A 56007-nucleotide genomic window follows, 5' to 3' on the forward strand; every position below is an offset into this window, starting at 1 on the left:
GCGAGCAGCGCGTACGCCGCTGTGGTCGTGGTGATCGTCTCCCAGCCGACCCGGCTCAGCCAGGTCACCAGGGTCGGCCCGTGGTTGCCGCGCTGCCCGAACACCGCACGTGACAGCGTCAGGGCCGGTGCCCCGCCTTTCTTGCCCGCGATGCTCAACGCGCCCACCAGCGCGAACGAGCCCACCGAACCGCCGACCGCGACGAGCACGGCCTGCCAGATGTTCAAACCGCGGAAGGCGACGAGGGTCGCGCCGAGCGGCAGTCCCAGGATCGAGATGTTGGCGGCGAACCACGTCCAGAACATCTGGCCGGCGTGACCGTGCCGCTCGCTGTCGGGGACCGGTTCGATCCCACGGGTCTCCACGGTGCCGACGCGGTCGTTCTTCGTTGAAGCGGCCATCGCGGGACCTCCTTGCTTGTGCTCGGTACAGGGGAAATGGGGTGCGGGTTCAGCGGGTGCGATACGTGAGCAACTGCCGGGTCAGGGATTCCAGTTCGAGGTCGTTGACCTCTTGCAGGGTGCGTACGGCGTCGCCGGGCAGGCCACTGAGCCCCGCCACGGCACCCGCGATCGCACCCGCGATGGCGGCGATGGTGTCGCTGTCGCCGCCGAGATTCGCGGCCAGCAGCGCGGAGCGCCACGGGTCACCGTCGGTGAGGGCCAGTACCGCGAACGCGGCCGGGACCGACTCCTGGCTGGCGACGCTGGTGCCGATGAGCGAATCGATCCGGTCGAGCGCCACTGCTGTGTCCAGGTCGGCCACCAGTTCGCGTGCCCAGGCGATACGCGCCGAGATGTCGGCGCCCGCGGTCCAGTGCCCGCGCCGGGCGCCGGCCGCCGACACCGTGATCGCGGCCTCGAAAACTTCGTCGAGCGAGCCACCGGCGATTCCTGTGGAGACGGCTGCGGCGACGGCGGCGGCTCCTGCGATCCCGACGGTCGTGTCATGCGTGACCTGGCAGGACTCGACGACCCGGTCCAGGAAGCGTTCCGCGTCGGCGGTGTCGAACGCGATACCGACCGGCGTCACCCGCATCGCGGCGCCGTTCGTCGTGCCGTACTTGCCTGCCTCCTTGACGTCGACGCCGCGCGTCACCGCGTCCAGGGCCGCTTTCGTCGACGGCCCGAGCAGGTCGAACGATCCCTTGGCCTTCATCTCCTTCTCCCAGGACAGGAGTTCCTCGGCGAACCGCCTGGGATCGACATGACCGTCGCCCTCGACCAGGAGCCGAGCCACGATCACCGCCTGGTCGGTGTCGTCCGTGACGGATCCGGCCGGCATCCCGGCGCTCACCGGGTTGTCGGACCGCGCGGGCTCGAAGCCGCTCAGCGTGCCGTAGACCCGCACGACATCTGCGCGGGACATGACCTGCGTCGGCATCCCGAGGGCGTCGCCCAGCGCGAGCCCGTAGAACGCACCGAGGGCTCGGTCGAGCAGGGCGGGATCGGGTGTGGAAGTCACAGCTGGGCTCCTCGGCCAGTCCGTACATGCAGTTGGAACCGGGACGGATCGAGCAGGCTGGTGACCTTCTCGACGACGCCCCCGTCCGCGTCCCGGAACACCTGTGCGACGCGGAGGAAGGACTCGCCGGGCGAGCGGTGCAGGATCGCGGCCTCGTCCGTGTCGAGTCCGGCGACGGCGATGTGCGCCTCACCGGAGTCGGGGATGCGGCCCGCCGCCGCGAGGGTGCGGCTCAGGGAGCCGTCGTCCAGTCCACGCTCGGCCAGGTCGGCGAGGCTCCCGACGGCGGGGACGCGGCTGAACTCCAGCGAGACGCCGTGTCCGTCGACCAGTCGACGGACACGGTCAAGGGCGATGAACCGAGTTGATCCCAGGCCCAGTTCGGCGGCGAGAGCGTCGTCCCGTATCCGCTCGAAACGTAGGGTCTCGGTCGTCAATTCGGTGCCCTGTGCGGCGAGTGCTCGGGTCCAGCCGAGCTGTTGGTCAAGGGGAGCACCGTCAAAGGTGACGATCGACCCGATGCCGGCATGCGTCTCGATGAGCCCCTGCTCGCCGAGGACGCCGAGGGCCTGCCGTACCGTCGTCCGACTCACCCCGAACCGCTCTCGCAGCGCGTGCTCGCCGGGCAGCTTGCTGCCGTCGGCATGCACGCCCGCGCGGATCTCCTCGGCCAGCACATGAGCGACACGATGATGCTTGTAAACCTGTCCAGGCATGTCTAGAAGTTAGACCCCGACCTCTCGACCTGTCTACACCTGTCCAAAAATTTGATCCGGATGTCCCGCACTCGGGACGGGGCAGCTGATCGGCTGTTGCGAAGTGCCTGCGGATCGTGACGGGCGACAACGCCGACCGCATCCCCGAGGTGGCGGCCGATCTCGCCGGGGCCGTGTTCTGCGACCAGAGCTGCGCAGCCGGAGACGAGGCGCCGAGGATCCAGCCACCGCGACCCTCGTCCTTGACGGTGAACCGCACCGGAATCCGTGGTGGTGATGTCGGGCTAGTGCCAGGTGTCGGGCTCGGCGAAGGTGAGGACACCCGCCGTGCCGACGGGCTACGCCGAACCGTGTCCGCAACGAGCCTGTGGCACGGGGATGGGCACGCTCGTCACCACATCACACACGTATTCGGCCGCTGTCCCTTCCCAGGAGGGCAGCCGATGGACCGTCAGGCAATCCTCACGTCTCTTTGGGCAGTTCTGCCTTCTCGGGCTGGTCAGCGGCCGCGCCGACGAAAGAGGATCACCACGAATCCGCGCGGTGGCTTCACTCATCGAGTCTCAACGGAGCGGCACGCGAGGCAAGTTCGTCCTCGCTGATCGCTCCGCTCCTGCCCCTGGAAGGTGGACAATCCCCATGAAACAAATCGCCAGACGGGCGGCCCTGGCCGCGTTTACGTCCGTCGCGGTCACGGCCTCACTCACCGTCGGCGCGACGAACGCGTTCGCGATCAACGAAGGCACGTGCAGCCGGAGCGACTTCCTGCAGATCACCATCCACCGGCCCGGCGAGAACTCACAGATGCGGTGTTACGCCAACGCCGGAGAGGCCGACCTGATCTCCACGAACTGGTGGGTCACCCGGATCTCGACCGGCAACAACCGCGTCCAGTGGTACGGGGACGGCAGGTGGCAGCCCGCTGCGGCGATCGACAAGTGGACCGTCTACACCTGGCCGAACCATCCCGGTGGCGTCCGCATCAACAAGGTCAGGATCCTCTGAAGCACCGGCCGTACGGGACGGCGATCCTGCCGGTCGCCGTCCCCAGCCGGCACGGCCACTTGCCACGGCCCTTCCACTGATCGCGAGAACGACGGAGCCGGCTCCCTGGGCGGCCGGGCGGCGTCGAACAGGCGGGTGCCTGCGGCCGGCGCCGAGACGACCGCAGTTCGCATCGCGTCATCGCGTGTGCGTCGAGATCGCGTGTGCGTCGAGCAGAGTCACGAGCCGGGCCGTGCGCTGGTCCGCAGACAGGTCGATCCGCCGGTGCTGTCCCAGTCGAGAGGCCGCTCCCGGCTGGGCGCTGTCGTAAGCGCACGCCGAGCTCGGTGGGATCGTCCTGGCGCGTCAGGCGGGCCCGAGCCGTCCCATGAACGTCAGCTGGTCATGCATGACGAATTCCTCGTCCATCACTCCGCGGCGTTTCCAGATGCCGACGGTGACCATGTTGATGGCGTACATCTTGCCGGTGGGCTGGATGAAGCCACCGTTGCCGTCCGCCGTGGGGCGGGCCAGGCCGTCGGTGTAGTGGCCGTCGGGCCGGTGTGCCCGGACGTTCTTCGCGTGGCTCTTGCCCAGCCGGTCCCACTTCTGCCCCGAGAAGATGACGAGGTCGAGTTCGTCGGCCCGGTCGTCGCGGTGCCCGCGTCGGACACCGACGAGGAAGCACTCGACATCGCCAACGACACCGATTGCGGGCCGACCGCCACCGTCTGGTCCCACGACGTCGACCGGGCCCTCGAGCCGGCCCGCGGTGTCCGGGCCGGTACCGTCGCGGTCAATGGACCTGACGCCGAGCATGCATCCTCGCTGCCGAGTCCAGACCGGGATTCAACCGTCCAAGGCCCGTAGCCAGGGCTGACCGGCGCGCGACGAACCACCCAGCCGCCATGCGGCGTGAACTTGCGGAGGTCGAGATCACCATGACGACACGGGACGGCACCATCGGCGTCCTCCTGCCCCGCGACACTCCGACGCAGGACATCATCCCCTTCGCCCGGCGTGCGGAGGAACACGGCTTCGACGAGTTGTGGGTCGTCGAGGACCTCGGTTACCGAGGGGGACTCGTACAGGCGGCCACCGTCCTCGCTTCCACCACGCGGATCCGGGTCGGCGTCGGACTCCTGCCGGCCAGCGCCCGCAATGTGGCCTTCACCGCGATGGAGATCGCGAGCCTCGCCCAACTGCACCCCGACCGCCTCGACATCGCCGTCGGCCACGGCATGCCGTCCTGGATGCGCAGCGTCGGCGCATGGCCGAGGAGCCCCCTCACCCTCCTGGCCGAGTACATCACCGTCCTGAAGTCGCTGCTGAGCGGCGAACCCGTGCATCAGGACAGCAAGTACGTGCATGTCGACGGCGTACGACTGCACGAGAGCTCCACCCCGGCCGCGGCCCCCCTCGTCCTCGCGGGCGTGCGCGGTCCCAAGTCCCTGGCCGTGTCAGGTGACGTGGCCGACGGCACTCTCCTCGCTGAACCGGTGACACCCGCCTACGTGACAGAAGCCCTCAAGCACATCGCACCCACCCGCCCCCACCGTCTGGTCGCGTACAACATCGCGGCGATCGACGACGATCCCGCCGTCGCGCTGGCAGCCGTCCGTCCCGCCCTCGCAGTGGTCGGAGAGCCGGACTGGCGGCCCCACATCGCCCCCCTCCCCTTCTACGACGACCTCGTCGCCCTGCGCTCACGCTGTGACAGCGCGGAGGAGTTCGCCCGTGCCCTGCCGGACGAATGGGTAGGCCAGCTCGCCGTGGCGGGCACGCCGGAACAGGCACGGTCCGGTTTGGCGGACTTGTTCGACGCGGGTGTCACGAGTGCGATCCTCGCCCCCGTGGGTCCCGACTACGGCGCGTCGCTGGAGTCGCTGGCGGCGGTCCTGTGAACAGTCGACCGACACACGTGAAAGAGCACACCTCTTGATGGACCCGGCCACGCGCCGCCGCAGGGCGGCGCTGTTCCTCTTCTTCCTCATACCCGGCCTGTCGATTTCCTCATGGGTGACCCGGACACCAGACATCCGGGACCAACTCGACGTCTCCACCGCGCAGATGGGCATCGTCCTGTTCGGGCTGTCAGTCGGATCCATGATCGGCATTCTCAGTTCCGGAACGCTCGTGGCCAGGTTCGGCACCCGGCCCGTCATGGGTGCCGCGACGCTGCTGATCATCCTCAGCATGGCGGTGATCGGCCTCGGGACCATGCTTTCCTCCGCCCCGGTGACCACCGCCGGACTGTTCCTCTTCGGTGCCGGAATGGGCGGTGGAGAGGTCGCGATCAACATCGATGGCGCCGAAGTCGAACAGATCACAGGACGGACGGTACTGCCCACGCTCCACGGCTTCTTCAGCCTGGGAACCGTCGTCGGGGCCGCGCTGGGGATCCTGTGCACCGCTGTCTCCTTCCCGGTGCAGTGGCACCTGACCGCCATGGCCGCCGTCACGGCAGCCATGTTCGCCTACGCCTTCCGCGCCATTCCCCACGCGGTCGGCAAGACCCGAGACGACAGCTCGCAGTCCGACCCGAGGACCACACAGGCCCCGTTGCGGGTCTGGAAGGACCCACGGCTGTTGCTGATCGGTGGGGTCATCCTGGCCATGGCACTGGCCGAGGGTTCCGCCAACGACTGGCTGCCCCTGCTCATGGTCGACGGCCACGGCGTTGACCCCGCCCTGGGTTCAGCCGTGTACACCGGCTTCGCCACCGCTATGACCATCGGCCGTTTCGCCGGCGGATTCCTCATCGACCGCCTCGGCCGCTCCCCCGTCGTCCGAGCCAGCGCCATCTGCGCGACCTGCGGAATCGCCGTTGTCGTCTTCGCCGACTCGGCCGTCCTCGCAGGCGCCGCCGTTCTCCTCTGGGGCCTGGGAGCCTCACTCGGCTTCCCGGTCACGCTCTCGGCGGCCGCGGACTCCGGGCCCAACTCAGCCGCGCGGGTCAGCCTCGTGGCGATGATCGGCTACGTCGCGTTCCTCGTCGGGCCGCCCTGTCTCGGTTTCCTCGGCGATCACTACGGCCTTCGCGCTGCCATGATCGTCGTCCTCGCCTTCACCGCCGTGGCGATCATCCTGGCCCCTGCTGTCGGCAGGCGCTCCGTCGCGTCCACTCCCGCCACCGAGCCGACAGCCCAGCGGTGAGAGGTGGCTGCATCTCGAAGGACGCAGCAGCGCGTAGCCGCGTCCGCCGTTCGGATCGACCGCAGGTCATGCGCGCGGCGGTGGAGCCGGCCGAGGAACGCCCGTAGATGTTGTCCTGGGCGGCTTCGCGGAGGGATCGTGTTGTGGTCATGGTGCCTCTTGAGGGGTGTGGTCGAGCGGCAGCCGGGTCACCTGCCCGGCCGACTCGAGGCAGATCGGTACGTCGTGCAGGGCGAGGACAACGGTGGTGTCGGGCAGGTCGGTGAGGATGCGCAGTACGTGTGTGGCGGTTCGGTCGTCCAGGCCCGTGGTCGGTTCGTCGACGATCAGGACGTGCGGGTGGCGGGCCAGGGCCCGGCCCAGGTAGACCCGGCGGAGTTCCCCGCCCGAGAGTTGCCTCCCGCCTGGACCGACTGGGGTCCTGGCCGTCAGTCCGCTGTCGCTCAGACGCAGTTCGGCGAGGCGTTCGTCGATCTCGTCGTCGGTCAGGGCGGCGTCGGCGAGACGCCAGTTGGATCCGAGTGTGCCGGTGAAGAGGTGGTCGTCGGCGGCCACGGCCACGACGGCGGGCCGGCCCTCGCGGCCTTCGGTCGCTTGCCGCAGCGACGAGGCGAGGGCTCGGAGCAGGGTGCTCTTGCCGCTGCCGGAGCGGCCGGTGACGACGAGCATCGCGCCTCGGGCGACGGTGGCACCGAGGACGCGCCCCGGCCGGAGGGCCGTCGGCGGAAGGAGGTAGCCGGCGAAGCCGATGCCCTGCTCGGTGGACCATGACCGCATCGCCGGAACGGTGGGGTCGCCCGCCATGACCGGGACGCTTGTCGTGAGCCTGCGGTGTGCGGCCTTCGCGGCGGCTCGGGCATCGACGGCATGCGCCAACTGTTCGGCCTGAGCCAGCACGCCGAGTGACAACAGGACGATGCACACGAACGTGGGAGCATCCGGGGCGCTGCCGGCAGCAGCCGTGGCGGTCAGCGTGGCCGTGCCGGTCAGGCCGGTGGCCAGCGTGGTCCCATGCCTGCGCCGACCGACCACTTCCCGTGCGGTGTCGAGTCGGGTGAACCTCGCCCTCGTACGCACCGCGAGCTGCTGGGCGGCGCCGAGCGATGCCAGTTCCGTCCAGGCGTCGACGGCGGTGACTAGTTCGGCGCGCAGCGCCTTGCGGGTGTGCTGCTCGGCTTCGTGGGCGGCACCGGGCGCACGGTGGGCGATCACCGCCATGATGACGACGCCGGCCGCGAGTACGGCTGCCGGCACGACCGACGTGGACACCGCGACGGCGAGGACGGCACCGACGGTCAGCACGGCGGTGACGGCGACGGGGGTTGTGCACTCGATCAGCGCCATTCCTGCGCTGTCGGCGTCGGCCATGCTGCGGTCGAGCAGTTCACCCGACCAGAGGCGGTCCTCCTGTGCCCGTTCGGTGGCCGCGGCGCGGCCGAAGAGACCGGCTCGGGCGGTGGCGATCCGGCGCAGGGCGGCCGCGTGCAGCACCAGACGCTTGCTGTAGTTGCCGGTGACGCGGGCCATGGCGAAGGCACGCACACCGCCGCTGGGGGCGATGTAGGAGAAGGAGCTGAAGGTGGCGGCCCCGGCGACGGCGCAGGCACTGATGAACCATCCCGACAGACCGAGCAGTCCGGCGGAGGACAGTTCGGCGGCGACCGCGAGCACCAGTCCGCCGGCTGCGAGGGAACGCGCCCGCCGGCCACGGGCGTTCGGGCTGCGGCTGCCGCTCATCGCGCGTTCACCGGCCTCGCGTCGTGCAGGACGCCGTCGTCGATCGCGAGCACGGTGTCGGCCGCGGCGGCCAGCGTGAAGGAGTGGGTGGCGATGACGACCGTGCAGCCGTCGGTGGCCCGCCGCAGCGCTTCGACGACCTCGCGTTCGCTGTCCGCGTCGAGGTGGGCGGTCGGCTCGTCGAGCAGCCAGAGCCGGGCTCCGCGCAGAAAGGCGCGGGCGATGGCGATCCGGCGGGCTTCCCCCGTCGACACGCCCCAACCGCCCTCGCCGAGCCGGGTGTTCAGCCCCTCGGGGAGGTCCTCGATCACGGCGCTCAGCCCGGCGGCGTCGACGGCCTGCCGGATCTGCTGCTCGGCGGCTCCCGGACGGCCGAGGCGGATGTTGTCGCGGACGGTCGCGTCGAGCAGCACGGTCTGCTGTCCGACCCAGGCGCATCCGCCGAGTGCCGGCGCCTGCCGTTCGGACGAGGTCTGCCACCGGACCGAGCCGGCCGACGGTCGGCGCAGGCCGGCGATCAGCGACAGCAGTGTGCTCTTTCCGGATCCGGAGGCACCGGTGATCACGGTCCAGGTGCCGGGCGGGAACTCGGCGTCGGCATGGATGGTGTCGTGGTCGGCGCCGCCGTAGCGGAACCGGACCGCTGTCAGCGACACACCGACCGGCTCGGTCAGCTGCGGAGCGGCCGCTCGGGCGACTTCGGCGGGGGTGTCCTTGACGATGTCACGGATGGTGGCGGCCGCGATCACGGCGCGCTCCCGCCGGTGGAAGGCGGAGGCCCTGGCGCGCATCGGGGCGAAGTACATCGGACACACCAGCAGAACCAGCAGACCGGTGAACAGGTCGAGCCTCGGGGCGTGCGGCACCTGCACATAGCCGAGCAGCGACAGACCGATGTACGTGGCGTTCACCGCGATGGAGAAGGTGATGACGACGTCCATGACCATCCCGGACAGGAAGGCCCGGCGCAGCACGCTCATCGTCGCCTTGTTCAGCTGCTCGGCGGCCGTGGCCAGCGTTCGGCTGCGTCGGCCGACCGCACCGAGCTCGCGCAGCGTCCGCATGCCACGGAAGCTGTCGAGGACGACGGCATTCAGGTGCCGGGTCGCGGCCGACTGCCGGTCCGCGCCGTGCTGGGCGAACAGTCCCGCCAGGCGCATGTTCAGGGGCAGCAGCGCGGTGGTCAGGACGAGCACGATCGCAGCCGGCCAGTGCACCGCGGCCGTGACCGCCAGTACGGCGGTCATCGACAGCGGTGCCGACCGATTCAGGGGCACGGTCTGCGCGTGGAAGTCGGCGACGTCGTCGGCCAGGTCGACCATCGCCCACGCGGCCTCGGCAGGGCCGGTCTCGCTGATGCGCCCGGCAGTCGGCAGCAGAGCACCCGTCAACTGCTGGCGCAGGCCGGTCGCGACGGCACGCGCGCCTCGCTCGGCGAGCGTGCCCGCCGTCCAGCCGACGCCCACCACCAGCACGCCCGTGACGGCGATTGCCACCAGGCCCCACCTCTCGTGCGCCCTGGCCCGGTCCATCACGGCTTGGGCCGTCCACGCCAAGGCGCCCCAGCGGGTGATCGTGAACAGTGTCTCCAGTGTCCGGAGGACGCCCGACAGGCGGAGCCAGTGCCGCCCGGGCGCGGCGCATGCGGTGAGCCATGCGTCGTTGTCCTGCCCCTTTCCGACGGCGCCCGCATCACTCGCCCCGTACGTCTCGTACATCTCATTCGTCGTCATGAGGGCGGCGCTCGTCGACGATCCACGCGATACCACCGGTCAGAGCGATGGCGATCATTCCCAGAGTGGTCAGCAGTTGCGAGTGGATCTGCCGGTAGCCACCGAACATCCCCTGGCAGACGAAGTAGGCGAGCAGGCCCAGCACGGTCCAGGCGACCGCGGAGAGTAGACGCAGCACGACACGGACCGGTGCAGGGAGTGAGCTTCGGGCGGTCATGAGTGCACTCCCGCGGCATCGAGCTTTCCGGCGAAGGCGCGGTGGGCGAACACGTTGTAGGCCAGCACCAGGGGCATGTTCAGGCCGATGCCCACGAGGATGAAGACCATCGTGGGGTGCGGGCCGACCGCACCGTCGACGGTGAGACCCGGCGGTACGAGCACCGGGTAGCGGGCCACGCCCAGGGCGAGGAACACGGACACCGTCGCGATCACGAGTCCGCCGAGCGGCAGAGTGTCCGCCGCCCCGGACTGCCGCTTCCACGGGAACGTGACGAGCGAGGTGGCCGCTCCCCCGGCGGCGAACAGCAACAGGACAGCGAACGCGAAGGCACGCCCCGGGCTGTCGAGGTTCAGCGGTGCAGCGGTGGTGTCGACGGTTACGAGGACAATCACCAGCAGGACTCCGGCGACCGCCGTGGCGATCGCACCCCGTCGTGCCGCCGACTCCCGCAGCAGCCCGGAGGACTTGTGCTTGGTGTAGGCGTAACCGAGAGCGGTGTACGCGGCCGTGACCGCGAGCCCCGACAGCACGCAGAACCAGCTGAAGGCCCCGAAGGCCGACCCTGTGTAGACGTCGCCCCGCAGATGTACCGCCGAGGTCAGCGTCCCCAGGGTGAAGCCCTGCGCGAACGACGCCAGCAGCGATGCCACGCCGAAGGCGGCGGTCCAGCGGGGAGCCGGCGGCGCCTGGGAGGCCATCTCGACACTCACGCCGCGCACGATGAGGGAGAACAGCAGCACGGTCATCGGCAGGTAGGCGTGCGGCAGGAGGGTGCCGAAGGCAAGGGGGAAGCCCGCCCAGAGCGCGACGCCGAGCAGGATGAGCCAGGTCTCGTTGCCGTCCCAGCCCACCGCGACGGACTCCAGCATGTGCCGCCGATGTGCGGGGTCGCGTTCGAAGAGGGTGGCCACGCCGACTCCGAGGTCGTAGCCGTCCAGCACGACGTACATCAGGAGACAGACGAGTACGGTCGCCGACCAGAGGGTCGTGGTCATCGCGCCGCCACCTTCCGCGAGCCGAGCGGCACGGGAAGCTCCCGCGGTACGCCGTCCTTCGCGGCGCCGGTGTCCGGCAGGTTCCCCGGTGGAGGTTGCCGCCCAGGGTCGTCGCGTTCCGGGCCGATGCGCATCGTGCGGACGATGTAGACGACGTAGGCCACCAGCATGATCAGGTAGAGCACGGAGAAGCCGATCACCGAGAACAGGACTTCCCCGGGTGCCAGCCGGGACACCGCGGCCGACGTGCGGAGCTGCCCGAACACGATCCACGGTTGGCGTCCCGCTTCGGCGGTGACCCAGCCCCCGAGGATGGCCAGGATCCCCACGGGTGTCGTCCAGAGGACGAACCGGTGGAAGCGGCGCGCGGTCCACAGACGGTTGCGCATGCGCAGGACCGTCGCGGCGAACGCCGTGCCGAACATCAGCACGGCCGCCAGGAACATGACGCGAAAGCCCCAGAAGGTCGCGGCCATGTCCGGCCGCTCGGCGGCCGGAGTGAGCTTCAGCCCCGGCATGGCCGTCTTGCAGGTCAGGTCCTTGGCGATGTAGCTGCCGAGGCAGGGAATGTCGAGCTCGGCGATGTTCCGCGCGGCTTGCTGGTCCGAAACGGAGAACAGGACGAAGCCGGTGTCACCGTTGTCCCAGTTGCCTTCGATCGCCTCCAACTTGGAAAGCTGGCGGGGCAGTTCATGCCCGGCCACACTGTCGCCGAGGTAGAGCTGAACGGGCATCAGCAGCGCGGCGATCCCGAGCGCGATCGACATCGAGCGGCGGGCGAAGCCCTTCGCACGCCCCTTGACCAGGTACCAGGCCGAGATCCCGGCGACGAAGAAGCTCGCCGAGATCAGCACGGCGGCCAGCATGTGCGGCCAGCGCCAGATGAACGACGGGTTGAAGATGACGCGCATCCAGTCCGTGGGCTCGAACTGGCCGTGGACGACCTTGAATCCGGCGGGAGTCTGCATCCACGAGTTCGCCGCGATGATCCACGTGGACGACAGCACGGTACCCACCGACACCATCACGGTGGACACGAACATCGTGCCCCTGCGAACGCGGCCGTCCCCGTAGAGCAGGACACCGATGAAACCGGCCTCGACGAAGAAAGCCGTCACGACCTCCATGCCGATGATCGGCCCGATGATCGGGCCCGTCTTCGCGCCGTACACACCCCAGTTGAGACCCATCTGGAAGGTGATGACGGCGCCGGCGACGACGCCGATCGCGAAGCCCACGGCGAAGATGCGCCGCCAGAACCGGAACATCTGCAGGTAGACCGCCCTGCCGGTACGCCAGTACAGGCCGTAGACGACCGACAGGAAGATCGACAGACCGACGGTGATCGCCGGAAAGGTCATGTGGAACATCACGGTGATGGCGAACTGCCATCGCGACAAGTCGAGAAGACTCATCACTGCTCCCTTTCATAAGGGCGGATCTTCGTGAGGGCGGGTTCAGGCGTCGACGACGGGAGTGGCGGCCGGCGTGGCCTTGTCGAAGCGCGGCAGGGCGGCGGCGCCGACCGCGAGCAGGGCGACGATGCCCATCTGCACGTACTCGACTCCGGCGAAGGCGTGGGCGACGTTGTGCGGGGCCAGCGCCAGATAGAGGGTGCCGAGGGTGGCCACGCCGAGCGCCAGTCCGCTCTGCTGCAGGGTGATCAGCACGCCGCTGCCGATACCGGCCATGTGCGTGGGAACGTCGGCGAGCACGCTGCGGAACAGGCCGGCGAACAGCATCGACTGTCCGGCACCGACCAGGGCCAGCGGCACGGCCATCGCCCACAGGCTGACGTGCGGCCAGTTCCCGAGCAGGACCGCCACCAGCGAGACGATTCCGGCGAGTTGGACGACGGCGCCGGAGGACAGTGCCGCCCGCCCGTACCGTGTGATCAGGCGGGGCGCGACCAGTGAACCGGCGAAGAAGAGCAGGGCCATCGGCAGGATCGCCAGCCCGCTGTGCAGGGCGTCGACGTGCAGACCGTTCTGGACGGTGAGAGCGAAGACGAACATGAACGCGCCGAAACCGATGCTGAAGACGAAGACCATGGCCAGGCCGCGGGACATCGACGGCAGGCGCAGCAGGGACGGCGGCAGCAGCGGGACCTCACCGCGCCGCTCGGTGCGCTTCTCCACAACGTAGGTGGCGACGCCGAGGACGACTGCGACGGCGAGCATCAGCCAGGTCCACCAGGGCCAGCCCAGGGAGTGCCCCTCGGTCAGCGGCACCAGCAGGGCGGTCAGAGTGGCGGCGAACAGCACGGTGCCGGGCAGGTCGATACCGACAGGGTGGTGCGAGCGGGTATCGGGCACGATACGGGCCGCCACGATCAGGACGACCACGCCGATGGGTACGTTGACCAGGAAGATCGGACGCCAGGAGGTGCCGGCGATGTCGGCACTGACCAGCAGGCCGCCCACCAACTGTCCGACCACGGCGGCGATGCCGGAGGTCGCCCCGTAAAGGGCCACGGCACGAGCCTTGCGCTCTCCTTCGAGGGCGTGATGGAAGGTCGCCAGCACCTGCGGGATGAGCAGGGCGGCGGTGGCGCCCTGGACGATGCGGGCCGCGATCAGCGCACCCACGCTCGGGGAGACACCGCAGGCCAGCGAGGCCAGTACGAAGCCCACGAGCGCGCCCAGGAAGATACGCCGACGGCCGTAGCGGTCGCCCAGCCGGCCGCCGAGGACCAGCAGGGTCGCGTACGCGACGCCGTACCCGGCGATCACCAGCTCCAGCGACGAGGCGGAGGCGTGCAGCGAGGAGTTGATGCTGGGCAGGGCCACGTTGGTGATGAAGAAGTCCATGATCGGCAGGAACGCGCCGGCCAGCAGGATGAACACCCCGGCCGGGTGCAGGCCGCCGGCGTGGGCCGTGGCATGCGGGGAACGTGCCGCAGCCCCGGTATGCCGCGAGGAAGTGCTTGTCGTCATGACAGCCCCCAGAAGACTGTAGTTATGAGACTATAACTATGAGCTGATAACGAGTATGCACCCATAACTACTACCGGACAACCCCGTACCCTGGAGCCGTGATGGAGGACCAAGCGCACCCGACGAACTCGACGGCCGCACCGGACCACGAGCGGCGGTGGGCCGAACTGGCCGATCTCGTGCTGATCATCAGCCGGGAGGTCCAGTTTCGCGGATACGCCGACGAGAGAGCCATCCCCCTCTCACCGTCCGAGGGCATGGTGATGCGCTACCTGCAGCGCGAGCCCGACGCCCCGCCCAGCCGCATCGCCGACGCGACCGGGCTGCAACGCACCAACCTCTCCACCGTCCTGGGCGGACTCGAGCGCAAGGGCCTTGTCGAGCGACGCACCGACCCGGGCGACGGCCGCGGCGTCACCGTCCACGCCACCGAACTCGGACGCACCAACTACGCCCTCGTCCGCCGGGAATGGGCCACGGCCGTCTCCGACGCCGCCAACCACGACACCGAACACCTCGACGCCGCTCTCGCCCTGCTCACCGCCGTGGAGAGCGGACTGACCACGTCTCGGCCACGAAACCGCGCCACCCGTCCGGCAGCAGGAACCTGACCGGGCGATCGCGTGCCGAGCGAGGCCGACACAGCCGACGGGCACTGACACCCGCCCACTCCAGGCGTGGCGCCGAGAGTGTGCCACTCGCAGTCGCTGCCACAACTCGCCAGCCGAGCGCGCGCATCACGCCTCACTACCCCGACCACAGAGTCAGATCGGGCCGCAGGCCGTCTTCCGCCAAAGCATCCTCCAGGAGGATCCCGTTGAGGTGGAGGCGTTCGAAACATTCGAAGCCGCAATCCATCTATTTGATCTCTGGTGAACAGACATCACCGCCATGACGGCATCGGCGAACCAATTGATGGCCACCACCTGGCATTATCGCGGTCATAGACATCTAGATCCTCCGCGAATGTTTCGCGATCAGGGGCGAAACTATTGACGCTTGACGAGTGCAGGTCAACACTGTTCGACCAAACCCCCGCCCATGGAAGACGGAGGAAACCCGCACATGAACCTCTTACCTGCACAACCGAGCCGTAGGCAGACCTGCGCCATGATGCTGGGCGCCGCGACCGCGCTGGCCCTGCCCGGCACAGCCCGCGCCGACACGGTCGTCACCACGAACCAGACCGGTACCAACAACGGCTACTACTACTCGTTCTGGACCGACGCGCAGGGCACGGTCTCCATGAACCTCAGCTCCGGCGGCAGCTACAGCACCACCTGGAGGAACACCGGGAATTTCGTCGCCGGCAAGGGCTGGAGCAACGGCGGCCGCAGGACCGTGTCCTACTCGGGCTCGTTCAGCCCGTCCGGCAACGCCTACCTGTGCCTCTACGGGTGGACGTCCAACCCACTGGTCGAGTACTACATCGTCGACAACTGGGGCACCTACCGGCCGACGGGAACGTACAAGGGCACTGTCACCAGCGACGGCGGCACGTACGACCTCTACCAGACGACGCGGTACAACGCCCCGTCGGTCGAAGGCACGAAGACCTTCAACCAGTACTGGAGTGTCCGGCAGTCGAAGAGGACCGGCGGCACCATCACCACCGGCAACCACTTCGACGCCTGGGCGCGAGCGGGAATGCGCCTCGGCAGCTTCAGCTACTACATGATCCTCGCGACCGAGGGGTACCAGAGCAGCGGCAGCTCCAACATCACGGTCTCGGCATGAGCACCCGAACACGTCTCGCGTTACATCCCCTGCCGACGACGCTCGCCGCCGTCGCACTGGTCGCCGCGGGCACGCTCACCGTCAACGCCGCCCCGGCGCAGGCCGCCGCCTGCAACGGATACGTCGGGCTCACCTTCGACGACGGCCCGTCCGGCAACACACCGGCCCTCCTCAACGCGCTCACGCAGAACAGGCTGCGGGCCACGATGTTCAACCAGGGGCAGTACGCCGCCGCCAACCCGTCCCAGGTACAGGCACAGGTCAACGCCGGTATGTGGGTCGGCAATCACAGCTACACCCACCCGCACCTGACCCAACTCGGCCAGGCGCAGATCGACTCGGAGATCTCCCGGACCCAGCAGGCGATCGCGACCGCGGGCGGCGGTACGCCGAAACTGTTCCGGCCGCCGTACGGCGAGACCAACTCGACGGTGAAGGCAGTCGAGGCCAAGTACGGTCTGACCGAGATCATCTGGGACGTGGACTCACAGGACTGGAACGGCGCCGGCGCGGATGCCATCGTGCAGGCCGCCGGGCGCCTCAGCAACGGGCAGATCATCCTCATGCACGACTGGTCCGCCAACACGCGGGCCGCGATCCCCCGTATCGCGCAGGGGCTGACCGCCCGCGGCCTGTGCGCCGGCAGGATCTCCCCGCAGACCGGCCGCGCCGTAGCCCCCTGACAGTCGGTCCGGCGCCCCCTGTACGACCTCTGCGCACCACCCATCAGGTGTGCCGCCCCGGCGACATGCCCACCGCGACGGCCGGCCTCGCGCCGGCCGTCGTCTTCGTGTCGGCCATCGTCCTCGTGTCGGCTTCAACCGCGCGCTGTCCGCAGCCCGGGCACCGGTCCGGTCGTGCCTGACGAACGCCGCCCTACCGTCGGCGCCAAGGCAGTGGCTCCTGGTCGTCGCCGCCCGCGTCCATGCGTTGCAGTGCGGCGTTGATCGCCTCGCCGATGTCGGCGAGCTGGCCCACCTGCTCAGGGGTGAGCGTGTCGAAGACCGCGCGGCGTACAGCCTCGACGTGGCCCGGGGCCGCACGCTCCAGGAGCTCCAGCCCCTGCGGGGTGAGGGCGGCGAGTTGGTTGCGGCGGTTGCCGGGATCCTCCCGGCGGCTGACGTAGCCGGCCTCCTGGAGGCGGGTCACCGCATGGGTGAGTCGGCTGCGGGTGACCTTCAGTCGCTCGGCCAGCTCGGACATGGTCAGCGTGCGGTCCGGAGCCGTGGAGAGATGGGCCAGCAGGCTGTAGTCCGCATGCGTCATCCCCGCGTCCCTGCGGAGCTGTCGGTTGAGGTGATCGGCCAGGAGCGTGGAGAAGTCGATGTAGGCCAGCCAGGCCCGCTGCTCCTCGCTGTCGAGCCAGCGTGGCGAAGTGGTCATGGTCACACCCTATTCACTGGCGATTGAAGTTTCAAACGAACTAGCGTGCCCCTCATCGAAACGTTTGAGAGTTCAAACGTATAGAGCGAAGGGCAAACCTCGTGAAAATCAGCAAGAAGCAGGCGCTGAGCGCCACTGCCGTCGTCGTGGCCCTGACCCTGGGCGCCGCTTCCACGACCGCCATGGCCGATGCCCCCACGCACCACCACGCGCCCATGAGCGAGCAGGACCAGCTCGATGCCCTCTACCGGCAGGCCAAGGCCGAGGGCGGCAAGGTCACCGTCTACATGGGCGGCGACGCTCCAGGCCAGTGGGACAGCCTGGCCACCGCGTTCCGACAGCAGTTCCCCGATGTGAAGCTCAACCTGGTCACCGACCTGAGCAAGTACCACGACGCCCGGATCGACAACCAGCTCGCCACAGAGGGCCTCGTCGCCGACGCCGCCATCCTCCAGACCGCCCAGGACTTCGACCGCTGGAAGAAGCAGGGCAACCTGCTCCGGTACAAGCCGGTGGGCTGGGACAAGGTCTTCGCCAACGCCAAGGACAAGGACGGTTACTACACCGGCGTCTTCTACGGCGCCTTCTCCTACGTCGTCAACAGCAAGCAACTCCCGGCGAACCCGGGCGACTTCAAGGGCACCGACCTGCTCAAGCCCGCGTACAAGAACAAGCTGGTCCTGACCTACCCCAATGACGACGACGCCGTGCTGTTCGGCTACAAGCAGCTCGTCGACAAGTACGGGTGGAACTACCTGGCCCAGCTGGTCGAGCAGAACCCCAAGCTGATCCGCGGCGTGCCCGGCTCCGCCGCCGGAGTGGCGAGCGGCGACTACCTCGCCTCGATCGCCGTCGGCGGCGACGCACGCCCCAACGGCACACAGGTCTTCTCCGACACCGAGCGCTTCAACTCCTGGGCCCAGCGCGGCGCCATCTTCAAGGACGCCCCACACAAGGCCGGCGCCAAGCTCTTCATGAGCTGGCTCGGCTCCCGGACCGTGCAGAAGAATGCCATTGCCACCTGGACCTGGTGCGTCCGCGAGGACGTCAGCCCGCCGACCGGCCTCAAACCGCTGGCCTCGTACAAGAACACCGACCCGACGGCGTTCGCGAAGTTCATGTCCGACCGCGCGTCCGTCGAACGCTTCCGCTCCCAGGTCGAGTTGTACTTCGGCCAGGTCAAGGGTTCCGACCCCGGCGACCCCACGGACACCCTCGGACGCAGCCCCGGAGCCTTCTGACTGCTGCTCACACCACCCGGGAGCGGGCCCACCGTGACAGCGGCGGCGGACCCGCTCGCTCCATGTCCACGTCGTGGCCCGAGGCGCGGAGTGTGCCAGGACCCGGATGCAGCGCATCCACGGCGTGGATGAGCCGGATACGGGATTCGGATCGCGCGGAGGATGGCGACCGGGCGCCCGCCGACCCATAGTCGTCCCGGGTAGGGACAACCCGTGTCGTCCCGTCCCGGGTAGCGACAACCCACAGTCGTCCCGACCCGCATGCCGCTGTCCGGCCCAGCCGCCGACATGCGGCCGTCCACAGCATGCCGTGTGCCGCAGGCGCCCGTGAAAGGCATGCCCGCTCCCGTACACCGTCCCCTGGAGTCGCCATGCCTGGTTCCGTGTCCCCGTCCCCCGCGACGGTGGGTGACGCCGCACCGTCACCCGTCGCCGTCTCGGGCCCGGCCCATGTGCTGCGTGTGACCCTGCTGATGGCGGGCAGCTGTCTGCCGATCCTGGGCGCGGTGCTGATCGCCCCCGTGCTGCCGAAGATGCAGGACCACTTCGAGTCGGTCCCGGGGGCCAAGGCGCTGGTTCCCCTCGCGCTGACCGTTCCCGCGCTGTCGTTGGCGCTGCTTGCCCCGTTCGCCGGCGTGATCGTGGACCGGCTCGGCCGCAAACGCCTGCTGATCGTGGCGACCGTCCTGTACGCCCTGTTCGGCACGGCACCACTCTGGCTGGACTCCTTGGGCGCGATCATCGCCAGCCGCGCACTTGTCGGCGTCACCGAGGCCGCGATCATGACCTGCTGCACGACGCTGATCGGCGACTACTACTCCGGTCACCAGCGTGTGAAGTACCTCGCCCTGCAGACCATGTGCGCCTCCGCGTCGGCCACCGCCTTCTTCGTGGTCGGCGGCGCTCTGGGCGCGGCGGGTTGGCGCCTGCCCTTCTGGGTCTACGCCGTGAGCCTGGTGCTCGCCCCACTGATGGCCACCGCTCTGCCCAGCCCTGCGGCCCGCGCCGCCGCCAGCAGCGCCCGGGCCGAGACCGAAACGGCCGAGGCAGCGGCCCGACGTCCGTTTCCCTGGCGGCAGCTGGCGGGGATCTGTGCCCTCACCTTCTTCGGCGCGATGGTCTTCTACACGGTCCCGGTGGAGATGGCCTACCTGCTCGACGACATCGGTGTGGAGAACACCGGGGTGATCGGCATGGCCACCGCGATCGCGAGTGCCGCCACCGTGGCCGGTGCCGTCACCTTCGCCCGGCTGAAGCGCTCCCCCGACCCGATGATGCCGGCCGTTCTCGCGCTCTGTGCGGTCGGCTTCGCGGTGGTGTTCCTCGCGGGCAACGCCCCACTGGTGGTCGTGGGGGCGGTGATCAACTGTCTGGGTACGGGCATGTTGCTGCCCGCCCTCCTCACCAGTGCCATGTCCCGGCTGGCGTTCGAGGATCGCGGCCGTGGCACAGGGCTGTGGATGGCGGCCTTCTTCGGCGGCGAGTTCGTGTGCCCGCTGGTGCTGCTCGCCCTGGAGTCGGCGGTAGGCAGTCTGGCGGGGGCCGTGGGTGTGCTGGGCCTGGCCGCCGCGGTCGTCGCGGCGGGGCTGTCGGGTGCCCGGCGCCGCGCGGGCGCCGCGGATCCCCGGCCACTGCCCGAGCAGTTGGCCTGAAGCCACGGAAGCCGACGGGGCAGGGTGCCGAAGGCGGTGCCCCTGCCCCGTCGCGCGTGCCGACATTGCCGTCGTACCGGACGAGAACGAGGCCGACACGTACGGGATCCACTCTGCCGTTCCGTCCAGTTCTGCCAGGCCACCGACCACCGGCTGCCGCCGGGCCAGGCTCAGAGCAGGCCCGGCATCGACCCCGCGCCCTGTCCGGCGCGCACGGCCCCGTCCGTGCCGTGGCCTGCCTCGTCCGTGCCATGGCCTGTCAGTGTCGCGCCCACCTCCGCCGCCTTCCGCCGCAGCCAGATGTGGGCCGCGTCCTGGGCGTGCACCGGGTGCCACCACATCGCCTCCTGCACCGGTACGGCCTCGAAGGGACAGGGCAGGACGCGCACTGCGGCGGAGCGGACCGCCTTGCGTGCCAGGCGCTCCTGGATCATCGCCACCCGGCGGGTGCCCTCGACCATGTGCGGCAGCAGTTGAAAGGTCTGGACGGAGACCTCCACCTGAGGGCTGATGCCGAGCATGCTGAGCTGGCGGGCGGCCGGGGCGTCGTAGGGGCGCTGGTAGACGGCCCAGGGCAGACGGGCCAGCTGATCGAGGGTGAGTTCGTCACCGATCTCGGGGTGGTCGTCGGCGACCAGGCACAACCAGCGGTCCTGGTGGAGGTCGACGGCCGGGAAGCCGTCGATGACGCCGTGCGGCATCAGCAGTCCGTCGACGGTGCTCAGCACGGTGGCCGTGTTCTCCACAACCGAGGGCGCCGGGTGCTGGAAGGTGAGCCGGATGCCCGGCGCCTCGTGGTGCAGGACGCGGGCGAGCGCGGCACCGAACACGGCCGCCCCGTAGTCGGAGGCGAGCAGGGTGAACTCACGGGTCTCCGCGGCAGGGTCGAAGTCGGCCTGACTGGAGAAGACGCGCTCCAGCAGGTCGCACGCGGTGGCGCTGCGGTCCCGCAGCGCGGTGCCGAGCGGAGTCAGCTCGTAGGAGTTGCCGGTCCGGGCGAGCAACTCGTCGTCGAAATGGCGGCGCAACCGGGACAGCGCCGCGCTCATCGCCGGCTGGCTCAGCCCGATGCGCTCGCCGGCCCGGGTGACGTTGCGCTCCTCCAGCAGCGCGCGCAGGGCGATCACGAGATTCAGGTCGAGTCGGGACAGGTTCACCAGGCACCACCCATGCAAGCAATAGTCATCCACGCCATGGATAAGGCGCATCCACAGGATTGATTTCCGTGATTCGCCCAGCGGGGCCAGAGTAGACCGCAACTCCACGGGAGGACATCTCATGGCAACACTCGTGCAATCCGCAGGCCCTTTCGCGCTCGGCACGTTCTCGCTTCCGGACCGGGAGCCGTTCCCCGGACTCCTGGTCAAGGACCGGGTCCTGCACCTCGGCAAGTCCCTGGCCTCGGCGCCTTCCGGGATGCGCGCCGTGCTGGAGCGGTGGGAGGAAACCCTGCCCGTCCTGCACACGCTCGCGAACGAAGACGCCCTGGAGTGGCGCCCGTTGGACGGTCTGCGCGTGCACGCCCCCGTCGAGCCCCGCCAGATCTTCCAGTCCGGCGCCAACTACCGCCAGCACGTGATCGACCTGGAGGTCGCCCACCGCTCCCCCGACGACCCGCGCACGGTCGAGGAGGCACGCGCGGAGATCGCGGCGGTCATGGACCGGCGGGCCGCCGAGGACCTGCCGTACGTGTTCATCGGCCTGCCCAGCACCATCGCCGGCCCGTACGACGACGTCGTACTCCCTTCCTGGGCGAAGAAGCCGGACTGGGAGCTGGAGTTGGCGGCCGTCATCGCCAAGCCCGCCCACCGGGTGTCCGTCGAGGACGCGATCGAGTACGTCGCCGGCTACACCATCGCCAACGACCTCACCGACCGCGCCACCGTCTTCCGCCGCGACATGCCCGCCATCGGCACCGACTGGCTGCGCAGCAAGAACGCCCCCGGCTTCACCCCGCTCGGGCCCTGGATAGTCCCCGCCGAGTCCATCGCCGACCCCGGTGACCTTCGGGTCACTCTGAAGCTGAACGGCGACACCATGCAGGACGAGTCCACCAAGGACATGCTCTTCGGCATCGCGCGCCTGGTGTCGTACATCTCCCAGACCTCCCGGCTCCTGCCCGGCGACCTGGTGCTGACCGGCAGTCCGGCCGGCAACGGCATCCACTGGGGGCGGCTGCTGCGCGACGGCGACGTCATGGAGGGTTCGATCACCGGCCTGGGTGCGCAACGTACGCGCTGCGTGGAGGAGAAGTCATGAGCCTGGACCGCCACGACCCGGAAGGCGCCATCGCCGAGGCCGCCAAGACGTACTCCAACTGGGGACGCTGGGGCGAGGACGACGTGCTCGGCACGCTGAACTTCCTCGACGAGGCCAAGCGGCGCGAAGGCGCGGCGCTCGTACGCCGGGGCGTCAGCTTCTCGCTCGCGCAGTCCTTCGACATGAACGGCCCACAGAAGGGCTGGCGCCGGCGGACCAACCCCGTGCACACCATGCTCGACACGGGCACCGATGCGGCGCTTGGCAACCAGGGCCTCCCGCACGGCATCGGCGGCGCCGACGACGTGATCACGATGCCGTTGCAGTGCTCCACCCAGTGGGACGGCCTCGGGCACATCTTCGACCACGGCAAGGCCTGGAACGGACGCGATGCGGAGAAGGTCGTCACCTCCGACGGGGACCTGGTCACCGGCATCGAGCACATGGCCCCGTACGTGGCCGGGCGGGGAGTGCTGCTGGATGTCGCCCGGATCATCGGTGACGACGACGGTGAACCGGAGCTGCCGGACGGCTTCGCCATCACCGCGGGGCACCTGACCGCGACCGCCGAGGCCCACGGCGTGAGCGTCGGCCGCGGCGACATCGTCCTGGTCCGCACCGGACACCTCGCCCGCGCCCGGCGCGACGGCTGGGGCGACTACGCGGGCGGCCCCGCGCCCGGCCTGTCGTTCACCACCGCCGACTGGCTGCACGGCAGCGAGATCGCCGCGATCGCCACCGACACCTGGGGCTTCGAGGTCCGGCCGAACGAGTTCGAGCACGCCTTCCAGCCCCTGCACCAGATCGTCATCCCCAACATGGGCCTGCTGATCGGCGAGATGTGGGACCTCGACGCCCTCGCAGCGGACTGTGCGAGCGACGGCGTGTACGAGTTCTGGCTGACCGCGGCGCCGCTGCCCATCACCGGTGCCGTCGGCTCCCCGGTCAATCCCGTCGCAGTGAAATAGCCCGCGCAGTCGCCGGGCCCCGCACAAGAGCCACACCCCCGCCGCCCGAGGTCGCGCGGCCCACTCCCTGGAGGTACCCCCGACATGGCTGACAGCCCGACCCTCCCCCGTCCCCCGGCTCGGGGAACCCGCATCGTTCTAGTCGTCGGCGGAGGCACCTCCGGAAACGCCCTGACCATCCTGCTGCGCCGGGCCGGGATCACCGTCGACGTCGTCGAGGCGAGCCCCGACTGGAAGGCCTCCGCCGGATCCGGCATCACCCTTCAGGGCAACGCGCTGCGCGTGCTGCGCGAGGTGGGAATCCTCGAAGGCATCGAGAAGGACGGATACGCCGCCGACGGCGTCGCAATTCTCGCCCCCGACGGCACCGTGCTGCACGCCCACGAGGAACTCCGCACCGGCGGCGACGACCTGCCCGCCCACATCGGTATGCGGCGGCCCAGGCTCCAACAGCTCCTCATCGACCAGGTGCGCGCCTCCGGCGCCGACGTCCGCCTCGGCACCACCGCCACCGCCTTCCAGCAGGACGACGACGGCGTGGACGTCACCTTCTCGGACGGCACCGACCGCCGCTACGACCTGGTGGTCGGCGCCGACGGGCTCAACTCCACCACCCGCTCCATGATCGGCATCACCGACAGACCCGAACCCACCGGCATGGGCATCTGGCGCGCCCCCGCGCCCCGCCCGACCGGTGTCCGCCGCACCGAGATGATCTACGGCGGCCGCTGTTTCATCGCCGGGTACTGCCCGACCAGCGAGGACACGGTCTACACCTACCTCGTCGAACCGGCCCGCGACCGGGCCTCGCTGAACCCGGACGCGTACGCCGACGAGATGCGGGCGCTCAGCGAGGGCTACGGCGGAGTGTGGGAGGAGCTCCGCTCCGCGTTCACCGACCCGAAGGCCGTCAACTACACCTGGTTCGACCGGCATCTGGTGGAGGGCCCGTGGCACCGCGGCCGGGTCGTGCTCGTCGGCGACGCCGCCCACGCCTGCCCGCCCACCTTCGCCCAGGGCGCCGCGATGTCCCTGGAGGACGTCCTGGTCCTCGCCGAACTACTGACCAACAGGGACGCCTGGGACGAGCAGCTCCTCGCCGACTACCACGCCCGACGGCTGCCCCGCGTACGCATGGTCGTCGACGCCTCCGTCCAGCTCGGCCAGTGGCTGCTCGACGGGGTGCGCGACGCGGACGTACCCGGACTGATGGGCCGTACCCTGAACGCGCTCAAGGAACTCCCGTGACCGAGCCCCCCTCGATACCGACGATCGATGTTCACGCCCACCTGCTGCTGCCGGAGGTCGAGGAGGCCGTCGCCGGGCGGCCCGGCCTCGTCGAGGCCCAGGGCCTCGACGCCCGCCGCAACGGCTCGGCGGCCCTCGCCGTGAACGGTCCCATGGTTGGCGCACGGGTCCCGAAACTGATAGACGTCTCCGTGCGCCTGGCGGCCATGGACGCAACCGGCGTGGACGTCCAACTGGTGAGCCCCTCACCGAGCCACTACCACTACTGGGCCGAGCCCCAACTGGCCGAGCGGGTCTGCCAGTTGGCCAACGAGGGGACAGCCGCGCACTGCGCCAAGGCCCCGGACCGACTGCACGGCCTCGGTCTGATCCCGCTCCAGCACCCCGAGCTCGCCGTCGCGCTGCTCGACCACGCACTCGACCAGGGGCTGAGGGGCGTGGAGATCTCCTCACACGCGCCGGGGCGGGGCGGGACACGGGAGGTGGAACTCTCCGACCCGCGGCTCGCGTCCTTCTGGGCGCGCGCCGAGGAGACCGGCGCCCTGGTCTTCCTGCACCCGTTCGGCTGCACACTCGACGAGCGCCTGGACCGGTGGTACCTGTCCAACACGGTCGGCCAGCCCACCGAGAACGCCGTCGCCCTCTCGCATCTGATCTTCTCCGGTGTCCTGGACCGCCATCCGGGCCTGAAGCTGATCGCGGCGCACGGCGGCGGCTACCTCCCCACTCACATCGGCCGCTCCGACCACGCCTGGCGGGCCCGCCCCGACGCCCGGGACTGCGCCCGTGAGCCGAGCAGCTACCTGAAGCAGCTGTACTTCGACTCCCTCGTCCACGACCCCCATGTACTGCGGGAGCTGGTCCGCGCCGCCGGCCCGGGACGAGTCCTGCTCGGCTCCGACTTCCCGTTCGACATGGGCGCCGACGACCCGCTGGGCGCGCTGCGCGCCGCGGACCTGCCCATCGCCGACTTCCACTCCGTCCGCGGCGGAAACGCCGCTGCCCTGCTCAACCTCGCCTGAGGGAGGCCCCCATGAGCAACCGCCTGCTCACCCATCTGCGGCACGTCGACCTCGCCGTGCCCGACTACGACAAGCAACTCGACTTCTACGCCGGCGTCTGGGGCCTGACCAAGGTCGCCGAGGACTCCGGCATCTCCTTCCTCGCCGCCGAGGGCAGCCCCGAACAGTACGTCGTACGGCTGCGCAAGGCCGACGAGAAGCGCCTCGACCTGGTCTCCTACGGGGCGGGCAGCCCGGCCGACGTCGACACCCTGGCCGAGCAACTGCTCTCCCAACAGGTGCAGTTGGTCTCCCAGCCGGGCAAGGTGGACACCCCCGGCGGCGGTTACGGCTTCCGTTTCTTCGACGTCGACGGTCGCACCATCGAGGTCTCCGCCGACGTCGAGGCGCGAGAGCACCGCAGGATCGAGGAGAAGGAGTCGATCCCGGTCCGTCTGTCGCACGTGGTGCTCAACTCCCCCGACCTGAACAGGACGCGTGAGTGGTACGAGCGCCACCTCGGCTTCCGCCTGTCCGACACGCTGAGCTCGCCGCACATGGGCGAGGTCATGCACTTCATGCGGATCAGCAACCAGCACCACTCGATGGCCATCGCCCAGGGCCCGCACACCGCCCTGCACCACGTCTCGTTCGAGATGCGCGGCCTGGACGAGTACATGCGCGGTTCCGGCCGGGTGATGCGGGCCGGTTTCCAGAAGGTCTGGGGCCCGGGCCGGCACATGGCGGGCGACAACACCTTCACGTACTTCCTGGATCCGCACGGCAACACGGTCGAGTACACCACCGAGTTGGAAGAGCTGGACGAGGACACCTGGCACCCCCACGTCTACGACTTCTCCAAGCCCGAGGTCACCGACCAGTGGGGCACGGCGAACCCGATGAACGAGCTGGTCGCCAAGGAGTCGTTCAACGACGTCGACCGCGGAGTGTTCGTCGCCCCACCGGTCTGACCGCCGCCGCGTCCCCGGCTTCCGCACCACGCCTCCACACCGACAGGTCCTCTCCCATGCGTCTCGCCACGTACGAACACCACAACCGACATCAGGTGGCCGTCGTCCACGAGGACGGCACGCTCCGCCCCCTGCCCGGTGTGCGCTCCCTGACCGGACTGCTCGCCGAGGGCGGCGGCCTGCCCGAGTTGCTCGACGCGGGCCCCGAGCTGCTCTCCACCCCGGCCGGTCCCCACGTGTCCGAGGTGCGCCTGCTGCCGCCGCTCCAGCCGCCCACCATGCGGGACTTCGTCACCTTCGAGGAGCACGTCGAGGGCGTCCGGCGATCCGTGGACGGCACCGCCGGTGTCCCGGAGCGGTGGTACGCGGCCCCGACGTTCTACTTCGGCAACCCCTACGCCATGTACGGCCCGCACGACGACATCCCCATGCCGCCGGAGTCGAGCGTGCTCGACTTCGAGCTGGAGGTCGCCGCCGTGATCGGCAAGGAGGGTCGCGACCTCACCCCCGAGCAGGCCCGCGACCACATCGTCGGCTACACCGTCCTCAACGACTGGTCGGCCCGTGACCTGCAGTCCGCCGAGATGAAGGTCGGCCTCGGCCCCTGCAAGGGCAAGGACACCGCCACCACACTGGGGCCTTATCTGGTCACCGCCGACGAGTTGGAGAAGTACCGCGACGCGGACGGTTTCCTGCGTCTGGCGCTGACGGCGGAGGTCAACGGCGAGACGATCGGCGAGGACCTGCTGTCCAACATGAGCTGGACCTTCGAGGAGATGGTCGCCTACGCCTCCCGGGGCACCGTCGTCCGGCCCGGGGACGTCCTCGGTTCCGGGACCTGCGGCAACGGCGGCTGTCTCGCCGAACTGTGGGGCGTACGAGGCAGACAGGACCCGGTGCCGCTCAAGCCCGGCGACACCGTGGCCCTCACCGTCGAGGGCATCGGCACCGTCTCCAACACCGTGGTCCCCGGCCCTGCCCCCCTGCCGGTTCCCGTCGCCCGGCGCCGCCCGCGGGAGCGGCCGTGACCGACCTCCGCTCCAAGCCACTGCTCGGCAAGGTCGTCGTGGTCACGGGCGCGGCCGGTGGCCAAGGCGCAGCGGAGGCCGACGCACTGACCCGCGAGGGCGCCCAGGTGATCGCCACCGACGTGACGGAGGCACCCGGCTGCCACCGCCTCGACGTCACCAGCGAGAACGACTGGGCTGAGCTCGCCGCGGAACTGCGCAAGGTGTACGGGCAGGTGCACGGCCTGGTCAACAACGCGGGCGTCACCTGGCGTGCCCGAATCGACGACGTACGCCCCGAAGACATGGCCCGGGTCCACGCGGTCAACGTCACCGGGCCGCTCCTGGGCATCCAGCACCTGGTCCCGCTGATGGGCCCGGGGGCGTCGATCGTGAACGTGGGTTCGTCAGCGGCGCTGACCGCCCACTACCCGGTCGCGTACACGGCCAGCAAGTGGGCGCTACGCGGACTGTCGAGGACCGCCGCCATGGAACTGGGGCCCCGTGGCATCCGCGTGAACCTCATCCACCCCGGCTTCATCGAGACGGACATGACCGCCTCCGCGGCACCCGCGTTCCGCGAGGCGAACGTTCGCGGGACACCGCTCGGCCGCACCGGAACCGTCGACGACATCGCCCCGCTCGTCACGTTCCTCCTCTCCGACGACGCGTCGTTCATCACCGGCGCCGAGATCCCCGTCGACGGCGGCCTCACCGCACACGGCGGGGCCAAGCAGATCTCGGACGCCCTGCGCCCCGAGGCCTGAACCAGTGACGACGTACGCATGACGCGGCAGAAGGGCCCGGGGTGGCTGCCATGAGAGCAGAGCCGGCGAGATCCGCCGCGCTCTGAGCGGCTGATCAACAGATCGTGGCTCCGACCTCCCGCGCCGCGGCGAGGTAGGCGAGGACCAGTGTCCGTTTGTCGTTCTGACAGGCGGCCACCGCCAGTTGGGACGGGGAGATGCCCCGGACCGGTACGGCGATCACCTCGTCCCGGACGATCAGTGGGGCGTTGCCGGTTGCCAGCAGCACCACGCCCTGACCGCCGGCGACCGCCTCGTGGGTCTCCTCGGCGCTGGCCACCACCCCGCCGATCCGCGGCTGTCGGCCGTCCCGGGCGTCGAGGGCAAGCCAGTAGTCCCGCAGCGGGCCGGCCTCCGTAGGGAGGGCGAGGAAGGGCTCGTCCAGCAGGTCGGTGAAGTCCACCTTTCCCTCGGGGTCGGACGCGGCCCGCGCCGCCAAGGGGTGTCCGTCCGGAAGCGCGACCAGCCGAGGTTCGCGGGCCACCACCGCGTACTGGTAACGGTCTTCGTCCGGCAGCGGCAGCCAGACGAAGGCGACGTCGCTGGATCCATCCGCCAACCCGGCAGTGGGATCCGCCCAGTTGACCTGGCACAGGACAGGCCGCGCGTCCGGATGTCGGGAGACAAGGCGGGTCCGCAGAGCGGGCAGCAGCCCGCGGCCCGGACTGGTGGACATGCCGATCACCAGAGTGCACCGCTCGGCCGTCTTCGCCTCCTCCACCGCGGCCTCCGCGGCCTGCCAGGCGGCCAGCACCGCGCGGGCGTGCGGTAACAGGGCTTCCCCCGCGGCGCTCAACCGCACTGTCCGCCGGTCCCGTTCGAACAGGACCACGCCGAGTTGCTTCTCCAGCATCCGTATCTGCTTGCTCAGTGCCGGCTGGGAGACGAACAGCCGCTCGGCGGCGCGGGTGAAGCTCAATTCCTCGGCGACCGAGGTGAAGTAGCGCAGATCACGCCCATGGACGTCCATAACTCATGGCTATCACAAGGGGTCTTGGACGCCGCCCTGGTACCTGGCGAAGGATCGACTCTGTCGACGGAAGAGTCCCGAACGGCAGTTGACGAGGGAGACGAAGATGAGCGAGAACTCCAAGGTCTGGCTGGTCACCGGCGCGAGCAGCGGTTTCGGGCGGGCCATCGCGGAGGCCGCGGTCGCCGCCGGTGACACGGTGATCGGCACCGCCCGGCGCACCGAGGCGCTGGACGACCTTGTTGCCGCGCACCCTGACCGCGTCGAGGCGATCGGCCTGGACGTCACCGACGGCGAGCGGATCGATGTGGTGGCCGCCGACGTCCTAGCACGCTACGGCAGGGTGGACGTGCTGGTGAACAGCGCCGGCCGCACCCAGGTGGGGGCGTTCGAGGAGACCACCGACCGGGAGCTGCGTGACCTGTTCGAGCTGCACGTGTTCGGTCCTGCGCGTCTGACCCGGGCGCTGCTGCCGCAGATGAGGGAGCGGGGCAGCGGATCGGTCGTGAACATCAGCAGCTTCGGAGGGCAGCTGTCCTTCGCCGGGTTCTCCGCGTACAGCGCGACCAAGGCGGCGCTGGAGCAGCTGTCGGAGGGCTTGGCCGACGAGGTGGCGCCGTTCGGCATCAAGGTGCTGATCGTGGAGCCCGGAGCGTTCCGTACCAACCTGTTCGGCAAGGGCGCGGCGTACTTCTCCGAGGAAAATCCGGCGTACAAGGAGAAGGTCGGCGCGACCCGGCAGATGGTGCAGGGCAGCGGCGGCAGCCAGCCCGGCGACCCGGCGAAGGCCGCGGCAGCGATCCGGCTGGCTCTGGACGCCGAGAAGACCCCGCTCCGCCTTGCCCTCGGCGGAGACGCGGTCGACTTCCTGGCCGCACACCTGGACTCCGTGCGGGCCGAACTCACCGAGTGGGAGGAGGTCTCCCGGGGGACGGACTTCGACACGGAGTGACAGCCCGGCGGGGCGAGGACTCTTTCGGACGAGGCCCCGTTCGTCGTCTCAGCCGAAGCGCAGGATGCGCGGGGCGAAGGTGCCCTCGGGGCCGTCGGCGCGGCCGACGGACCACACCTTCGCCGTGCCCGGCACCGGCGCCAGCCTCAGCACCCAGGAGTCACCCTCCCCTGGCACCGACGGTTCGCTGTACTCGGTGAACGACTCTCCGTTCCAGGCAAGGAAATCCGGCCCGGGGACGAACGGCGGATTACTGCCCGGCGGACCCCACTTCTGCGAGCGGGCGACCGAGACCCAGGCCAGGGCGCCGGACTCGGTGGGCGCCAGTGAGCTGATCGAGCCGAAATCGGTGGGCACGGTCACCCGGCTCCACGCCTGCCCGTCGAAGCGGACCAGCAGTGGCGGAATCGGCCGGCCCGGCGGGCCGCCGACGAACCCGGCCGTGCCGCCCGCCCAGACCTCCGTCGGCGAGACCGCCAGCACACTGCTCACGGCCGACCGCGGGAACCCGTCCACGATCGTCTGCTGCCACACCTGCCCGTTCCAGTGCGAAACGGCAGCACCCGAGTCGGAGGCGCCCGCGGCCCAGACGTCGTCGGCCGCCAGGATGTGCAGGCCGTACACGGATCCCGGCGGCACCGGCACGTCCCGCCAGCCGCGTCCGTCCCAGCGCAGCAGTACCTGCGTGCCCTCCCGCGAACCGATCAGCCAGGTCTCACCGCCGCCGGCGACGACTTTGGTCAGCACGACACCGCGCGGCGACCGGCTCTCGTACCAGGCGCCGCCGTCGGAGCGAAGCAGGTGGGCGCCGCCCGCCGAGTCACGGCCGACCGCCCAGACCGCGGTCGGCGAGGTCGCGGCGATGGACAGGAGCTCTCCCTGCCAGCCGATCCCGGGCAGACTCTGGCGCTGCCACGCGGTTCCGTCCCAGCGCAGTATCAGCGGGAAGCCCGGCGCCTCGCGACCGACGGCGTCGGCACCGACCGCCCACGCCCGGTCCGGCCCGAACGCCACGGCCTCGTTCAGTCCCGCCTGCGGGCGTACCTGTGCCGGGACCGGAACGTGTTGCCAGGACAGGGTCTCCGCCGCGGCCGAGCTCATGACCGTCACGACGGTCACGGCGGCGGCGAGGACCGCGACAACAAGTCTGCGTGCCATGGGAATTCGGCGAGCCATGGTCAGCCTCCCAGCCGCTCGCTCATCAGGTTCGGTTTCGAGCCGTAGATCTCGACGGTCCCGAAGGACAGCAGTGCGGACCCGGCCCTCGCCAGCGCACGCGGTTTGACGTCGATCGCGTTCGTGCGCTCAGGGCCGTACGAGAAGGTGGTGCGGGGGCCGTCCACCCGTGCGTACTTCGACTGGAACGCGCGGTCGCTGCGCACCGGAAGCCACAGCGCACCGTCCGGACCGCGCACCATGGCCTCGGTGTAGGTGTCGCCCAGCGGCGGGTAAGTGGTGCGCCAGGCGCGCCCGTTGAAGGTCATCAGGTAGGTGCGGGCCACGCCGTCGGTGTACTGGCTGCCGCCGATCGTGACCCGGCCGGACGGTTCGAGCAGGATCGTGTGCACGTTGCTGTTCGGCGGCAGCGGCACCTTCGCGTCTTGCCATGCCGTGCCGTCCCACCGCAGGACGGTGGACCCGGTGCTGGTGTCCGCCCAGGCCCAGGCGTCGGTGGCAGTACGCGCGTTGATGCCCATCACGTACAGCACACCGTCCGGGGTGGCCTGTGTGGTCCAGCCGGAACCGTCGTAGTGCAACACCTTGAGCCCGGTGTCGTCTTCGCCGACCACCCACGCCCCGCCGGGTACGGCGGTGAAGTCCTGGTAGGTCCACAGGGTCTGCGGCAGCGGGACGGCATTCCACCCCGCCGCCGACCGGCGCAGGATCTCCCCCGTCCCCGCGCGGTTGTGGAAGATCCACACCTCCTCGCCGACGAACCGCACCTTGCCGAGCCAGCCCGGTTCACCGGCGCCGGGGAAGGTTGCGTCCGTGCTCCACGCCGTTCCGTCCCACCGGTACAGCATCGGCCGCAGTCCATCGGCGGCGTGCTCGTACCCGGTTGCCCACGCCTCCCCCGGCCCACGGGCGGCCAGATCGGACACGGTCACCGGCGGGGCCGCCGCCGGCACCGGCAGCGCCGACCAGCTCGGCTTCGCGGCCTCAGCCGCAACAGGCGTTACAGCCATGGCCGAGGTCGGCGACACGACCGCGGCACACGCGATCACAAGGCAGACAATGACCGCACGGAGACCGTTCACGAGACCCCCCAGAACGCGAAGGTCGCAGGCTATTGGCATGCACACGCTCGCGACCAGACGACATTCGGCCGATCACGGTTCGAGGACTGCCTGCCAGTCGTCCACCGAAGCACCAGGGACACGCACATCCGGCAGGGACCCCATCAGGTCCGGGTCGAGTAAGCAGCTGACGTCATCCCAATTGGGAGGAGTACCCGTCCGGACGGCGGGGAGGGGTCCCGGTCGTGGCGCGGTTCAATGGCGGCCATGATGCGTAGAACATCGTCCACCGTCGTCGCCGTCGTTGTTGTCGCTGCCATGTTCGCTGCTCTCATGTCGTGTTCCTCGGATTCTTCGGACGGGTCCCCCGCCGAGGGGCGGCCCAGTGGGTCCGGCTCTGGGGCATCGGCGTCGGTTGCCCGGCCGACTCCCACGGAATCGGCCACGGAGTCGGCCACGCTGTCGCCTTCGCCGACCGGACCGTGCGCTGACGGGACGTGTGAGATCGAGGTCGCCGTGGGGGACGTCGTGACAGTGCCGGAGAAGTACGGTCTCGGGCCGATCGAGGTGACGGCGATCACCGACGGTGAGGTCGAGATGGTCGCGCCGCTGACGGGGTCGGGCTACAGCGTTTCGGGCTGTTCCGGTGGCGGCGGTGTGTCCTCGAACGGAAGCGGCGGCGTCGGGCTCAGCTGTGGCAAGGGCCCGGCCGCGACCATCAACGACGCCATGAGCCTGGAGGTCGTCGAGATCCGCGACGTCGGCGCCGTCCTTCGTATCGAACCCGCTGGGTGACCTACGGTTTCGACCTTCGGGGCAGGGTTCCGTACGAGGGTGCCGGTCACGCGGGGGCGGTGCCGAGAGGGCTGAGGGCCGGTGGGCCCGTGGGCGTCGACTTCTGGCGCTGGGGCGGAAGGGATCATTTGAATGCGCAGCTCAGGGCGGCCCTGGCTAGGGGTCCTGGGCTGGGCTCTGTTCATCGTCGGCATGACCACGTTCTTCATCAACGCCGAGGCCCTCACGAACGGAGACGCCGTCGAGTGCGACGGCAGCCCGATGAGACCCGGTCAGTGGTGCGAGCAGAGAGGCGGCGAATCCCTCAGCTACGACGAGGAGAAGAAGAACGAAGCCCGTGGAGAACTCGTCGGCTAGGCCGGGAACGCGCTAGCCGCCGGCGTGGAGCACGTTGAGGACTCCGCCTGGACGACGCAATCCCGGGGCCGGCGCGCGTTGTCGGTGTTGGCTTCCCACCCTGACGCCGTAGCCGCCGCGTCGGTAGGAGGAGTCGGCCCCGTCGTAGACCTCGTCGACCTTGACCGCCCAACGTTCCAGGATTCCTCGGCGAGAGTAGAGGCGTCGTAGGAGAAGTCGGGGCCTCCGTGCGACTTGAAGGCGGCCGTGTGGCCGGTGGGGGGGGCGAAGGCGAGGCTGGGCAGGCCCGGTGATTCGGCATGGGTTCGCAGGGACCGATGAGAGGCCGGCATGGACCCGTCGGATCATCGACGCGGGTGAAACCGTAACTGCCGCGGGCGGAGCGGTGGTCGGCGGACCGGTCGTCGAGCGCGTTCGAGGACTGCTGGGCCGCATGACCCGAGGGCCGACCATTACGGCTGGAGACGTGCCGAAGCAGCGCCCGTCCGCTACGCATCGACGCCGGGAAAGTGTCGGCGGTGCTCGCCTATGTCTTGCTCATGACACTTCCCATCCTGATCCTGAGCATGAAGGGCCGGTGCCAACTGGCGGCGCTCACCGCCGTGTTCGGCACACGGGCCGAGATAGAGCCTCTCCACTACACAGGGAGCCCGCATGGCAACACCCACCAGCCGTCGCACCATTCTGGCCGCCGGCACAGGCGCCACCCTGGGCCTCTCCTTACCCGGCGTCACCGCGTATGCCGACGACGGCGGTGCGACCACCAGCGTGAGATTCACCCTCAACGCCCAGGTGCTCGACGGCGGCGAGCAGGTCACCGCGATCACCCTCAACACCGCCCGGCTCGGCCCGATCGACCCGGACAGCCTGACCACCGCCACCTTCACCGTGCACGCCAAAGCCACCAGCCCGATCCCCATCGCCGACGGCGACACCATCTCCGGCGAGTACGACCTCGACCGCACGGTGACCGCCGTCCGGCTCGACCACCGCGGCAACATCGTCCTCGACCTGAGCCATGCCGAGGGCCAGACCGGCGGCGGCACCCTCGGCTACATCCGGGGCAGGGCCCGCAACGTCATGCTCGACCTCGCCTACACCATCACTCAGCGCGCCCCGATCGTCTCACGCGATCAACGACCGATCACCATCAAGAACTTCGTGCAGAACCGTCGGCTGTCGGACCCCGAGGTCGACGCGTTCAGCTCCTACATCTCCGGCTCGGGAATGAAGTACCGGCTGTACTCACCCACCGGCTCCCGCGCCTCCCGACGAGGCAAGCACCCGCTGATCGTCTGGCTGCACGGCGGGGGTGAGGGCGCCTCACTACCCGACAACTACTACGACAACGAGACCACGCTACGAGCCAACCGCGGCGCACTGGGCTTCGCCACCCCCCAGGCACAACGCATCTTCGACGGCGCCTACGTCCTAGCCCCGCAAAGCACCTCCGCCTGGATGCAGGACGGCCCCCGCTTCGCCCCCCTCATCCGCGAGATCATCGGCGACGTCACGCGCAGGAACCGCATCGACCACGACCGGATCTACGTCGCCGGCTGCAGCAACGGCGGCTACATGACCATGAAGATGACCACCGTCTATCCCAACCTGTTCGCCGCCGCCGTGCCGATCTGCGGCGTTGTCACGTCCTTCCCGCCCGGCGGTGCACCGCTGATCCCCGACAGCGAGCTGGCAAGGATCAGCACCCCCAGCTGGCTCGTCACCTCCCGCGACGACACCACCGTGGACCCGCAGGCCAACACCGCCCACGCGCACGACCTCATCCCCGACTCGCTGATGACGCTCTACGACCAGGTCATCTGGAACGGCCACAGGTTCGCCGGCCACTGGTCATGGATCTACGTCGCCCGCAACGACCCCAGCATCAACGGAACGCACATCTGGCAGTGGATGGCCGCCCAGCATCGGCACTGACAGGAAACCACGTTCTCCAGCAACGCGATCTTCAGCGACAACTGGTACGCCCCTGTTCCGATGGAGTCGCGTTGCTGGACAATGGAGGATCCGGCAGCCTTCGAAAGCCTTGGCCGTTGTGACGCTGTGAGTACTCGGCCGTCGATCGTGGACGACGAGTTGTGGGCGCTGATCGAACCGCTTCTGCTCTCTTGGCCCGATTGTTCGGCCGGGCCTGCTCGATGGGCGTCGAAGCCGGTAACGGCGTAGACGCTCTCGCGGCTCTCGCGCTTGCCGGTCTGTTTGCGGCAGCGCTGGATGCGAATTGCCACAAAGTACTCACGCGATCGGACATCTGGCTCAGACCGTCGCCTCCAGGCAGCGGGTCCTCTTCACGAATTCCAGTGCATCGACTCAGATGCCCGCTCGAAGCGCCGGGCGGCCAACTCCTGCCTCCGGATCGCCCAGTGAAGCGAAAATCCCTCCCTGCCCTCGATGCTGGGATGCCAGTCCGCCAACAGGACCCAGTCCTCGAGGTCCCAGGTCTCATCCGAGGACATCGCAGCGGACTCTACGGGGTTCACATCCATGCATTCCTCCTGGGCGTGCCCGCCCACCTGCACCCACCCGCCGCGAGGGAATCCGCGGCCGTCCATGTTCCACAAATCCGAGTGGATGCTCGCATAGGGAGCCCAGGGAAGATCTTCGCCCTGCCAGCCGTGGTCGGTGGCCTTTGCCTTCGAGCTGTGGAACGGCAGGGACACATCGGCGGCCATCCGCAGTTCGCCCTGCGGATATTGCTCGGATATCTCCAGACAATCCGGATCCTCGTCGTAGTACTCGAAGGCAATTGCCCGTTCCTCGACGACCGCCCCCTGGGGGACGTACATCACTTGACCACCACCGTCCAGGTCGGGGAACGCGAACAGCAGCAGGCGGCCGTCGGGCGGCAGTAGAAGTCCCGTCACCTTTTCGGGCAGATCTGCGCAATTGAGCGAGGCGAGGAACGGGAATTCGGGGTCCGGGGCGTCGGGGGGAAGTAGCACGGGCCCGCCATAGCGGCCTACTACGGGCCCGTCCCCGTCCAGCGTCAGAGCCGCACATGGGAGGGCGGCACCTAGCCACTGGTCCACGACGCCGGAGGGGATATCCCGCCTCACCATTTCCGCACGGTACCGGTCCAACTTGGCCAATATTTCAGGCGTCATGCGGATACTGTAATAGGCCAGGTCACGCCAAACGCGGACGGCGAGTCCCCGAGCCCACGTCGTCTTCACCGGCATCTGATAGGCCATGCCCCAAGCGGTGGGCCGTCTGCGGTCTGCAGGCCCCCTTCTCCCCGCCGACGTCTCCCAGCGGTCGCCGACGAGCTCATCTGCACGTGCTCGCCGGTCTGCTCGTGGCCCAAGTTGGTGGCGCCCCATGTGTGCGTGCTGCGTCGTCGCGGCACTCAGGCCGGGTAAGGGGCGGCCTCGCGTGCCGACTTGAGCGCACCCGCCCACCAGGCCAGCTGGTCGAGCAGCGTCTTGGCGTACCCGGGGGTCTCGGGGTCGAGAGGACGGCCGTCCTGCCATGCCGTGAAGTAGTTGGGGAAGGCGAGACCGTCACGGATCGTCACCGCGTGCAGTTCGGTCAGCACGTTCTCCAGGTGCAGGACGGCGTGGCGGCCGCCCGCCGCGCCCCCGTAGCTGACGAAGGCGACAGGCTTGGCCGTCCACTGGGTGAAGTGCCAGTCGATGGCCGCTTTCAAGGAGGCGGGATAGCTGTGGTTGTACTCGGGTGTGACCACGACGAACGCGTCCGCGCTCTCCAGTGCGGTGGTCAGGTGCCGCATCCCGGCCGGGCGGGGGTACTCGTCGCCGGCGTACTTCGGCGATGCCGCGGGCAGGGACAGCGGGATCTCGACGTCGGCCAGATCGACGACATCGACGTCGAAGCCGCCGTGCGAGTCGGCCTGTTCAGCCAACCAGGACGCCACCACCGGACCGAACCGCCCTTCGCGGACGCTCGCGACGATGACCACCAGCTTGTGTGTGTTGTTCTCCATGCCCACCACCATCGGGTCCGCCCCCGGCCACAGCCAGGCCGAGCTCAGGCTGGCCCCCGCAGGGCCCCCTTGAGCTCGCCGCGACCGGTCCGGCCCGCCCTATCCTCAAGACATGGGTACGCCGTTGGGAGACTTCATCCGGAGCAAGCGCGACAGTGTCCAGCCGGAGACACTCGGTCTCCCGGACCGAGGACGCCGCCGCTCACCGGGGCTGCGCCGCACGGATCTCGCGGCGCGCGCCGGCATCAGTGTCGAGTACCTGACCCGCATCGAGCAGGGCCGTGACCGCAATCCCTCGGTGGCGGTGGTGAACGCTCTCGCCGACGCCCTCAGCCTCTCCCCCGCCGAGCGCGCCCACCTGCGATACCTCACGAAGATCACAGGTGGAGAATGCACCGCCCACACCCGACCCGCACCCCCGCCCCGGCATGTGCGAGACGCCGTTCAGCAGACACTGCGCCTCCTCGAACCAGGCATCGCCGTGGTGACCAACCGGCTGGGTGACATCCTCGCCCACACCTCCGCGTACCAGTCGGTGACGAACGGCAGCGGACTGCTCGACACCGAAGCCCCGAACCTCACCCGCTACGTCTTCGCCGACCCCCGCGCCCGCACATTCTTCACCGACTGGGACGACGTCGCCGACGAGCAGGCATTCGACCTGTGGCTCGCCCCGTCCGTCGAGAGCTCCGAGTGGTTCACCGCGGAACTCGCACCCCTTGCCGGCCCGGAACTGACCCGGCGCCTGAACCGGCACGTCGTTCCGCAACGCGGAGTCCTCCGACTCAGCCATCCAGCCGGATGCGAGCTCCGGCTGCTGCGGGAAACACTCGAACTCCCAACTGACTCGCAGCAGTTGACCGTCCTTCTCCCCTCTGACGACGAGACCGCCGAGGCCGTCGAGCAACTCCGCCACAGGAGTCGGCACAGCACCCTGCGGGCCATCTCCTGACGTGTGCCAGGCGAGGTGCTCGACAGTCCGGCAGACGCACGCGGCGTCTCGCGGTTGCCGCCGCCAGGGAAGCAGGGGCAATCTCCAGGGACCGCCGTCCTTGGTCACTGACTTCCCATCAGGCTCTCAACCAAGGATCGTCTTCGTAGTCCGGAGGCAGGGGGAACAGCCTGCTCCGGCGCCGCCGCAAGAGGCATGACCCCGGAGCTGGTGCCCGCACGTGGACCAACTGACCGCCGGGCAACGGTGCCGACCGTAGGCAGCGGCAAGACTCCGCAGGCCGTGGCCGTCATGTAGCCCGGCGTGCAAGGAAACACGTCCACCCGAGAATATGGCGCCGCCTGCCGCCTGCTGGTCACATCAGGTGATCAGCCGCCGAAGGCGCCGTCAGCGTGACATACGGCCGCAGCCGCAACCGAAGCGGCCCTCGCGGCGCTCTGGACCGGTAGTTGGCAAAACACCCGGTTGGGAGACAGAGATGACCCCCTGGAGCAACGACAACCTCGGTTCCGGCGCCTACGTTGACCCCTACGCCGCTCCGGACCCCCGTGACAACACCTGGCCGACTCCCGTCCAAGCCGGTGACGACCTGGACTACTTCCTGCCGCCGCCCAACCCCGCCGAACGCCTCAGCCGCATCCTCGCCCCACGCGACGAGCGGCGACTTGCCTTGAATGCGACGCTCACCGCCGCCGGTATCCCCCCGATGCCGGAAGACCGCGCGGTCATCGACCAGCTCAGCGCCCTGCCGGCAGACGTCAGCACCGCAATCCAACGCTGGCTGCACCACACCCTGTGAACTCGGGGGCCACACCCTTCACCGACGACGGCCCGGACCGTATCCACCCCCACCTCACGACCCACCGCAAACCGCGTGCCGGTAGGGGACTTGGTGGGGAGAACGGTAGGGGGCTGGAGGCTTGCTCGACGGCACAGGTAGACCGTCCGCGCTCAGGTGGACTTGCTGCTGAAGCGGCCGTGTTCTCGGATAGCTGCCGCCAGGTGGCGAGTAACGCTGAGTAATTACACGGGGCTGCGGTCGCGCTGCCGGGCCGGAGGCGCTGGTGGCGCAGGGCACGACGTTGTCCCCTCGGCCACCAGTGACCTTGCAGACGATGCCGACGGAAGCGACGTCGGGATCCTCCGGCAACTGCGAGGTCCGGGCCCGGATCCAGCGCCGCAGGGATCCGATCAGCTCGTGCTCAGCAAGCGCGGTGGAGCGCCGCCGGGTCGGCCGGTGCTGTGGCGTGGGTGACGGTCACGTGTACAGGCCGGGCGGTGCGGACGGTGGCCGCGGTCTGCGAGCGGTTCCGTGCAAAGACGACGAGGCGCAGCACGGCGAACCGCGCGACACCGGCGAGTGCGGAGGCGGACAGGTAGACGACCTGCTCGAGCAGCGCACCGGGTGCCGCTACCAGTTGCTGCAGGACAAGCATCGACACGCAAGTCACCGCAAACGCGGCCGCCGCGGACCCGGCCGACTGCACATGCTGGCGCCAGGTCGCATGTCCGCCTGCACCGAAGGTGAAGCGGGCGTGCAACTCGGTGGCGAGGAGCGTGGAAACCGCGGTGATCAGGGCGTTGGCCAGCCCCCAGGGAATCCAGGAGGCGAGGGCGGCCACGGCGAAGCTGGAAGCGAGCCCTACCCCGCCGCCGCAGAACACGAAGCGGGCAAAAGCGCCGAAGGCGCCCGGTGCCACCTGCCGCTGACCCTGCGCCGCCCCCATGATCCGACCCCCTTGAGCGCCCACTTCGCGAAACGCGCACCTCTCGACCTGCGAGGCCATCGACCCGTTGTTTCCCATGACAGAAACGCTACGTTGCGTTCACATATTCAGCAAGCTACTTGTTGCAAGTAATCAACATACCCACAGGCCCAAGCCGAATATCGTTGCAATAGACTCAGGATTAATGCAACGAACTCTCATCGCTTGTTGCAATGAATTGAAGGTGAACGCTATCCGGGGACACCGCTCGCCGTCGCGGAAGGCAGCAGAAGGTCAAGATGTCGAAGTTGCCCGCGTAGGCGGTCCTGCAGCATCGGGGCGAACTGGAGTTCCTGCTTGGCCGGTAGCCCGGCACGTACTCGGCGACGGAGTCGACGACCGCCCGCTCATCCACGCCGCCGAGTGCGGCAGCAACAAGCAGTGGACACACCGCCCACGGCGCGCCGACGCGACCTCGCCGTGGACCGTAGACGGTGGGCGGTGGGCGCGGCTCGTCACACCGTTCGGCCCTGGAGAGGCAAACGGGGCAGACGCGCTTCCCTTCACCCATCGGGACGCCGATCCGCACGCCGCATGCCCTGCACCGGCCTTCTCACTCGTGCCCCAAAGCCTGCCTCCCGGCAGTAACTCGTCCGTCAGGCGCGGCGCCTCACTCCCGTCCGGGCGCGACGACACGTGCGCCGGGGAACGGGCTATGCGCCGTCGTCGCCATCGCGCAGGGAACGGATCATGCTCTGCAGGATCCGGAACGCACCTGACCGCTCGGCCTCGGTCATGCCGGCCAGCATCCTGACCTCGACGGACCGGACCGCCACGGTCGCCTTCTCCAGGCTCCGTCGGCCGCGAGGCGTGAGCCGCGCGGGAAGAACCTTCCCGACGGGCGCCTCCGCGGGCCTGGTCACGTAGCCGTCTCGCTCCAGAGCCTGGAGCAGCACGTTCATCGACTGCCGTGTCACGAACGCGCCCCGCGCGAGCTCGGAGTTCGACAAGCCCGGCCGTTGAGCCAGCAGTTCGAGGCAGGAGTAGTGCGTCACGCTCATCCCGAGCGGCCGCAGCACCTCCTCCATGGCCGCGCGGAGGACGCTCGACGCCTCTTTCAGCAGGTAGCCGAGTGACGTCTCCAGGTCGACACCGTCTTGATTCATGTCAGCATTCTGACATACATTGGCCTGTGTCAGAAAGCTGACACGAAAAGAAGGAGCATCATCATGCCCGCCACCGGCCCCGACTTCCTCTCGCTCCAGGCGCGCGACCTCGACGCTTCGCAGGCGTTCTACGAGCAGTACCTCGGCCTCGTCCGCTCGCAGGCCGGACCTCCGCACGCCGTCGTCTTCGAGACGAAGCCGATCGCGTTCGCACTCCGCGACGTCGTTCCCGGCACCGATCTCGCATCCGTTGCCCAGCCCGGCATCGGTGCCGCGATCTGGCTCCACGCCACCGGCGTCCAGGCCATTCACGATGCTCTCGTCGCCGACGGTCACACCATCGTCTCCGCACCGATCGACGGCCCTTTCGGCCGGACTTTCACCTTCGCCGACCCCGACGGCTATCAGGTCACACTCCACGACCGCGCCTGATCGGCCAGACGCCACCGGACGATCACCGCTCCCCGAAGACCGCGGTTGCGCCCTGGGCTCGTGCGTGACGCCACCTTCTGCCCTGCTGACCTGACGACATTCTGCCTGCTGGGTGACCTCGGCCCGCTCGGCGTCAAGGGCATCGGCGAGGTCGTCCTGGTCGACGTGGCACCTGCCATCGCCGGCGCGGTCCACCACGCCACCGGCCCCCGCGTCCGCGACCTGCCCATCACCGCCGAAGCCCTGCTCCGAGCAACCAGAGCGTCTCCCCCCTTCAGACCGTCCGACGGTCTGCGCCGCCGGACACAGGAGCGCCGCTGGGCCACTCACGCCATGGGCCCGGTGGCACCGCACCCAACGCCAATGCCGGAGCTGCCCCGTGTCAGGCCAGCCAGTAGTAGGGCAGGCGAAGGAGATCGGCGACCTGGGCGGCGACCGCCTCGGCATGCGGCGGAACGTCTTGGTCGGCGAGGCCTCGAGCCAGGTGCAGGTGGAGGGACTGGAGGGTGGCGAAGGTGTTGAACGCCCAGATCGGGACGGGCCCGGGGCCTCCTCCGTCCAGGGCCTGCGCCACCACGGTCAGCCAGCCGGTGGCCTGCTCGCGCGTCAGGCCAGGGGCCTGGAGGATACGCATGAGCGCACGGGCAAGCCTCGCGTCCTCCAACTGTGCGTATCGGTAGTCGGCCTGCGTGGCCGTCATCCTGCGGGCACAGAGTTCAAGCAGTTCCGTGCGGCGGTGGGGCAGGGCTTTTGCGAACGCGGCGGCAGCGTCGGCGCCGTGTGCGACGGCGTGCAGCCAGCCCAGGGAGTCGTCCCAGCCCCGAGTGTCCCGCTCTACCGGATACCAGGCCGCGAATTCGGCGTACCAGCGTTCCGCGGCCTCCTCAAGCACGAGGCCGGGGGCACTGTGTCCGCGTGTCAGAACGGAGCAGAGGATCAGCGGTGCAAAGGTCCGAGCCTGTACCGCAGGGTGGATGAGTCGGCTGGTGGCGGTGTCGCCGAGCGCCTCGAGGACTTCGTCGAGATGTCCTTCCCTGATCCAGCGGGCTGCGGCGGTGTAGGCGTAGTCGTCACGGATCTCAGGGTCGGGCGAGATCAGCATGACCGACAGCTCGTCGGCGAGCCGAGATGCCGGTACGGCCTCGGGGAAGGAGAAGCCGTCGGCTGCGATCGACGGCCAGTCGACGACATCAGCACTCATCCGGTCAAGCTTTCACACTGCTGACGGAGACCAACAGCGGCCTCGTCCGCAATCGCAGACTCACCATCTGGACAGATGCGTCGCAGGCGTGGGGCCCGCTTGGATGCACGGGGGCAACGGTCACTCCGCCGATCCGGGGTCTTTGCGCTGGTTGGCATGGAAGCGCGCCTTCTTCTGGCGATTCCCGCACGTGTTCATGTCACACCATTTGCGGGTGCGGCTCTGGCTGGTGTCGAAGAAGGCGGCTCGGCAGGTCGGCGATGCGCACAGGGCCAGTTTTCCGTCTCGTTCGCCTGCGATGATGCTGATCGCGTCGGCGGCGATCACGCCGAGGGCGTCCTCCACGCAGCAGGCCGAGCTGAGCCGCCATCGCCGCTTGCCCTCGGGCGTCAGGATGGCCGCGGCCCGACCCTCAGCGCTGCGGTCATTGATGACCTGGACTGCAGGCGCCGGGAGAGCGTCCTGGACCGCGGCCGCTGTCGCGGCGGCGTGAATGGACTCCCTCAGTTCCCGGGCGAGGTCGAGCTGGGCAGTGGTGCAGGAGTCCACGGCGAGGCCGCTCACTGCCAGCCAGTCGACGAGTCGGTGCGGTGTGGGAATGCGCTCCACGGCGCTGCCATGACGCTCCGACAGAGTCCCCGTGAAGCTGGTCGCCAGCACGCTACCGAGGCGGAAGTCAGGGAACGCAGCACACATGGAACCACCTTAGCCGGTTGCAGCACGGCTCGTAGCACTGCTAGAACCGTCTTAGCCGGTTCACGATGGTCCGCAGCCGGTTCCACGACGGCCAGGAGGTCTCATGTCCCGTCCGACCAGCGACGTACAAGCGTTTGAAGCCCACGCAGCCGACGCCGATCTCGACGATCTGCGCGCGCGACTGGCCGCGGCGCGACTGCCGGAGGCCGAGACGGTCCATCGCGCCGCGTCCGGCCCTCACCGATGGGAACAGGGCGTTCCGCTCTCCGACCTCGTCGATGTCGTGAACTACTGGCGCACCGGGTACAACTGGCGGTCGTTCGAGGAGCGTCTCAACCGGATCGGCCAGTTCCGCACGACCATCGATGATCTGGGAATCCACTTCCTGCACCGCCGATCCACGCGCGCCGATGCCACGCCCCTGCTCTTGACGCACGGCTGGCCGGACAGCATTGCCCGGTTCATCGATGTGGTGGACGAGCTGGCAGATCCGAAAGACGCGGACGCGCCGGCGTTCCACGTCGTGGTCCCGTCGCTGCCAGGCTTTGGTTACAGCGACAAGCCGGCCACCACCGGGTGGGGAACCGAGAAGATCGCGGCCGCGTGGGTGGAACTCATGGGAAGGCTGGGCTACAGCAAATTCGCAGCCCACGGCGGCGACTGGGGAGGCAACATCACCACGGTGCTCGGCGGCAGGTTCCCGGCGCACGTGCTCGGCATCCACACCACGTTCGCGGAGGCACCACCCGGATTGACAACGGACGGGCTGACGGCGGAAGAGCGCGAATGGACCGAGGAAACCAGCGATTTCTGGCGCCATCGCGCAGCGTACGCGAAGCAGCAGGCGACCCGACCGCAGACCATCGGCTACTCGCTCGTCGACTCACCGGTCGGGCTTCTTGCCTGGATCCTTGACAAGTTCGCCGAGTGGTCGGACACCGAGGACAGCCCGTTCGAGACCATCTCCATGGACCGCGTTCTCGACGACGTCACCCTGTACTGGCTGACGCGGACCGGCGCATCGGCGGCCCGCATCTACTACGAAAGTCACAACTCGCTCGATCCCGACCTCCGGGTCGACGTCCCGTCAGCACTCACCATGTATCCCCGCGACACCGAGAAGTGCCCGCGGCCCTGGGCGCAGGAGCGGTACCGACAGATCGTCCGATGGAGGGCACCCGAGAACGGAGGACATTTCCCATCGCTGGAAGTACCTGAGTATTTCGTCAAAGACCTGCAAGAGGGCCTCGCGGCAGTGCTGTCACAGCCCTGACCGCCACACCGCTTCGCCACATACGCTCCGGCCGCTGGACCCAGACCACGACCGCGGGCCGGGTTCATGGACGTACACCCGCAGCGGTCTGCCGTTCCTGCCGACCAGATGTCGAACCGGGGTGTGGGCGCGAGACCTGAGGCCCCGGCCGAGCAGCGTCACCGAGGGAGCAGGCTGGGCCGAGGCCTCAACTTCCACGCCTGCTCGCAGAGTTCGGCCCGCAGTATCCCCGCGTCCGCAAGGCAGTCACCTCCCAGAGCGACCTCCGAAGTCAGGTATCGGCCCCACGAGCGCACCTGCACGGGGAGCCTGTGTGCTGGGTCCGTCCAACGCCCCCGCCAGCAGCGGTGCCTCCTCAGCATCGCACCCTTCGCGCATTTGTTGGGCATTGGCCTCAGGAGTGGAACCCGACTGAGCCGCACGGCTGTCCCGTACCAGCGAACGTAGAGCGTGTGCCGCCGATGCTTGACGATTGACCGTTTCGTGACAACGAGGATTGATCCGGCAGGTCAGTGCAATGCGTTGAACGCGTAGAGGGCGCCGAGTGCGGCAGCCAGGGTGCCGAGCAGCAGGCGGAGGAAGGTCTCGGGCATGCATGGCTGGAGGCGTGCTCCGAGGTAGCCGCCGATGAGACCGCCCAGTCCGCAAGCCAGGCCGAGAGACCAGTCGGGGGCGATGCTGCCGCTGCGGACCAGGGACAGCAGAGCGTAGGTGGACGCACCGACCACCGAAGTGGCGAAGGTGGAGGCGAGCGCGGCAGGGGCGACCTTGGAAACGGGAACACCTCGGCCGACGAGAACGGGGCCGAGGATCGAGCCGCCGCCGATGCCGTAGATGCCGCCCACGACCCCGACGACGAGCGCCAGGCCGGTGACCGTCCGGGGCGCAGGCTCAGGGCGTCGTGTCTCCGGGAGTGCGGGGCGAAGGGTCCGGGTGATGAGCCACAGACCGAGCGGCAACATCAGAGTGGCGACCAGCAGCCGAAAGACCATCGGGCCCGGAAGGGCGAACACGCGGATCACCGCTCCGAGGACCACACCGGGCAGGGTGCCCAGCACCATACGGCGCACGAGCGGGCCCTTCAGGGTGCCATCGCGTCGGTAGCGCAGCAGGGCGCCGGGCCCTGCAACCACGTTGTAGAGCAGGTTCGTGGGCGTAACGGCCGGGTTGGGCACGGCGAAGACGCTGAGCTGCACGGGGAGCAGGAACACTGCTCCGGACACTCCGACCGGCGCGGTCACCACGGCTATCAGCATCCCGACCGCAAGACCGGCGGCTCCCAACCCCCACTCCATCCGATGCCCCCGCGTTGTCTGAGCCCGTCCCGCTTCGACCTCTCCGCGACAGCGTAGATCGCTCGCGTCTCCCCCTGGCACGCTCACGACCTGGGTGACCAATGATCGATGACAGGCTCATCCCTCGCGGTCCTCAACCCACGGACCTGAGAACCCACCCATGACACCGGGCGGATACTCCATGAGCGTCCGCCCGGTGTCGTCAGACGAAGACCCCCGCCGCTTCACGCGAAGGACCCACAAGGAAAGAGAAGGACGAACCGCCCTGCAACACCACTGGACCGTGATCCGCCGATCCCCGGCCGTGCTTCGACGTCACACGCGAGCTCACCGACTCTGACCGTCCCGATCCGGCAACGTGCCGGTGCGGGCCACGTCGGCATACCACCGTGCGCTGGTCTTGGGGATGCGCCTACCGGTCGGGTAATCGACGTAGACGGCGCCGAAGCGCTTGCTGTAGCCATAACCCCATTCGAAGTTGTCCAGCAGGGACCACAGGAAGTAGCCCCGTACATCGACGCCGGCCACGATCGCCCGCTGCACGGCCGACAGGTGGCCGTGCAGGTAGGCGATGCGTTCCGGGTCGCTCACCTCGCCCTCCGGGTTGACGTAGTCGTCGAACGCGGCCCCGTTCTCGGTGATCATCAAAGGCATCGCGGGGAACTCTGCCTTCAGCCGCATCAGCAGGTCGTACAGACCGCTGGGGTCGACCGCCCAGCCCATCGCGGTGGTGCTGCCCTCGGGGCGGTGGAAGGCGACCCGGTCCGCGCCCGGCCAGGGGCTGTGCTCGCTCGCCCCGTGACCGTCGGAGCCGTGGCTCGCCTCGCCGGTGGCGGCCGACACGAGTGTGGGCGTGTAGTAGTTGACGCCCAGGAAGTCCAGCGGCTGGTGGATCGTGGCGAGGTCGCCGTCCTGCACGAAGGACCAGTCGGTCAGGCCGGCCGTGTCCTGGAGGAGATCCTGCGGGTACGCGCCCTCCAGCAGAGGGCCGGTGAAGACACGGTTGGCCAGCGCGTCGATCCGGCGGACCGCGTCCAGGTCCTCGGCGGCCTCGGTCAGGGCTCGGACGTGGTGGATGTTGAGCGTGATGGACGTCCGCGCGCGGGAGGGCAGTTCGGCGCGCAGTGCCTGAACGGCCTTGCCGTGGGCGAGGTTGAGATGGTGCGCCGCGCGCAGGGCCGCGACCGGTTCGGTGCGCCCGGGGGCGTGGACACCGGAGCCGTATCCGAGAAATGCACTGCACCAGGGCTCGTTGAGGGTCGTCCAGGTCTTCACCCGGTCCCCCAGTGCACGGGCCGCCAGGGTCGCGTAGTCGGCGAACCGGTCGCTGGTGACACGCTCCGGCCAGCCGCCCGCGTCCTCCAGTTCCTGCGGCAGGTCCCAGTGGTAGAGCGTGACGACCGGTTCGATGCCCTTCTCCAGCAGGGCATCGGTCAGGGCCCGGTAGAAGTCGAGGCCTTTCTGTACGGCCGGGCCGCGGCCGGTCGGCTGCACCCGCGGCCACGACAGGGAGAACCGGTACGCGCTCACGCCGAGGTCGGCCATGATCGCGACGTCCTCACGCCAGCGGTGGTAGTGGTCGGTGGCCACGTCACCGGTGTCGCCGTTGCGCACCCTGCCGGGCGTGTGCGAGTAGGTGTCCCAGATGGAAGGGGTGCGTCCGTCGACGGAGGCGGCACCCTCGATCTGGTACGCGGCGGTCGCCGTGCCCCAGGTGAATCCCTGAGGGAATCGGATGGAGTCGGTGGTTCCCGGGGCGGGCGCGACACGTCGGGTAACGGTGGTCACGTGAGTCCTTCCAGAGGTACTTCGGGGTGGGAGGGGCGGAGCGGGGTGGCGGGTACCGGAGGGGCGCGGGAGCAGAGGGACAGCGGCGCACTCATCCCTTGACCGCTCCCTGCATGATTCCGCCGACTATCTGACGGCCGAAGACGATGAACATGGCGAGCAGGGGCAGGGTGCCGAGCAGGGCGCCGGCCATGATCAGCGACTGGTCGCGTACGTATCCCGCGCTCAGCTGGGTGAGGGCGACGGGCACCGTCGGGTTGGACATGTCGAGCACGATGAACGGCCAGAAGAAGTCGTTCCAGGCGTGCACGAACGTGATCATGAACAGCACGGCCATGGGCGGCCGGGCGATCGGCAGCACAATGCTCCAGAAGATGCGCAGGGAGTGCGCACCGTCCACGCGTCCGGCCTCGACGAGTTCGTCGGGCAGCGCCTCGCTCAGGTACTGCCGCATGAAGAAGACGCCGACGGCGCTGACGAGCGTGGGGAAGATGACGGCGGGCAGCTGCTGGCCCCAGCCCAGGTCCGTCATCATCATGAACAGCGGTACGACGCCGAGTTGAGGCGGCACCAGCATCGTGCCGATCACGAGCATGAGCAGGATGTTGCGGCCCGTGAAGCGGAGTTTCGCGAAGGCGAAGCCGGCAAGGGTGGCGAACAGCACCGTGGACAGGGCGATCACACCGGCCACGATCAGGCTGTTGAGCATGGCCTTGCCCAGCGCGGCGTCCTGCCAGGCCTTGCCGAGGTTGTCCAGGAGGTGGGGTCCGGGCAGGAACGGCGGAGGCGTCTGGGTGACGCGCGTGTTGTCGCTCGACGCCGCCACCATCGTCCAGTACAGCGGGAAGAGCGAGAACAGTGCCGCGATCCCCAGCAGGATGTAGGCGACGGGGCCCGCGTGGTGCTGGCGTCCGGCACCCGGGTGCCGGAACAGCTGTCGGCTCCGGCCGCCGGGCGGGGCGCTCTTCCCTGTCTTCCGCGCGCTCTCGGGGCGTGCGTCCGCCGTCTGGACCGGGATGCTGTCTGTGGTCATGGGTATCTCCCGGTCAGGCCTTGCGCGCCAGGACGCGCTTGACGACTCGTTGGACGACGAAGAGGACGATGAGCAGCAGGAACATCGCCCAGGCGACCGTGGCGGCCCGGCCCATCTGATAGTTCTTCCAGCCCTCCTCGTACAGCAGCAGTCCCAGCGTCTGGTATTGGTTGTCCGCTCCCCCGGTGATGCCGTTCGGGCCCTGACCGAAGATCAGGGGCTCGCCGAAGAGCTGGGTGGCGCCGATCGTCGACAGGACGATGGTGAACACGATGGTGGAGCGGATGCCGGGAATGGTCACCGTCAGGAACTGTTGCCACCGCGAGGCGCCGTCGATGGCCGCGGCTTCATAGCGGTCGCGTGGGATCGCCTGCATCGCCGCGAGGTAGAGCAGGGCGTTGTAGCCGGTCCAGCGCCAGATGACGATCGTGGAAATGGCCGCCTGCGCGGCCCACTTGTTGTTCTCCCAGTCGACGTTGTCGACGCCGACCATGCTCAACATCCAGTTGATCATGCCGAAGTCGCGCTCGAAGAGCATCGTGAACACCAGGGCCGCGGCACCCACCGACGTGGCGTACGGCGTGAGTGCGGCGACGCGGAAGAACGTCGAGCCACGCAGCCGGTAGTTGAGCAGGTGTGCCAGCCCGAGCGCCATCAACAGCTGCGGCACGGTCGACAGGACACCGATGGTGAACGTGTTGAGCAGTGCGTTCCAGAAGCGGTCGTCGTCCCACAGGGCCGTGTAGTTGTCGAAGCCGACCCACTCCATGAGGTTCAGGGTCGACAGTTCGACGCGGTGCAGGGAGATCCACGAGGTGTAGATGAGCGGGTAGAAGCTGAAGGCGGCGAAGACGACGAAGAACGGGGCGACGAAGGCGTACGGGGCGCCGCGCACGTCGAGACGGTGCAGCAGCGCACTGCGCCGCTGACGCTCCGCGCCGGTGCCGGACCCGGCCGGCGGGGCGGCGCCGGGCGCACCGTCTGGGGTTGTCGGGGTGGAGATGGCCACCGGAAGGCGTCCTTCCTGGAGGGTGACGGGGAGGGCAGGGGCCCGGCGGCCCACTTGGGGCCGTGCGTGGGACGCCGGGCTGCTGCGGAGGTGGGCGACGGGGCCCGAGGTCAGCCGGCGGCCTTCTCGATGCGCTTGTCCGTGGTCTTCCATGCCTCGTTCGGGCTCTTGTTCTGCGCCTCGATCAAGGTCAGGCCCTGCGAGAAGATGTCCTTGATGGTGCCGTCCTTGCGGCCGAGCACCTGCTCATCGGGGATCTCCTTGGCCGCGGCGCTGAAGATCTTCCCGATGGGTGCGCCGCTGAAGTAGTCGGACTCGGCGTCGACCACTTCGGGCATCCCCAGCGCGGTCTGCGACGAGGGGAAGTTGCCGATCTCCTTGAAGAGGTAGGCCTGCTGCTCAGGGGCGGTGAGCCAGGCGACGAGCTCCTGCGCCTCCTTCTTCACAGGACTCTTCTCCATCACGCCGAGGAACGCTCCGCCCCAGTTGGCGCCCTTCGGCGCCTTGGCGACATCCCACTTGCCCTTGTTCTTGGGGCCCGCCTTCTCGCTGATGTGCGCCAGCATCCACGCCGGGCAGACGGTGCTGGCGAAGGTGCTGTTGGCCAGACCGGGGTCCCAGCCGGGCTGGAACTGGCGGAGCTTGGCGGTCAGATCGGACGTGGCCGCCTCGGAGGCCAGCTTCCACGCGTCCTTCACAACAGGGTTGGTGGCGTAGATGAGCTCGCCGTCCTTGTCGTAGAACTGCTGGGAGTTGCCGTAGATCATGGCGTTGAACAGCCCGCTGGAGCTGTCCATGAAGGCGACCTTGTCGTCCTTCGACTTCTGCTTGAACCGCTTGCCCGCGTCGACGTACTTCGACCAGTCGCCCTCCCACAGCTTGGCGACCTCGTCGCGGTCGGTGGGCAGGCCGGCCTGCTCGAAAAGGTCCTTGCGGTAACAGACCGCCATCGGACCGATGTCGGTCCCCAGGCCGATGACCTTCTTGTCCGCGGTGGTGACCTGGCTCTGCTTCCACGGCAGGAAGTGGTCCGTCCCGGCCACGCCGGCCAGATCGACGAACTTGTCCTTCTGCGTGTCCGACAGTTCCTTGGCCCGACCAATTTCTATGCCCTGGATGTCCTTCAGCCCGCTGCCTGCGGCCAAGTGGGTCTGCAGGGCGGTGTAGTAGGTCTGTTCGTCACCCGCGACGTCCGCCTTGATGACGACGTTCGGGTGCTCCTTCATGTACTTGTCGAGCAGACCGGTCTCCTTGAAGCCCATGACGCCGAACAGCCCCATGGTGATGGTGACCTTGCCGTCCTTCTTCCCGCCACCGGTCCCCCCGCTGTCACTGCCTCCACAGCCCACGACCAGGCCGAGAGCCGACACAGCCGATACGGCGGCCACGGCTCGTGTACGCAACTTCCTTCGGGCCTTGCCCATTCAGTCCTCCTAGCGGCGGCGCTGACGCACCGGAGTTCGAGCCCCACGGTCCGCTCCGTAGATCCCGATTTGTCCAAGTGGGTACGTTCCCAAATCACAATGGGAACGTGCCCACTCAGAGGCCCGAAGCGTGGCCGCCGCAAAAGGCTCCTGTCAAGAAGTTGAAGCAACTTCGTTGCCGGAAGATGTCGCACCCATGCGCCCGGACCCGACTGACGCTCTTGGCGGGTCTGGCACAATGCGCTGGTGGAAGCCGTTCGGGCGCCGCGCAAGCGAGGAGGCGACATGGGGGGCAGCCAACGCCCGACCATCAAGACCGTGGCCGCGCGCGCCGGGGTCGGACGTACCACGGTTTCACGAGTCATCAACGGCTCGGAACTCGTCAGCGACAAGGCCAAGGCCGCCGTGCTCGCCGCCATCGCCGAACTCAACTACGTTCCGAACTCGGTGGCCCGGGGGCTCGTGACGAGCCGGACGAACTCGGTGGCCCTCGTGATCCCCGAGTCGGAGAGCAGACTGGGCTCCGAGCCCTACTTCTCGGCGGTCATCCGCGGAGTCAGCACCGCTCTCGCCAAGACCCGCACACAGCTCCAACTGGTCCTCGTACGCGACCAGGCCGAGCGGGACCAGCTCACCGAGTCGGTGGCGGAGCGGCGGGTCGACGGAGTACTCCTGGTCTCGGTGCACGAGCACGACCCGCTGCCCGGTCTGCTGGAGGACATGGGTCTGCCCACGGTGCTCGCCGGGCGCCGCTCCCCCGCCGAGTCGCTCAGCCATGTGCACTCCGACAACGCGGGCGGAGCCGCTGCGGCCGTCAGGCACCTCCTCGCTCGCGGGCGGCGGACCATCGCCACGATCAGCGGCCCCCTCGACATGGACGTGGCGCGCAGCCGACTCCAGGGATGGCGCGAGGCCCTTGAGAAGGCGGGCCACGAAGCCACGGAGCACCTCGTGGTCTCGGCCGACTTCACCGAGGAGGGCGGCGAGACCGCGATGCGTTCACTCCTTGAACAACTCCCCACGCTCGACGCCGTGTTCGTCGCCTCGGACGTCATGGCAGCGGGGGCGCTCGCGGAGTTGCGCAGGCAGGGGCGCAGCGTCCCCGGCGATGTGGCGGTGGTCGGATTCGACGACTCCATCATCGCCCGGCACAGCAACCCGCCCCTCACCAGCGTGCGTCAGCCCATCGAGGAGATCGGCAACACGATCGCCCGCATCCTCCTGGAAGAGATCAGCAACCCCGAGGAACCGCGTCAGCACGTCGTTCTTCCTACCGAACTCGTGGTGCGCGAATCGTCGTGAAACCGCCGCGCGCCGGCAGGATCGAGACCCGACGGAGCACCGATGAGTGACCACTCCAACTGGGCTTGTGCACGGCGAAGTTCGAACCCTGCGCGGGCGATCCCGGTACCCGAGCGCCGCGCAGCCGTACGCACGGAATCAGCGAGGTTCCTGGCCCGAGTCGGCTGCGGGCAGGACCAGGCGGAAGGTGCAGCCACGGCCGGGGGTCGTATCGAGTTCGAGACGGCCGCCGTGGCCCTCGGCGATGGTCGAGGCGATGGCGAGTCCGAGGCCGCTGCCGCCGTGGAGGCGGGAGCGGGCGGGGTCGGCGCGGTAGAAGCGCTCGAAGACGAGCTCGGCGTCGACGGGTCCGAGGCCCGGCCCTTCGTCCGCCACCTCGATCACGCTGATCGGCAGGCGCTCCGGCAGCGGCGGTGACGCGGTGAAACGTCCGGGCCGGTCCGTGCCACCCGTTCCGTGACCCGCCTCCGTCGTGCCGACGCGGACGTGGACGCACGTGCCCGGCGGCGTGTGGACGCGGACGTTGGACAGCAGATTCTCGAGGATCTGCCGCAGCCGGTGCGGGTCGCCGACGGTCTCCGCAACGTCGAGTTCCTCGGCTCCGGTGGGATCGGCCGCCGTGTGCAGCGGGCCGAGGTCGACGGGGTGGGACGCACGGTGGACGGCGCCCGCACTGACGGCGTCCGCCGCCAGGGACAGCAGGTCGACCCGTTCCGTCCGGTAGGAGGGTTCCTTGTCCAGGGTGGCGAGCAGCTGGAGGTCGTCGACGAGCAGGCTCATGCGTTCCGCGTTCTGCGCGATGAACCGGTTGGCCTCCTGCAGTTCCTGCGCCGGGCGTCGCTCGGGGCGCAGTGCGAGTTGGGCGTAGCCCTGGATGGCGGTGAGCGGGGTGCGCAGTTCGTGCCCTGCGTCGGCGACGAACCGACGCAGCCGGGCCTCGGAGGCCTCGCGGGCCAGCAGCGCCTTCTGGAGGCGGTCGAGCATGGAGTTCAGGACCCGGCCCAGCCGTCCGATCTCGGTGCGTGGATCGGTGTCGGGCAACCGCAGGCCGAGCCGGCCCGCGGTGATGTCCTGGGCGGTACTTTCCATTCTGGTCAACGGCAACAGGCCCAACCGGACCACCCACCGGCCCAGCGCGAGCAGGGCACCGACCGTGACGGCAAGCAGGACTGCGTTCAGCCACAAGATCTTCGAGGCGGCGCCGTCGACGGTGTCGAGCGGCAGGGTGACCACCGCGCTCATACCGTCGGGGCCGGGGTTGAGCATCACCCGCCAGCGTCCGTCACCGCTCGTGGCACGCACGGTTTCCGGATGCCCGTCCCGCAGACCGAGGTCCCGCGCCTCATCGGCCAACTGAGGTCCTGGCTTCGATTCGGAGCCGAGGGAGCCGTTCAGACGGTGGCCGGAGGCGTCGTAGAAATAGACGTGGAAATCCGAGGGCAGCACGTCCAGGCGCTCCCCCGGCGCCGGGAGTGTGCCGTCCAGGGCGTCGTAGAACGCCGGTGCCGGTGGGTGGAACTCGACGAGTTGCTCGTCGACACGGTCCAGCAGCCAGGACCGAAGCACTACGTAGCCGATGGCCTGGGAGGCCAGGACCGCCGCGGTGGCGAGGACGGTGACACCCACGACGAGGCGTCGTCTCAGTGATCTGGGCGGCCGGGGCAGCAGATGGGTCACTGCTCCGACGTCCCTGCGTGGTCGCGGGGAAGGCGCAGGCTGTAGCCGACACCGCGCACGGTCTGGATGAGCGGTGGATCGAAGCAGTCGATCTTCTTGCGCAGGTAGCGGACGTACGTCTCGATGATCCGCGCGTCACCGGCGAAGTCGTAGCTCCAGACGTGGTCGAGGATCTGAACCTTGGTCACCACCTGGCCCGCGTTCGCCAGGAGGTAGGCCAAGAGCTTGAACTCGGTCGGTGACAGTGCGACGTACTCCCCCGCCCGGTGCACCTCGTGGGCGCCCTCGTCGAGTTCCAGGTCGGCGTAGCTCAGGACTCTCAGCGAGATCTGGCCTGTGATGGCCGGGGCCGTCCGGCGCAGGACGGCCTCGATGCGCAGCAGCACCTCCTCGATGCTGAAGGGTTTGGAGACGTAGTCGTCTCCGCCGACGCTCAGGCCGCTGATGCGGTCGTCGGTGCTTGTGCGGGCGGTCAGGAACAGGATCGGACAGTCGTTGCCCGCCGCCCGCAGCCTGCGGGTCACCTCGAAGCCGTCCAGGTCGGGCAGCATCACGTCGAGCAGCACCAGGTGCGGTTCCAGGCGTTCGACCTCCAGGAGGGCCGACTGTCCGGTGTCGGTGCTGCTCACCTCGTATCCGGTCAAGCGGAGCGTCGCCTCCAGCAGGGTGCGGATGCTGGGCTCGTCCTCGACCACGAGGAGCCGATGTCGCGGCCTCGCTGCTGCGGGCTGCTCGGTCATGACGTCTGCTGGTCCGTTCTGCCGTCCGGCGGCCTTGGCTTACTTGGCGGCGCAGTCGTAGAGCACGTCGCCTCCCCCGAATCCCATGGCACCGCCGTCGTCCGACTGGGAGGACGTGCCCCCGTACGACGACGCCGGAACCTTCGTGCAGTTGTCGGCGATCCAGTCGGAACGCTGCTCGGTGTATCCGCCGGCCATGGCCGGTCGGCCGCCGCCGTTGGTGTCGGAGCCCAGGATGTAGCGTAGTTCGCCGTTCTTGGTCCACTTCTCCAGCTGGGCCACCGACGGCGCGTTGTCGCTGTTCGTGAAGCCGCCCATGCCGATGACGATCTCGTCGGTCCCCAGGATGAAGGTGCCGGCGGACATGGCGCCGCCCTCGATGGCGAGCTTGATGCGTGCGTCGGGTGCGTGCTTGACGGCGTACTGAAGGATCTTGCGCTGGTCAGCGGTGAGTTCCGCATTGCCACCGAAACCGCCGCGCCCGCTCGGGGCACTTCCCGAGCCGCCGCCCGGAGGTGACTGCGTGTCGCTGTCGTCCGAGCCCGAACCTCCGGGCGCACCGGGCATGCCGTTCGCTCCCTGCGTGGGCATGCCGGAAGGAATCCCGGAAGGCATTCCGCCGGACGAGGGTTCACCGGACTGGTCCGAAGACCCGTCACCGCCGGGGAGGCCCGGCATGTTCGACGGCATCCCGGACGGCATGCCCGACGGAAGGCCTCCGCCGTTCCCACCCTGCCGGGGCATGCCGCCGCCTCCGCCGAAGCCGAGCGTCTGCGGACCGGCCGTCGGGTTGGAGCCGCCCATGCCGGTGGAGCCGGGCACACTGA

General features: G+C 69.1%; 53 protein-coding genes (2 of these 53 cut by a window edge). 25 read left to right on the forward strand and 28 right to left on the reverse strand.

Annotation, left to right across the window (positions count from 1 at the left end; translation table 11 throughout):
- The 3 genes in view from JEQ17_RS01745 to JEQ17_RS01755 are tightly spaced (at most 49 nt apart) and all read right to left on the reverse strand, a layout consistent with a single transcriptional unit that may run on beyond the window.
- On the reverse strand, positions 1-401 hold the 5' end (the start) of the coding sequence (locus JEQ17_RS01745) for a purine-cytosine permease family protein (RefSeq protein ID WP_200393496.1). It extends 1072 nt beyond the left edge of the window; the window shows 401 of its 1473 coding nt (coding positions 1-401); it begins with the start codon at positions 399-401; its stop codon lies off the left edge, out of view.
- A gap of 49 nt (positions 402-450) precedes the next feature.
- Positions 451-1464 carry an ADP-ribosylglycohydrolase family protein gene (locus tag JEQ17_RS01750; protein ID WP_267924739.1) on the reverse strand — a complete coding sequence of 338 codons (1014 nt, stop codon included), beginning with the start codon at positions 1462-1464 and terminating at the stop codon, positions 451-453.
- Positions 1461-2180 carry a GntR family transcriptional regulator gene (locus tag JEQ17_RS01755; protein ID WP_200393497.1) on the reverse strand — a complete coding sequence of 240 codons (720 nt, stop codon included), beginning with the start codon at positions 2178-2180 and terminating at the stop codon, positions 1461-1463. Before JEQ17_RS01755 ends, JEQ17_RS01750 begins: the two co-directional genes overlap by 4 nt.
- 639 nt (positions 2181-2819) lie before the next feature.
- Between JEQ17_RS01755 and JEQ17_RS01760 the strand changes: the two genes are divergently transcribed.
- The 4 genes from JEQ17_RS01760 (at position 2820) to JEQ17_RS01775 (ending at position 6320) form a co-directional block, all read left to right on the forward strand.
- On the forward strand, positions 2820-3185 hold the full coding sequence (locus JEQ17_RS01760; RefSeq protein WP_200393498.1) for a beta/gamma crystallin domain-containing protein: 366 nt from the start codon (positions 2820-2822) through the stop codon (positions 3183-3185).
- 384 nt (positions 3186-3569) lie between these two features.
- Entirely contained in the window at positions 3570-4034 is a 465-nt protein-coding gene (locus JEQ17_RS50825; RefSeq protein ID WP_200393499.1) for an aldehyde dehydrogenase family protein, read from the forward strand.
- A gap of 38 nt (positions 4035-4072) precedes the next feature.
- Positions 4073-5068, forward strand: a complete 996-nt coding sequence (locus tag JEQ17_RS01770) for an LLM class flavin-dependent oxidoreductase (RefSeq protein WP_234047997.1) — start codon at positions 4073-4075, stop codon at positions 5066-5068.
- Between the two features lie 37 nt (positions 5069-5105).
- Positions 5106-6320: an MFS transporter gene (locus JEQ17_RS01775; RefSeq protein ID WP_200393500.1), complete on the forward strand. Its 1215-nt coding sequence runs from the start codon at positions 5106-5108 to the stop codon at positions 6318-6320.
- A 147-nt stretch (positions 6321-6467) separates the two neighbouring features.
- Here the strand turns inward: JEQ17_RS01775 and JEQ17_RS01780 are convergent, their stop codons facing one another.
- From JEQ17_RS01780 to JEQ17_RS01805, 6 genes are read right to left on the reverse strand one after another with little or no spacing between them, the layout of a single operon-like run.
- On the reverse strand, positions 6468-8057 hold the full coding sequence (locus JEQ17_RS01780) for an ATP-binding cassette domain-containing protein (protein ID WP_200393501.1): 1590 nt from the start codon (positions 8055-8057) through the stop codon (positions 6468-6470).
- Positions 8054-9790: an ABC transporter ATP-binding protein/permease gene (locus JEQ17_RS01785; protein WP_200393502.1), complete on the reverse strand. Its 1737-nt coding sequence runs from the start codon at positions 9788-9790 to the stop codon at positions 8054-8056. Before JEQ17_RS01785 ends, JEQ17_RS01780 begins: the two co-directional genes overlap by 4 nt.
- Positions 9777-10007, reverse strand: a complete 231-nt coding sequence (locus tag JEQ17_RS01790) for a hypothetical protein (protein WP_200393503.1) — start codon at positions 10005-10007, stop codon at positions 9777-9779. Before JEQ17_RS01790 ends, JEQ17_RS01785 begins: the two co-directional genes overlap by 14 nt.
- A complete protein-coding gene (locus tag JEQ17_RS01795; protein ID WP_200393504.1) occupies positions 10004-11005 on the reverse strand; it encodes a cytochrome d ubiquinol oxidase subunit II in 1002 nt (333 codons plus the stop codon). The genes JEQ17_RS01790 and JEQ17_RS01795 overlap by 4 nt, the downstream gene beginning before the upstream one ends.
- Complete coding sequence (locus JEQ17_RS01800) at positions 11002-12420, reverse strand: cytochrome ubiquinol oxidase subunit I (protein ID WP_200393505.1); 1419 nt, start codon at positions 12418-12420, stop codon at positions 11002-11004. Before JEQ17_RS01800 ends, JEQ17_RS01795 begins: the two co-directional genes overlap by 4 nt.
- Positions 12421-12462: 42 nt before the next feature.
- Positions 12463-13941: an MFS transporter gene (locus JEQ17_RS01805; protein WP_234047998.1), complete on the reverse strand. Its 1479-nt coding sequence runs from the start codon at positions 13939-13941 to the stop codon at positions 12463-12465.
- Positions 13942-14042: 101 nt separating this feature from the next.
- On the opposite strand from JEQ17_RS01805, the gene JEQ17_RS01810 reads away from it, so the two are divergent.
- The 3 genes from JEQ17_RS01810 to JEQ17_RS01820 all read left to right on the forward strand — a co-directional run bounded on the left by JEQ17_RS01810 (position 14043) and on the right by JEQ17_RS01820 (position 16361).
- Entirely contained in the window at positions 14043-14552 is a 510-nt protein-coding gene (locus tag JEQ17_RS01810; RefSeq protein WP_200401242.1) for a MarR family winged helix-turn-helix transcriptional regulator, read from the forward strand.
- A 454-nt stretch (positions 14553-15006) separates the two neighbouring features.
- A complete protein-coding gene (locus tag JEQ17_RS01815) occupies positions 15007-15678 on the forward strand; it encodes a glycoside hydrolase family 11 protein (RefSeq protein WP_234047999.1) in 672 nt (223 codons plus the stop codon).
- Entirely contained in the window at positions 15675-16361 is a 687-nt protein-coding gene (locus tag JEQ17_RS01820; protein WP_200393506.1) for a polysaccharide deacetylase family protein, read from the forward strand. The genes JEQ17_RS01815 and JEQ17_RS01820 overlap by 4 nt, the downstream gene beginning before the upstream one ends.
- A 193-nt stretch (positions 16362-16554) precedes the next feature.
- Here the strand turns inward: JEQ17_RS01820 and JEQ17_RS01825 are convergent, their stop codons facing one another.
- A complete protein-coding gene (locus tag JEQ17_RS01825; protein WP_200393507.1) occupies positions 16555-17061 on the reverse strand; it encodes a MarR family winged helix-turn-helix transcriptional regulator in 507 nt (168 codons plus the stop codon).
- A gap of 101 nt (positions 17062-17162) precedes the next feature.
- Here JEQ17_RS01825 and JEQ17_RS01830 point away from each other — a divergent pair, with 101 nt between their 5' ends.
- Both JEQ17_RS01830 and JEQ17_RS01835 read left to right on the forward strand, forming a co-directional pair.
- A complete protein-coding gene (locus tag JEQ17_RS01830; RefSeq protein WP_234048000.1) occupies positions 17163-18302 on the forward strand; it encodes an ABC transporter substrate-binding protein in 1140 nt (379 codons plus the stop codon).
- Between the two features lie 371 nt (positions 18303-18673).
- The gene (locus tag JEQ17_RS01835; protein ID WP_200393508.1) at positions 18674-19954 is read left to right on the forward strand and encodes an MFS transporter; all 1281 of its coding nucleotides are present in this window, start codon (positions 18674-18676) and stop codon (positions 19952-19954) included.
- A 170-nt stretch (positions 19955-20124) separates the two neighbouring features.
- On the opposite strand, the gene JEQ17_RS01840 is transcribed toward JEQ17_RS01835, so the two are convergent.
- On the reverse strand, positions 20125-21111 hold the full coding sequence (locus JEQ17_RS01840) for a LysR family transcriptional regulator (RefSeq protein ID WP_234048001.1): 987 nt from the start codon (positions 21109-21111) through the stop codon (positions 20125-20127).
- 121 nt (positions 21112-21232) lie between these two features.
- Here JEQ17_RS01840 and JEQ17_RS01845 point away from each other — a divergent pair, with 121 nt between their 5' ends.
- The 7 genes from JEQ17_RS01845 to JEQ17_RS01875 all read left to right on the forward strand — a co-directional run bounded on the left by JEQ17_RS01845 (position 21233) and on the right by JEQ17_RS01875 (position 28175).
- On the forward strand, positions 21233-22213 hold the full coding sequence (locus JEQ17_RS01845; protein WP_200393509.1) for a fumarylacetoacetate hydrolase family protein: 981 nt from the start codon (positions 21233-21235) through the stop codon (positions 22211-22213).
- Positions 22210-23181, forward strand: a complete 972-nt coding sequence (locus JEQ17_RS01850) for a cyclase family protein (protein WP_200393510.1) — start codon at positions 22210-22212, stop codon at positions 23179-23181. The genes JEQ17_RS01845 and JEQ17_RS01850 overlap by 4 nt, the downstream gene beginning before the upstream one ends.
- A gap of 84 nt (positions 23182-23265) precedes the next feature.
- Positions 23266-24429 (forward strand): FAD-dependent oxidoreductase, encoded by a 1164-nt coding sequence (locus JEQ17_RS01855; RefSeq protein WP_200393511.1) that lies wholly within the window; start codon positions 23266-23268, stop codon positions 24427-24429.
- Positions 24426-25451, forward strand: coding sequence for an amidohydrolase family protein (locus tag JEQ17_RS01860; RefSeq protein WP_200393512.1), 1026 nt, complete (start codon positions 24426-24428; stop codon positions 25449-25451). Before JEQ17_RS01855 ends, JEQ17_RS01860 begins: the two co-directional genes overlap by 4 nt.
- An 11-nt stretch (positions 25452-25462) precedes the next feature.
- Positions 25463-26401 (forward strand): VOC family protein, encoded by a 939-nt coding sequence (locus tag JEQ17_RS01865; RefSeq protein WP_200393513.1) that lies wholly within the window; start codon positions 25463-25465, stop codon positions 26399-26401.
- A gap of 56 nt (positions 26402-26457) precedes the next feature.
- Entirely contained in the window at positions 26458-27429 is a 972-nt protein-coding gene (locus JEQ17_RS01870; protein ID WP_200393514.1) for a fumarylacetoacetate hydrolase family protein, read from the forward strand.
- Positions 27426-28175, forward strand: a complete 750-nt coding sequence (locus tag JEQ17_RS01875; RefSeq protein ID WP_200393515.1) for an SDR family NAD(P)-dependent oxidoreductase — start codon at positions 27426-27428, stop codon at positions 28173-28175. The genes JEQ17_RS01870 and JEQ17_RS01875 overlap by 4 nt, the downstream gene beginning before the upstream one ends.
- Positions 28176-28269: 94 nt before the next feature.
- Here JEQ17_RS01875 and JEQ17_RS01880 read toward each other — a convergent pair whose 3' ends face one another.
- Entirely contained in the window at positions 28270-29184 is a 915-nt protein-coding gene (locus JEQ17_RS01880) for a LysR family transcriptional regulator (RefSeq protein WP_200393516.1), read from the reverse strand.
- A gap of 106 nt (positions 29185-29290) precedes the next feature.
- On the opposite strand from JEQ17_RS01880, the gene JEQ17_RS01885 reads away from it, so the two are divergent.
- Positions 29291-30136, forward strand: coding sequence for an oxidoreductase (locus JEQ17_RS01885; protein ID WP_200393517.1), 846 nt, complete (start codon positions 29291-29293; stop codon positions 30134-30136).
- A 48-nt stretch (positions 30137-30184) separates the two neighbouring features.
- Here the strand turns inward: JEQ17_RS01885 and JEQ17_RS01890 are convergent, their stop codons facing one another.
- Together JEQ17_RS01890 and JEQ17_RS01895 are read right to left on the reverse strand one after the other, a co-directional pair.
- A complete protein-coding gene (locus JEQ17_RS01890; protein ID WP_200401245.1) occupies positions 30185-31294 on the reverse strand; it encodes a hypothetical protein in 1110 nt (369 codons plus the stop codon).
- 20 nt (positions 31295-31314) lie between these two features.
- A complete protein-coding gene (locus JEQ17_RS01895) occupies positions 31315-32394 on the reverse strand; it encodes a hypothetical protein (RefSeq protein ID WP_200393518.1) in 1080 nt (359 codons plus the stop codon).
- Between the two features lie 507 nt (positions 32395-32901).
- Here JEQ17_RS01895 and JEQ17_RS01900 point away from each other — a divergent pair.
- The 3 genes from JEQ17_RS01900 to JEQ17_RS01910 all read left to right on the forward strand — a co-directional run bounded on the left by JEQ17_RS01900 (position 32902) and on the right by JEQ17_RS01910 (position 35460).
- A complete protein-coding gene (locus JEQ17_RS01900) occupies positions 32902-33168 on the forward strand; it encodes a hypothetical protein (protein WP_234048003.1) in 267 nt (88 codons plus the stop codon).
- 132 nt (positions 33169-33300) lie between these two features.
- On the forward strand, positions 33301-33525 hold the full coding sequence (locus JEQ17_RS01905; RefSeq protein ID WP_234048004.1) for a hypothetical protein: 225 nt from the start codon (positions 33301-33303) through the stop codon (positions 33523-33525).
- 654 nt (positions 33526-34179) lie between these two features.
- A complete protein-coding gene (locus JEQ17_RS01910) occupies positions 34180-35460 on the forward strand; it encodes a prolyl oligopeptidase family serine peptidase (RefSeq protein ID WP_200393520.1) in 1281 nt (426 codons plus the stop codon).
- A 371-nt stretch (positions 35461-35831) separates the two neighbouring features.
- On the opposite strand, the gene JEQ17_RS01915 is transcribed toward JEQ17_RS01910, so the two are convergent.
- Positions 35832-36647, reverse strand: a complete 816-nt coding sequence (locus tag JEQ17_RS01915) for a DUF1963 domain-containing protein (protein ID WP_200393521.1) — start codon at positions 36645-36647, stop codon at positions 35832-35834.
- A gap of 242 nt (positions 36648-36889) precedes the next feature.
- Positions 36890-37486 (reverse strand): NADPH-dependent FMN reductase, encoded by a 597-nt coding sequence (locus JEQ17_RS01920; protein ID WP_200393522.1) that lies wholly within the window; start codon positions 37484-37486, stop codon positions 36890-36892.
- 112 nt (positions 37487-37598) lie between these two features.
- On the opposite strand from JEQ17_RS01920, the gene JEQ17_RS01925 reads away from it, so the two are divergent.
- A complete protein-coding gene (locus JEQ17_RS01925) occupies positions 37599-38438 on the forward strand; it encodes a helix-turn-helix domain-containing protein (protein WP_200393523.1) in 840 nt (279 codons plus the stop codon).
- A 478-nt stretch (positions 38439-38916) separates the two neighbouring features.
- Positions 38917-39237 carry a hypothetical protein gene (locus JEQ17_RS01930; RefSeq protein WP_200393524.1) on the forward strand — a complete coding sequence of 107 codons (321 nt, stop codon included), beginning with the start codon at positions 38917-38919 and terminating at the stop codon, positions 39235-39237.
- Positions 39238-39640: 403 nt separating this feature from the next.
- On the opposite strand, the gene JEQ17_RS01935 is transcribed toward JEQ17_RS01930, so the two are convergent.
- On the reverse strand, positions 39641-40165 hold the full coding sequence (locus JEQ17_RS01935; RefSeq protein ID WP_200401246.1) for a GtrA domain-containing protein: 525 nt from the start codon (positions 40163-40165) through the stop codon (positions 39641-39643).
- Between the two features lie 692 nt (positions 40166-40857).
- Complete coding sequence (locus tag JEQ17_RS01940; protein ID WP_200393525.1) at positions 40858-41310, reverse strand: MarR family winged helix-turn-helix transcriptional regulator; 453 nt, start codon at positions 41308-41310, stop codon at positions 40858-40860.
- Between the two features lie 63 nt (positions 41311-41373).
- Here JEQ17_RS01940 and JEQ17_RS01945 point away from each other — a divergent pair, with 63 nt between their 5' ends.
- A complete protein-coding gene (locus tag JEQ17_RS01945; RefSeq protein ID WP_200393526.1) occupies positions 41374-41742 on the forward strand; it encodes a VOC family protein in 369 nt (122 codons plus the stop codon).
- A gap of 382 nt (positions 41743-42124) precedes the next feature.
- On the opposite strand, the gene JEQ17_RS01950 is transcribed toward JEQ17_RS01945, so the two are convergent.
- Together JEQ17_RS01950 and JEQ17_RS01955 are read right to left on the reverse strand one after the other, a co-directional pair.
- Entirely contained in the window at positions 42125-42943 is an 819-nt protein-coding gene (locus JEQ17_RS01950; RefSeq protein WP_200393527.1) for a DUF2785 domain-containing protein, read from the reverse strand.
- Positions 42944-43063: 120 nt separating this feature from the next.
- The gene (locus JEQ17_RS01955) at positions 43064-43639 is read right to left on the reverse strand and encodes a CGNR zinc finger domain-containing protein (protein ID WP_200393528.1); all 576 of its coding nucleotides are present in this window, start codon (positions 43637-43639) and stop codon (positions 43064-43066) included.
- Between the two features lie 103 nt (positions 43640-43742).
- Between JEQ17_RS01955 and JEQ17_RS01960 the strand changes: the two genes are divergently transcribed.
- Positions 43743-44912: an epoxide hydrolase family protein gene (locus tag JEQ17_RS01960; RefSeq protein WP_200393529.1), complete on the forward strand. Its 1170-nt coding sequence runs from the start codon at positions 43743-43745 to the stop codon at positions 44910-44912.
- Between the two features lie 509 nt (positions 44913-45421).
- Here JEQ17_RS01960 and JEQ17_RS01965 read toward each other — a convergent pair.
- The 5 genes from JEQ17_RS01965 to JEQ17_RS01985 form a co-directional block, all read right to left on the reverse strand.
- On the reverse strand, positions 45422-46207 hold the full coding sequence (locus JEQ17_RS01965) for a sulfite exporter TauE/SafE family protein (protein ID WP_200393530.1): 786 nt from the start codon (positions 46205-46207) through the stop codon (positions 45422-45424).
- Positions 46208-46534: 327 nt separating this feature from the next.
- On the reverse strand, positions 46535-47995 hold the full coding sequence (locus JEQ17_RS01970) for a GH1 family beta-glucosidase (protein ID WP_200393531.1): 1461 nt from the start codon (positions 47993-47995) through the stop codon (positions 46535-46537).
- A 91-nt stretch (positions 47996-48086) separates the two neighbouring features.
- Entirely contained in the window at positions 48087-49028 is a 942-nt protein-coding gene (locus JEQ17_RS01975) for a carbohydrate ABC transporter permease (RefSeq protein WP_200393532.1), read from the reverse strand.
- A gap of 13 nt (positions 49029-49041) precedes the next feature.
- The gene (locus JEQ17_RS01980) at positions 49042-50037 is read right to left on the reverse strand and encodes a carbohydrate ABC transporter permease (RefSeq protein WP_200393533.1); all 996 of its coding nucleotides are present in this window, start codon (positions 50035-50037) and stop codon (positions 49042-49044) included.
- A gap of 110 nt (positions 50038-50147) precedes the next feature.
- The gene (locus tag JEQ17_RS01985) at positions 50148-51461 is read right to left on the reverse strand and encodes an extracellular solute-binding protein (protein ID WP_200393534.1); all 1314 of its coding nucleotides are present in this window, start codon (positions 51459-51461) and stop codon (positions 50148-50150) included.
- Positions 51462-51746: 285 nt separating this feature from the next.
- On the opposite strand from JEQ17_RS01985, the gene JEQ17_RS01990 reads away from it, so the two are divergent.
- Entirely contained in the window at positions 51747-52763 is a 1017-nt protein-coding gene (locus JEQ17_RS01990; RefSeq protein ID WP_200393535.1) for a LacI family DNA-binding transcriptional regulator, read from the forward strand.
- 138 nt (positions 52764-52901) lie between these two features.
- Here the strand turns inward: JEQ17_RS01990 and JEQ17_RS01995 are convergent, their stop codons facing one another.
- The 3 genes in view from JEQ17_RS01995 to JEQ17_RS02005 are tightly spaced (at most 39 nt apart) and all read right to left on the reverse strand, a layout consistent with a single transcriptional unit that may run on beyond the window.
- Positions 52902-54440 (reverse strand): sensor histidine kinase, encoded by a 1539-nt coding sequence (locus JEQ17_RS01995; protein ID WP_200393536.1) that lies wholly within the window; start codon positions 54438-54440, stop codon positions 52902-52904.
- Entirely contained in the window at positions 54437-55180 is a 744-nt protein-coding gene (locus JEQ17_RS02000) for a response regulator transcription factor (RefSeq protein ID WP_200393537.1), read from the reverse strand. Before JEQ17_RS02000 ends, JEQ17_RS01995 begins: the two co-directional genes overlap by 4 nt.
- A 39-nt stretch (positions 55181-55219) precedes the next feature.
- Positions 55220-56007 carry the 3' portion of an ArnT family glycosyltransferase gene (locus tag JEQ17_RS02005; RefSeq protein ID WP_200393538.1) on the reverse strand. It continues 1474 nt past the right edge of the window, so 788 of the gene's 2262 nt are visible here — the last part of the coding sequence; its start codon lies off the right edge, out of view; its stop codon occupies positions 55220-55222.

It is taken from the genome of Streptomyces liliifuscus (assembly GCF_016598615.1).
Taxonomy (GTDB): Bacteria; Actinomycetota; Actinomycetes; order Streptomycetales; family Streptomycetaceae; genus Streptomyces; species Streptomyces liliifuscus.

What these genes read in the sequence shown, in the direction of transcription:
- JEQ17_RS01755 (WP_200393497.1), bottom strand. Translation starts at nt 2,180, where the DNA reads ATGCCTGGACAGGTTTACAAGCATCATCGTGTCGCTCATGTGCTGGCC.
- JEQ17_RS01760 (WP_200393498.1), top strand. Translation starts at nt 2,820, where the DNA reads ATGAAACAAATCGCCAGACGGGCGGCCCTGGCCGCGTTTACGTCCGTC.
- JEQ17_RS50825 (WP_200393499.1), top strand. Translation starts at nt 3,570, where the DNA reads ATGCATGACGAATTCCTCGTCCATCACTCCGCGGCGTTTCCAGATGCC.
- JEQ17_RS01770 (WP_234047997.1), top strand. Translation starts at nt 4,073, where the DNA reads ATGCGGCGTGAACTTGCGGAGGTCGAGATCACCATGACGACACGGGAC.
- JEQ17_RS01775 (WP_200393500.1), top strand. Translation starts at nt 5,106, where the DNA reads ATGGACCCGGCCACGCGCCGCCGCAGGGCGGCGCTGTTCCTCTTCTTC.
- JEQ17_RS01780 (WP_200393501.1), bottom strand. Translation starts at nt 8,057, where the DNA reads ATGAGCGGCAGCCGCAGCCCGAACGCCCGTGGCCGGCGGGCGCGTTCC.
- JEQ17_RS01785 (WP_200393502.1), bottom strand. Translation starts at nt 9,790, where the DNA reads ATGACGACGAATGAGATGTACGAGACGTACGGGGCGAGTGATGCGGGC.
- JEQ17_RS01790 (WP_200393503.1), bottom strand. Translation starts at nt 10,007, where the DNA reads ATGACCGCCCGAAGCTCACTCCCTGCACCGGTCCGTGTCGTGCTGCGT.
- JEQ17_RS01795 (WP_200393504.1), bottom strand. Translation starts at nt 11,005, where the DNA reads ATGACCACGACCCTCTGGTCGGCGACCGTACTCGTCTGTCTCCTGATG.
- JEQ17_RS01800 (WP_200393505.1), bottom strand. Translation starts at nt 12,420, where the DNA reads ATGAGTCTTCTCGACTTGTCGCGATGGCAGTTCGCCATCACCGTGATG.
- JEQ17_RS01805 (WP_234047998.1), bottom strand. Translation starts at nt 13,941, where the DNA reads ATGACGACAAGCACTTCCTCGCGGCATACCGGGGCTGCGGCACGTTCC.
- JEQ17_RS01810 (WP_200401242.1), top strand. Translation starts at nt 14,043, where the DNA reads ATGGAGGACCAAGCGCACCCGACGAACTCGACGGCCGCACCGGACCAC.
- JEQ17_RS01815 (WP_234047999.1), top strand. Translation starts at nt 15,007, where the DNA reads ATGAACCTCTTACCTGCACAACCGAGCCGTAGGCAGACCTGCGCCATG.
- JEQ17_RS01820 (WP_200393506.1), top strand. Translation starts at nt 15,675, where the DNA reads ATGAGCACCCGAACACGTCTCGCGTTACATCCCCTGCCGACGACGCTC.
- JEQ17_RS01825 (WP_200393507.1), bottom strand. Translation starts at nt 17,061, where the DNA reads ATGACCACTTCGCCACGCTGGCTCGACAGCGAGGAGCAGCGGGCCTGG.
- JEQ17_RS01835 (WP_200393508.1), top strand. Translation starts at nt 18,674, where the DNA reads ATGCCTGGTTCCGTGTCCCCGTCCCCCGCGACGGTGGGTGACGCCGCA.
- JEQ17_RS01845 (WP_200393509.1), top strand. Translation starts at nt 21,233, where the DNA reads ATGGCAACACTCGTGCAATCCGCAGGCCCTTTCGCGCTCGGCACGTTC.
- JEQ17_RS01850 (WP_200393510.1), top strand. Translation starts at nt 22,210, where the DNA reads ATGAGCCTGGACCGCCACGACCCGGAAGGCGCCATCGCCGAGGCCGCC.
- JEQ17_RS01855 (WP_200393511.1), top strand. Translation starts at nt 23,266, where the DNA reads ATGGCTGACAGCCCGACCCTCCCCCGTCCCCCGGCTCGGGGAACCCGC.
- JEQ17_RS01865 (WP_200393513.1), top strand. Translation starts at nt 25,463, where the DNA reads ATGAGCAACCGCCTGCTCACCCATCTGCGGCACGTCGACCTCGCCGTG.
- JEQ17_RS01870 (WP_200393514.1), top strand. Translation starts at nt 26,458, where the DNA reads ATGCGTCTCGCCACGTACGAACACCACAACCGACATCAGGTGGCCGTC.
- JEQ17_RS01880 (WP_200393516.1), bottom strand. Translation starts at nt 29,184, where the DNA reads ATGGACGTCCATGGGCGTGATCTGCGCTACTTCACCTCGGTCGCCGAG.
- JEQ17_RS01885 (WP_200393517.1), top strand. Translation starts at nt 29,291, where the DNA reads ATGAGCGAGAACTCCAAGGTCTGGCTGGTCACCGGCGCGAGCAGCGGT.
- JEQ17_RS01890 (WP_200401245.1), bottom strand. Translation starts at nt 31,294, where the DNA reads ATGGCACGCAGACTTGTTGTCGCGGTCCTCGCCGCCGCCGTGACCGTC.
- JEQ17_RS01905 (WP_234048004.1), top strand. Translation starts at nt 33,301, where the DNA reads ATGCGCAGCTCAGGGCGGCCCTGGCTAGGGGTCCTGGGCTGGGCTCTG.
- JEQ17_RS01910 (WP_200393520.1), top strand. Translation starts at nt 34,180, where the DNA reads ATGGCAACACCCACCAGCCGTCGCACCATTCTGGCCGCCGGCACAGGC.
- JEQ17_RS01915 (WP_200393521.1), bottom strand. Translation starts at nt 36,647, where the DNA reads ATGACGCCTGAAATATTGGCCAAGTTGGACCGGTACCGTGCGGAAATG.
- JEQ17_RS01920 (WP_200393522.1), bottom strand. Translation starts at nt 37,486, where the DNA reads ATGGAGAACAACACACACAAGCTGGTGGTCATCGTCGCGAGCGTCCGC.
- JEQ17_RS01925 (WP_200393523.1), top strand. Translation starts at nt 37,599, where the DNA reads ATGGGTACGCCGTTGGGAGACTTCATCCGGAGCAAGCGCGACAGTGTC.
- JEQ17_RS01930 (WP_200393524.1), top strand. Translation starts at nt 38,917, where the DNA reads ATGACCCCCTGGAGCAACGACAACCTCGGTTCCGGCGCCTACGTTGAC.
- JEQ17_RS01935 (WP_200401246.1), bottom strand. Translation starts at nt 40,165, where the DNA reads ATGGGGGCGGCGCAGGGTCAGCGGCAGGTGGCACCGGGCGCCTTCGGC.
- JEQ17_RS01940 (WP_200393525.1), bottom strand. Translation starts at nt 41,310, where the DNA reads ATGAATCAAGACGGTGTCGACCTGGAGACGTCACTCGGCTACCTGCTG.
- JEQ17_RS01945 (WP_200393526.1), top strand. Translation starts at nt 41,374, where the DNA reads ATGCCCGCCACCGGCCCCGACTTCCTCTCGCTCCAGGCGCGCGACCTC.
- JEQ17_RS01950 (WP_200393527.1), bottom strand. Translation starts at nt 42,943, where the DNA reads ATGAGTGCTGATGTCGTCGACTGGCCGTCGATCGCAGCCGACGGCTTC.
- JEQ17_RS01955 (WP_200393528.1), bottom strand. Translation starts at nt 43,639, where the DNA reads ATGTGTGCTGCGTTCCCTGACTTCCGCCTCGGTAGCGTGCTGGCGACC.
- JEQ17_RS01960 (WP_200393529.1), top strand. Translation starts at nt 43,743, where the DNA reads ATGTCCCGTCCGACCAGCGACGTACAAGCGTTTGAAGCCCACGCAGCC.
- JEQ17_RS01965 (WP_200393530.1), bottom strand. Translation starts at nt 46,207, where the DNA reads ATGGAGTGGGGGTTGGGAGCCGCCGGTCTTGCGGTCGGGATGCTGATA.
- JEQ17_RS01975 (WP_200393532.1), bottom strand. Translation starts at nt 49,028, where the DNA reads ATGACCACAGACAGCATCCCGGTCCAGACGGCGGACGCACGCCCCGAG.
- JEQ17_RS01985 (WP_200393534.1), bottom strand. Translation starts at nt 51,461, where the DNA reads ATGGGCAAGGCCCGAAGGAAGTTGCGTACACGAGCCGTGGCCGCCGTA.
- JEQ17_RS01990 (WP_200393535.1), top strand. Translation starts at nt 51,747, where the DNA reads ATGGGGGGCAGCCAACGCCCGACCATCAAGACCGTGGCCGCGCGCGCC.
- JEQ17_RS02000 (WP_200393537.1), bottom strand. Translation starts at nt 55,180, where the DNA reads ATGACCGAGCAGCCCGCAGCAGCGAGGCCGCGACATCGGCTCCTCGTG.